Origin of the sequence: Streptomyces sp. NPDC088810, from assembly GCF_044750305.1 — a bacterium.
Classification (GTDB): domain Bacteria; phylum Actinomycetota; class Actinomycetes; order Streptomycetales; family Streptomycetaceae; genus Streptomyces.
The window spans coordinates 13793-69112 of the sequence record NZ_JBIVJQ010000004.1; the positions used below are offsets into that span (position 1 = coordinate 13793).

Below are 55320 nucleotides of genomic sequence, written 5' to 3' on the forward strand. Positions count from 1 at the left end.
GCACCCGCAAGACCGCGGCCGCCGCCGAGACCGCCGTGGACACCGCGGAAGGCACGGAAACCAAGCCGCGCCGCACCCGCAAGACCGCCGCAGCCGCACCGGCAGCGGAGGTCACCGAAGCGGAAGCCGAGCCCAAGCCGCGCCGCACCCGCAAGACCGCGGCCGCCGCCGAGACCGCCGTGGACACCGCGGAAGGCACGGAAACCAAGCCGCGCCGCACCCGCAAGACCGCCGCAGCCGCGCCGGAGGCACCCGAGGCCGAGGCCAAGCCGCGCCGTACCCGGAAGACGGCAACCGCCGCCGTGGACGCGGTCGACGGGGAAGCGGTCGCCGCTCCGAAGGCGCGACGGACCCGTAAGGCCGTTGCCGAGGCGGCTGCTCCGGAGATTCCGGCGCAGGCCACCGAGGAGCCGGCGGTCAAGCCGCGCCGGACGCGCAAGACCGCCGCGACGGCACCGGAGACCGCCGAGGCCGAGGCGGCGCCCAAGCCGCGCCGGACCCGCAAGGCGGTCGCGGCCGTGGAGGCCCCCGAGGCCTGACCCGGCGCCGCCCGCACGGCGGTGACGACAACCGGTCCGACGGCCGGGTCCACGCAAGTGGACCCGGCCGTCGGCGTTTCACCCCGCACCGCCACCACGCCCCCCTCCCGACCCCTCAAAGCGCAGCTCGACCCGGCCCGATAGCCTCTCCCCATGAGCAGGCCCGCCACCTTCGTTCCCCCTCCCGGTGCGCGCGCGTACGCGCTGCGCACGGCTCGGGGGGAGTTCGCCGTGGTCGACGCCCCCGTGGCCGCCGGGGTGGCACCCAAGGGCGTGGTGCTGCTGCTGCCGGGATTCACCGGCAGCAAGGAGGACTTCAACCCGCTGCACGTGCCGCTGGCCGAGCGCGGGTACCGGACCGTCGCCGTGGACGGGCGGGGCCAGTTCGAGTCGGACGGACCCGCGACGGACGAGTCGGCCTACGCGCAGGAGGAGTTGGCGCGGGACGTGCTGGCGCAGGCGGCGGCGATCGGCGGCCCGGTGCACCTGCTGGGGCACTCCCTCGGCGGCCAAATCGCGCGCGCCGCCGTACTGCTGGACCACACCCCGTTCCTGTCGTTCACCCTGATGGCCTCCGGCCCGGCGCAGATCTCGACGCCCCAGCAGGAGCGCGTGAAGCTGCTCCGGGACGCGCTCGCGGTGCTGAGCATGGCGGAGGTGTGGGAGACGATCCAGGCGATGGAGCCGCCTGAGGAGACGGACACGCCCGCGCTCGACGCCGGGCTGGACGACCGCAACGACCTGCGGCGCCGCTGGCTGGGCACCAAGCCCGCCCAACTCCTCGCCACCGGGCTCCAGTTGTGCACGGAACCGGACCGGGTCGCCGAACTGGCGGCCGTTCCGCTGCCGTTCCACGTGCTGTCGGGTGCGCGGGACGACACCTGGCCGCTGCCGCTGCTCGACGCCATGGCGGTACGGCTGAGGGCGCGCCGGACGGTCATCGAGGGCGCCGAGCACTCCCCGAACACCGACCGACCCCTGGAGACGGCCCGCGCGCTCGCCGACTTCTGGGACGGCACGGCGGCCGGGTCATAGCGTCCGGGCCGGGCTAGAACTGCGCGTGCAGATGCTCCCAGAAGCCGTCCCGGAGCGCCCGCCGCAGGTCCGCCTGGCCGCGCAGGGAGTACTGGAGCAGCTCCTCGGCCTCGACCAGCAGGTCCTGGTCGACGGAGCCGGGCAGGTAGGGGTGGCCCGGGAACAGCTCGACCAGCGCTTCGCGGCCCCGGGAGGAGAGCCACCGGGCCGCGATCTGGGCGCCGACGAAGCGGACGTCCTCGCGGGTGGGGCGGGCGCCGCCGGCGGCCTCGTACGCGGCGGCGGTGCGCCGGGAGACGTACGGCTTGAAGAACTCCAGGTCGAAGGTGCGCTGGCTGTCGACCTCCCAGAGCAGCGGCTCGGCCTGGTTGCGGCCCTCGGGCGCCTCGATGCCCCAGAGGTGGACGCGGGCGCCGTAGCCCTGGGCCGCCTCGACCGCCGAGACCAGGTCCTCGTCGCCGCCGAGGAGCGCCGCGTCGCTGATCGCGCGGTGCCGGGCCAGTGACTCCAGGTCGGTCCGGATCAGCGAGTCGACGCCCTTCTGCTGGTTGTTGGCGTTGAGGTTGCCGAGGCGGACCTTGACGTCGGGCAGTTCGGCGATGGACTGCTGCTCGGCGGTGTGGATGCGGCGGCGGGCGCCGTCGTACCAGTACACGCGCAGCAGCCGGCTGTCCGCGAAGATCTGGCGGGCCTTGTCGATGAGCGCGTCGATCAGGCCCTCGGCGTCGATGTCGAAGGTGCGGCGGTCCTCGGTCCCGGCGACGAGTCGGCCGGCGGCTGCATACAGATAGCCCGCGTCGACGAAGATCGCGTGGGTCGAGGGCGTCTTCGCCACCTCGGCGAGCATGCGTTCCAGCAGCTCGTTCGTGCGCTCGATACGGGCGCCCAGGGCGGCCAGGTCGTCGTTCATCGCCCTCATTGTCCCGGTGGTCACACTGCGAACACAACCGGTCCCGGTGGGTTCCTCGGCTGCGGCTTACCGGTCAGTAATTAGTTGTTCGAAAAATTTCTTTAGCGTAGGGAATGTTTGTAACACGCATGGCGTTGACTACGTACGACGCTGGATACACCGGACGTCACATCAAGTAGTTCTCCGCAGGAGGATGACCAGACGAAGGGAGAAGCCCATGCGCTTCGAAATCATGCGACTCGACGAGGTCGACGGCACCACCGTGGACAGCACCGTCGTGGACGCCGCCTCCGTCAACCGGATCGTTCAGCAGGCCGCCGCCATCGGACAGCGCCTGTGGATCCGCCCGGCCGACACTCCGGCCTCGTAACCCGCACACGGGCTTCTCAGCCACTCGAGCTTTCCGGGGGAGCCGAGCCGACGACGGCTCAGCTCCCCCGGATCACCTGAGTGACCCCGTTGATGATCTGCTGCACCGCGATCGCGGAGAGCATCATGCCCGCGAGCCGCGTCACCAGGACGACACCGCCGTCCTTGATGACCCGGATGATCAGCAGCGAGTAACGCATCACCAGCCACAGCACCACGTGGATCGCGAGGATCGCGGACCACACGGAGAGCTGCATGGACACGCTGTCGGCCTTCTGCACGGCCAGGATCACGGACACGATCGCACCGGGGCCCGCGAGCAGCGGCATGCCCAGTGGTACGAGCGCCACGTTGACGTCCTTGGTCTGCTTCGGCTCGTCGGTCTTGCCGGTGAGCAGGTCCAGCGCGATCAGCAGGAGCAGCAGCCCGCCCGCGATCATCAGCGCGGGCACGGACACGTGCAGGTAGTTCAGGATCTGGTGGCCCAGGACGCCGAAGACGGCGATGACCCCGCCCGCCACGCAGACGGCCTGGAAGGCCATCCGCTTCTGCACCTTGGCCGGCCGGCCGGCGGTCAGGGCGAGGAAGATCGGGGTGATCCCGGGGGGATCCATGATGACGAAGAGGGTCAGGAACAGGGAGCCGAAGACGGCGATGTCGAACATGGGGGAAGTACAGGCCTTGCAGGAAGAGGAAGTACGGGCGTGAGGTGGTGTGGCGGGCCGGCCCCTGGGGGCCTCAGGCTCCGCCGGTGCCCGGCACCGGGAACGCGCCCGTCGCCCGCCGGGTGATCTCCCCGTACACCTCGGGGTCGGTCGTGTACGCGCCCAGCGCCACGGTCTTGCGGCTGCCGTGGTAGTCCGACGAGCCCGTGACCAGCAGCCCCAGTTCCTTCGCCAGGCCCCGCAGCCGGTCCCGGGCGTCGGCGTCGTGGTCCATGTGGTCGACCTCGATGCCGTCCAGCCCGGCTTCGGCCAGCTCCGCGATCCGGTACTCCGGCACGGTACGGCCCCGTTTGGCGGCGGCCGGGTGCGCGAACACGCAGACCCCGCCCGCGGCCTTGACCAGCCGGACCGCCTCGAAGGGGTCGGTCTCGTGCTTCTCCACGAAGGCCCGCCCGCCGTCGGCCAGCCACTCCTCGGTGAACGCGTCGCTCACCGTCGGTACGACACCCAGCTCGACCAGTGCCGAGGCCACGTGCGGGCGCCCCACCGAGCCGCCGGCGGCGATCCGCTCGACCTGCTCCCAGGTGACCGGCACGCCCAGCTCGTTCAGCTTGGTGACCATGCCCTTGGCCCGCGGCACCCGGTCGTCGCGGACCAGCTCGCGCTCGGCGAGCAGGGCCGGCTCCTCGGGGTCGAAGAGGTAGGCCAGCAGGTGCATCGAGACACCGTCGATCCGGCAGGACAGCTCGGCGCCGGTGACCAGCGTCAGCCCCTCGGGCAACGCGGCGACCGCTTCGCCGTACCCGCGGGTGGTGTCGTGGTCGGTCAGCGCGACCACGTCCAGTCCCGCAGCGGAGGCCTTCCGCACCAGCTCGGCAGGGGTGTCCGTCCCGTCGGACGCCGTGGAGTGACAGTGCAGGTCGATACGCACGCGAACTCCAGGCGATGGCGGAAGGAAGGGGACACCTAAGGATAGCGGTGTTTTCCGGCCCGCCTGTCACACCCGCAACCGCAAAGCACCCCCTACACCATGAAGGGGCGCGAGGAACTGCGCGAGCAACCACGAACGACCCGCAGCCGCCCTCGCACAGCGCACCCCACCCCGGTGGGCGCTACGGCCGGAGCAAGCGCGGCGACAACGCTCCGCAGGGCACCAGATCTATCTCCGCCCCCGCGTCCCGCAGATCGGTCAGCACCAGCTCGTCGTACATGAGCAGACCCGACTGCTCGGGCCACATCACCGCCCACAGCCACATCCCGAGCGCCTCGCCGGCGAAGACGGCACGGTCGTCGGGGGTGCGGTAGACGTGCCAGAGGGGTGTCGGGCGGCCCGCGGCGAGCACCTTGGCCTGCGGCGGCTTCTCGACGTTCATGTACGACCCGGGATCGGGGCCGTCGATGCCGGCGTAGTGCGCGCCGAGGCCGACGCCCAGCTCCTCGGCGATCAGGATCATCTCGCCCGGGCCGCCTAGCGGGCCGGGGCCCGAGCAGGCCACCGCGGTCGCCCGGCCGCCGCTGCGGTCGTCGCCGGCGTACGCCACACCCGTGAACAGCCAGCCGACCGGCAGCGGCCACGGCATCCACACCGGCACCTGGGTGCGGTGCACCACGACGTTGAGCGCCTCGACGCTGGGCGGGATCACGGGCTGCAGCGGATACACCGGGCCATGCACGTCGCACTGCCACGCATCGGCGAAGAGGCCGGGAGCCCTGACCCGGCCACCGCACCTCGGGCAACTGGGTTCGCCCCTCATAGGGCTCCACGGTCCTACCCCGGCCCGCCCACGTCAAGGACGATCACCCGTCCGGCAAGGTCGCTGCAACTTACATTAATTAGCCGAGCTAACCTGCAAGGGCGGAACAGCGTCGTCCGGCGCAAGGCCCCGACGCTCTCCCCCGCTCTCGAGGACGGGGTCGACGGCTTCGCCAACTGACCGGATCCGGCCTTGTGTTGGTGAGTTCGGTCACCCCGCTGCGGGCTGCGCGTCAGTCCAGCGGGACGGATCTGCGGGCGGGGTCCCTCAGGTCCGTCCCGCCGGCGAGCCAGCGCTCCTGGAGGGCCTGGGCGCCGTGCACCCGCTTCCAGGCGGCCTCGTTCGGGGTCATCGGCAGCAGCGGCAGGAACCGTACGGGGTCCATCGGGGCGTCCAGCTCCAGGTCCTCCACCAGCCCGCCGGGCTCGCCCACCAGGACGGAGGTGAAGGGGGCGCCGGGCCACAGCGGCTCGCCCACGTCGAGCGAGGCACCCGGGGTCACCACCAGCCCCTCCACCTGCGGCGTCGCGGCCAGCACGGCGAGCGGGCGGAGCACCTTGTCGGTGTCGGCGAGGCCCGCGCGGACGGACAGGACCAGTTCGGCGCGGGGGCCCTTGACCGGGTCGGCGAGGATCGCCGCGGGATCCGTCATGGGGTGCTGGGACATGCCCAGGGTGGCGTACCGGACGACGTCCCCCTCCTGGAAGCGGAGCACCTCGATACGGTCCGTGCCGAGGAAGGTGACCGCGGCCCGGGCGTCCGGTTCGCCCAGCGCGGTGGTCAACCGGGCCTCGACCAGAGGAAGAACATCTGCCATGCGCCGAGCATAGAACTCGTCAGCAGCGGGCAAAGCGGCGCCTTGACAGTACGGGCGGCTGGTACTCTGAGCCGGTGGTTCGGGGCAGCACGCCAAGCGTGGCTATCGGGTCCCGACGCCGACGAGACTCCCTTACGAGGGACCGGCCGGAGGAGGTGGGGCTGTCATGGATCGAAGTCGACCGTGCAGTACCACTCGCTCTTCCGGCTGCTGATGTAGTTCCCGGCTGGCCGCCGCCTTCCTTTGCGCTTCGTCGTTCGGAAGAGCACTTCGTCTCGCTTTGCCTGATCTGTCTGATCTGAATCAGTTCTGCATCAGCAGCGAAGTCGCCACCGCGACGGTGCGGTGCTCCCCGCTTTGTGGACGTGCCAAACATGCACAGTCAGGACGTCCCCATTCCGGGTAGTTCCACCCGTTGCCGCGCGCCCTCGCTGCCCGCCTGCGAAGGAGCCTGCCCATGTCGATGATCCGCGACCTGCGCGCCGTGGTCCGCCCGTCCTCCCGCGTCTCGCTGCGCAAGGACACGAGCCCCTCGTACGACACCACGCGCGCCCCCGGCACCTCCTCGGCCGTCGTCGACTGCGCCGTCTACCGCGACGGCGCCCGCGTGCAGAGCACGGGCCCGCTCACCCCGCAGGAGGCGATGCGGCTGGTGCGCCGCGACGGCGGCTTCGTCTGGATCGGGCTGCACGAGCCCACCGAGGACGAATTCGCCGGTATCGCCAGCGAGTTCGGGCTGCACCCGCTGGCCGTCGAGGACGCGGTGCAGGCCCACCAGCGGCCCAAGCTGGAGCGGTACGACGACTCGCTGTTCACCGTCTTCAAGACCATCCACTACGTCGAGCACGACCGGCTCACCGCCAACAGCGAGGTCGTGGAGACCGGCGAGGTCATGTGCTTCACCGGCCGGGACTTCTTCATCACCGTCCGGCACGGCGGCCAGGGCTCGCTGCGCGCCCTGCGCCACCGCCTCCAGGACGACCCGGAGCTGCTTGCCAAGGGCCCCTCGGCCGTGCTGCACGCCATCGCGGACCACGTCGTGGACGGCTACATCGCGGTCGCCGACGCCGTGCAGGACGACATCGACGAGGTGGAGACCGAGGTCTTCTCGCCCGGCCGCAAGGGCGGGGTCTCGCGCGGTGTGGACTCGGCTCGGATCTACCAACTCAAGCGCGAGGTGCTGGAGTTCAAGCGGGCGGTGGCGCCGCTGCTGCGGCCCATGCAGCTGCTGAGCGAGCGGCCGATGCGGCTGATCGACCCCGACATCCAGAAGTACTTCCGGGACGTCGCCGACCACCTCGCCCGGGTCCAGGAGCAGGTGCTGGGCTTCGACGAACTGCTCAACTCCATCCTCCAGGCCAACCTCGCGCAGGCGTCCGTCGCGCAGAACGAGGACATGCGCAAGATCACCGCCTGGGCCGCGATCATCGCCGTACCGACCATGGTGTGCGGGGTGTACGGGATGAACTTCAAGTACATGCCCGAGCTGCACTGGAAGTACGGCTACCCGGTGATCATGGGCATCACGGTCGCCCTCTGTCTGGGCATCCACCGCACGCTCAAGCGCAACGGCTGGCTGTGAGCGGGCCGGTACGGCCTGGTTAGGCTGGGGCGCATGACAAGCGAGCTGCTCGACCGGGCCCTCATCGAGGAGGCCTCGAAGAAGTCCGGCCTGATCTGGGTCAGGGGCGCCGGTGCCCCGGCCGCGCGTGCGCTGTGGCACGTGTGGCACGACGGCGCGCTGTGCGTGGTCGGCGGCGGTCCCGGTGAGCAGCCGCTGGAGGGGCTGACCGACGGCGGCTCCGCCGAGGTGAGCGTGCGCAGCAAGGACAAGGGCGGCCGGCTGGTGACCTTCCCGGTGACCGTGACCGAGCCGGCGTCCGGCTCCGCGGAGTGGGAGGCGGCCGTCGCCGAGCTGAAGGGCAAGCGGCTGAACGCCCCCGACGGCGAGGAGATGCCGGCCCGCTGGGCCCGCGAGTGCCGGGTGCTGCGCCTGGTGCCGGCGGGTTCCGTGGCCCCGCTGCCCTCCGGCGACCTGGCCGAACGTCCCGTCCCGACCCCGGCCACCACCCGCAGACCCGTCCCGGCTGGCCTGCCGAAGCTCCTGCTCAAGCGCCGCAAGAGGAAGTGAGCGGCGGCGGCCTGCGCGCCGGCGCGGCCCGGCGGTGCCGGACCGGCCGCACGCCCCGGCGGCCGTCCTACGACGTCGGCAACTGCCTGCCGTAGTCCACCGTCTCCGACTTGGCCGGTTCCTCGACGGTGAAGTTCTTGCCCCAGTCGGAGAAGCGGAGCGTCCCCGCGTCGCCGGCGCGGACCAGGCGGAGGGGATAGGGCGTGCCCTGGAGGGACACGTCCAGGGTGCCGCCGGCGCCGTTGTCGCCGGTGATGCGGATCGTGCGGGTACCCGACTGATCGGCGTGGTGGCCGTCCGTCGCCAGCGCGCCGTGCAGTGTCAGCAGACCGTCGAGGAGGACGTCCTTGTCCGTGAAGCCGCTGAACTTCTTGTACGCGGGATCGCGCTGCGGGACCTTCACGTACTTGCCGTCCAGCTTGCCCGGGGTGCCGTCGCTGCCGTCGGCGTGGCTCCAGAAGTCCGCGTCCGCCTTGAGGTACAGCTCCCGCCCGACCCGCAGCAGCTTGAAGGTGGCCCCCTGCGAGGTCACCGAGCCGGTGCCGCCGTCGGCCTTGAGCTGCATGTCGAGGCGGTACGTACGGCCGCTGGTGACCACGGTCCCGGACAGCCGGACGGCGGGCGCCGCGTCCGCCGCGGCCCGCGTCTTCGCCTGGATCTTCGCCGCGGGCAGCTTGCCCACCCCGTTGGTCCCCGCGTCCGGATCGTCGCCGCCGCACCCCGACAGCACCATCGCTCCCGTCACGGCCAGTGCGCAGCTCGCGGTCACCAGCACGGACCGGCGGGTACGGCCCTGGGGAATCGCAGTCACAGGTGGGGTCGCCTTTCTGACGGTTCCTGAGCGGCGTACCGCAGCGTACCGGTGCCCCGCCCACCCGGCGGAGCCAGTCCGTCCGGACCCCCCACCAGGGCGTATCCGACCGGTACGGGCTAGCCTGAAGCGCACCCGAGCGGGCAAATCCGAGCACATTCCACACATCGCAGTTCCCAGCGTCTCCCAGGCAAAGGAAGCAGAGCCATGGCAGCCGGCGCCCCCCGGATCTTCGTCTCGCACCTCGCCGGGGTTCCCGTCTTCGATCCGACCGGCGACCAGGTGGGCCGCGTACGCGACATGGTCGTCATGCTGCGCGTCCGGCGACGGCCCCCGCGCGTTCTCGGGCTGGTGGTCGAACTGTCCACCAGGCGCCGTATCTTCCTGCCCATGACCCGGATCACGGGCATCGAGTCCGGCCAGGTCATCACCACCGGCGTGGTCAACGTCCGGCGCTTCGAGCAGCGGCCCACCGAGCGGCTCGTCTTCGGCGAGCTGCTGGACCGGCGGGTGACCCTGGTGGAGACCGGCGAGGAGGTCACCGTCCTCGACATGTCCGTGCAGCAGCTGCCCGCCCGCCGCGACTGGGAGGTCGACCGGGTCTTCCTGCGCAAGGGCCGCAAGGGCGGCGCCTTCCGGCGGGCGAAGGGCGAGACGCTGACCGCCGAGTGGTCGGCCGTCACCGGGTTCTCGCTGGAGGAGCACGGGCAGGGCGCCGAGAGCCTGCTCGCCACCTTCGAGCAGCTGCGCCCCGCCGACCTCGCCAACGTGCTGCACCACCTGTCCCCGAAACGGCGGGCCGAGGTCGCCGCCGCCCTGGACGACGACCGGCTCGCCGACGTCCTGGAGGAGCTGCCGGAGGACGACCAGATCGAGATCCTCGGCAAGCTGAAGGAGGAGCGCGCGGCGGACGTGCTGGAGGCGATGGACCCGGACGACGCGGCCGACCTGCTCTCCGAACTGCCCGAGGAGGACAAGGAGCGGCTGCTGAGCCTGATGCAGCCCGCCGACGCGGCCGACATGCGCCGTCTGATGTCGTACGAGGAGCACACGGCCGGCGGTCTGATGACGACGGAGCCGATCGTGCTGCGGCCGGACGCCACCGTCGCCGACGCGCTCGCCCGCGTCCGCAACCCGGACCTGTCCCCCGCCCTCGCCGCCCAGGTCTACGTCTGCCGCCCGCCCGACGAGACCCCGACCGGCAAGTACCTGGGCACCGTGCACTTCCAGCGGCTGCTGCGGGACCCGCCGTACACCCTGGTCAGCTCGCTCGTGGACGACGATCTGCAGCCGCTGGACCCGGACGCCGCGCTGCCGGTCGTCGCCGGGTTCTTCGCCACGTACGACATGGTGGCGGCGCCCGTCGTGGACGAGTCCGGATCACTGCTCGGCGCGGTGACCGTGGACGACGTACTGGACCACATGCTGCCCGAGGACTGGCGGGAGACCGAGTTCCACCTGGACGAGGGAGAGGAGGCGCCCGCACATGGCTCCTGAGCGCGAGACCGCGACCCGCGAGCGCCACCCGGCGGGCGCCACGGCCGCCGGACGGCCCCGGGTCGCCCGGCTCGACCAGCCGCGCCCGCCGCGCCGCCGGTTCCTGCCCGAGTGGGACCCGGAGGCCTTCGGCCGGCTGTCGGAGAAGATCGCCCGGTTCCTGGGAACCGGACGCTTCATCGTGTGGATGACGGTCGTCATCATCGTGTGGGTGGTGTGGAACATCGCGGCGCCCCGCCATCTGCGCTTCGACGAGTACCCGTTCATCTTCCTCACCCTGATGCTGTCGCTGCAGGCGTCCTACGCGGCCCCGCTGATCCTGCTCGCGCAGAACCGGCAGGACGACCGCGACCGGGTCAACCTGGAGCAGGACCGCAAGCAGAACGAGCGGTCCATCGCCGACACCGAGTACCTGACCCGGGAGGTCGCCGCGCTGCGCACGGGCCTGGGCGAGGTCGCCACCCGGGACTGGATCCGCTCGGAACTCCAGGACCTGATGAAGGAACTGGAGGACCGCCGCCGGCACGACGGGCACCCCGGTCACGTCGTATTCCCGGCGGAACGGGCAGAACGCCCGCCCGGACGTGACACAGACGACCGCTGAGGGGCATCCCTCAGGTCCCTCGGCGCGCCGTACCATCGTCCTTATGGCTACGGAAGACGCGGTGCGCGAGGCACTGGCGACGGTGAACGACCCCGAGATCAACCGCCCGATCACCGAGCTCGGGATGGTCAAATCGGTGGAGATCGGCGCGGACGGAGCGGTCGCGGTCACCGTGTATCTGACGGTGTCCGGCTGCCCGATGCGTGACACCATCACGCAGCGCGTCACCGAGGCGGTCTCCCGGGTCGAGGGCGTCACCCGCGTCGACGTCACCCTGGACGTGATGAGCGACGAGCAGCGCAAGGAGCTGGCGGCGGCCCTGCGCGGCGGCCAGGCCGAGCGCGAGGTCCCCTTCGCCAAGCCGGGCAACCTCACCCGGGTCTACGCGGTCGCGTCCGGCAAGGGCGGCGTCGGCAAGTCCTCGGTGACGGTGAACCTGGCGGCGGCCATGGCCGCCGACGGCCTGAAGGTCGGTGTCGTGGACGCCGACATCTACGGCCACAGCGTGCCGCGCATGCTGGGTGCCGACGGCCGGCCCACCCAGGTCGAGAACATGATCATGCCGCCGTCCGCGAACGGCGTGAAGGTCATCTCCATCGGCATGTTCACCCCGGGCAACGCGCCGGTCGTGTGGCGCGGCCCGATGCTGCACCGCGCGCTCCAGCAGTTCCTCGCGGACGTCTACTGGGGCGACCTGGACGTCCTGCTCCTGGACCTCCCGCCCGGCACCGGTGACATCGCGATCTCCGTGGCCCAGCTGGTCCCGAACGCCGAGATCCTCGTCGTGACGACCCCGCAGCAGGCGGCGGCCGAGGTGGCCGAGCGCGCGGGCTCGATCGCCGTGCAGACCCACCAGAAGATCGTCGGCGTGGTCGAGAACATGTCCGGCCTGCCCTGCCCGCACTGCGGCGAGATGGTCGACGTCTTCGGCACGGGCGGCGGCCAGCTGGTCGCCGACGGCCTGACCCGCACCACGGGCACTTCCGTTCCCGTCCTCGGCAACATCCCGATCGACGTCCGCCTCCGCGAGGGCGGCGACGAGGGCAAGCCGGTCGTCCTGACCGACCCCGACTCCCCGGCGGGCTCGGCCCTGCGCGCGATCGCCGGCAAGCTGGGCGGCCGCCAGCGGGGGCTGTCGGGGCTGTCGCTGGGGATCACGCCGAAGAACAAGTTCTGAGCGGGGGCTCCAGGCTTCACACTTCAGGCTTCACAGGGGCGCCGTCGCTCGCCGACGGCGCCCCTTCGCCGTACTCAACGGTCGTCGCGTGCGTCCGCGCGCCCCGGGCAGAGGTCGAGCGTGGTGCACAGCAGGATCTCCTGACAGGAGACTCCCGGGGACTGCGTGCCCGGCTCACGGCCGGCATGCGGCACGAACCGCCACTGCGACGCCTTGAGGTGCCGCGTCCGACCCGCCTTCTCGACGCGCACGTGCAGGGTGCGGGCTCGGGAGTCGTTCGTCTCCACCAGCACCTCGTCCGCGGCGAGCGGGAAGTGGTCGTGCAGCAGACAGAGACCGAAACGGTTCAGATTCCCGTGCTTGGCCAGCACCCCCACCAGATCCCGGACGAACTCCGCGTCCTGGGGGCCCAGCGCTTCGGCCTCTTCGAAATGAGGAAGCGAATTCCGCGGGACGCCCATCGGAGTGTCGGTCATGGGTCCTCCCGTCAATCGAGTGACGGTCACCGATCTCCATTGTCGGCTGCCGAACCTGCCCCTGCAAATGCCGCCGGCACAGCCAAGCAGGTGTGTGTCAGCGACCCGTCGTGTGTCTGTGCATGACATATCCACCGCTTTGTCTAGATTCGCCAGGGATATGGAGAGGTGTCGACCTATGGCGATGGCTCGGTGGTGGCGGCTGCTGTCACTGTTGGTGCTGGTGGCGTGCGTGTGGGAGGGCGGGACGGCTCACGCCAGCCAGCGGGATGCCAGTACCGACTGTGTGTCGGACGGCCTCAAGGGCAGCACCGTCAGAGCCACTCTGCGGCTCGAACAGCGCAGGCGCTCCGTTCCCTGGCTGATTTCCGACATGACGGTGCAAGTGCCGAGGCAGTGGCCGCTTGCCAGGGAGTTGACCTTCGGCGAGAAGTCCAAGCAGTACCAGTTGGCGATGCGATGCTTGCTGCTCGGGGAGGAGGCCCCCGGATCACGGAGCGAGTGGCGTCCCCATCACCCCGAGGTGACAGCGACCGACTCCGGGGTCACGGTGCACTACGTCGCATACAACTGGATCACCGCGCAGAATCCCGTCCTCGTGGGCCCCTGGGAGATCATCCCAACCGTAAGAACATGGATGATCTATTTGTGGCCGCCGACGCTCCGGACCATCCGTTGGGAGCGGATCGAGGTCGATCTGGGTGGCCTCGACTTCAACGACCTTGCGGAGCACGCGTCGTACTCCACCGCGAACCATGTGGTGTGGCAGAAAAAGCTGCCCGAAGAGGTACAGGTGGAGGTCGACCCGCCCTGGCAGCGTTGGCTGCCGGCGATGCTCAGTCAGTCGGGTCTGGCCAAGGCGGGCCTCGCCGCGTGGTGGATGTGCGCCTCGATCCTTATGGCTGTGGCCGCGATGCGCGCCAAGCGCGCCGACACGGAAACCTGGCGTGACTCGAGCTTGACGCGCACCCTGTTGGAGTGGGCCGGACTCAGCGCGGGGGTGGCCCTGGCACTGCTCCTGTACGTGCCGCGGGAAAATTTCTCGCCCCGGTCGGGCGCCCTTCTCTACATCCCTACAGGCTTGGGCCTGATTCTCGCCGCCCGCCCCTGGAGCCCCGGCGCGTCACCGACTGCGTCCGACGACGCGCCTGACGAGCCGGCCCTTCGCGCTGACATCCGACGCCGTCAGGCACTCGCCGTCGTGGCCACCGCGTGTGCGGTCGCGGGCATCGGCCTGCTGGTGATCCCGGCCCACGATGTCTTCGGGCTTCCGGGAAACCTGGATCCGAGTACGACGACCCCCTTGGGCCGCATCGGGCTGGCGCTGGTGGGTACGGCGACCGTGTGGTTGTGGTTGGCCGCGATGGTCGCCTGGGCCTGGCGGTTCGCGCGGGAAGGAGGATTGCTCCGAAAGCGCTGGGCCGGCGCGTGGGAGCGGGTCCCCGCCCAGTGTGTCTTCGTCGTCGGATGCCTGCTGGCCAACGTCACCATGGCATTGTTCGCATGCGCCTGGTGGGTGAACAAACGCCGATGGGCACGCATCAACTGGCTCGTTGAACAAAACCTGCCCACTGATTACAACAAATCTTTGAGCATTCTATTCAAAGGGTTCGCCTACACCGACCTGAGACTGACTTTCGCCTACAGTTGGGTATTGACAGGACTGGCCTTGCTCGCTCTGCTGCGTTTCCGCAATAGGTCGCCCCAGACCCAGGGCCGCCGCAGATTCGAACAATTCCCCCTGGCGCCCAACAAGGCGGACATCCTGCTGATCACTTCCTTGTTCGCCTTCTTCGTCGGAGTCCGAGCCGCGAAATTCGCAGGCGCCAGCGGACTGTACGGAGCCTGGCTGGTAATGAACGTGGTCGCGCTGTACGGCATTCTGCACATCGGGCGCCGCCGGTCGGTGCTAAGTCGGATGGGTGAGCGTTTCCGCACAGTGCGGCTGGGCACCGAGCAACACCGGCACGAGCTACTGAAGAAAGCCCGTCAATACATTGACGCGAACAATCAGATGCACCTGTTGAATCGTGGTCATGCCGACGGAGTGACTTCCGAGCAGGTGGAAGAAAAGTTGCACAATCTGCATCAATGGCTGGTCAGCGCATGTGAAGGAGTCCACCCGCCGGAGCACATTTCGGTGCTGGACATCGCCCTGGCCTGGGGACCGGAGGGACGTTGGTGGTCCAATGCGGTTCGCGCAGGGCGCCTGGCATTCTGGTTCGGCACACCGGCCACCGCGCTGCTTCTTTACTACCAGGCGCAGGACCCCTATGGGAGGCGGACAATCCTGGATTCGCCCACCGGGTTACCGGAGTTCGCCGCCAACCTGATCCTTTATCAGATGGCGTGGACGGTCGCCGGCTTCACACTCGGGGCGCTGTGGCGTCTGCTGCCCGGACGCCGGAGCCAGGCGCGGGCCGGGATCCTCGCCGCTGCCTACGGGTTGCCCACAGTACTGGCTGCCGCAGTCGTCAAGGTCATGGACACCGATCCGCGCCCGCTCCTCCTGTACGCCGCGCTCCTGCTCGTGGTCCTAGCGCTCACCAGCATCTGGATGGACATGGCGACGTTCCAGGAGGCTCAGCAGTACTGGCCCAGCCGTTTCGCCCTGATGCTGTCCGTCTACCAGATGCGCGGCTTGTCCGGTCAGATCACCTGGGTCCTGGCCGAGGTGGCGGCCGTCGTGACGATCTACAACAACCTGAAACATTGAGCGAACCGTCGGCAGGGCCCGGGAGCCGGTCGCACCCGGGCCTGGCCCGTCAGGCGTACGCGGTGATGTCCTTGATCGCCGCGAAGCCCAGCCCGTACGCGCTCATCCCCCGCCCGTACGCACCCAGGTGCACCCCTGCCTCGGTCGTGCCGGCCAGCACCCAGCCGTACTCGGACTCCCGGTAGTGGAAGGACGCCGCCACCCCGTCCACGGGAAGGGACAGTCTGGACCACTCCGGGCCGTCGAGGTCGTCGGCCAGTGCCCATGCCGTCTCGGTCTGCTGGTCCAGCCAGTCGTCGCGCAGGCTGTGGTCCATCTGGCCGGGCCAGGTGAACGAGAGCAGCCCGACGCCGGCCAGCCAGGCCGCCGAGGACACCGAGGTCGCCTCCAGCAGGCCCGTGCCGTCGGCACTGCGCCGGGACGGCTGCGCGGCGACGGTCACCACGACCGCGAACTTCTCCCGCGGTTCACCGGCCGAGCCGGTCTCGCCGCGGACCGAGGGCTCGTCACCGTGCCCGATCGAACCGTGCTCGACGGCGCCGTCGGCCGCGGTGCCGACCTGCATCAGCCAGCGCGGCCCCGTGAACGCCTCGTCGAGGCCGTACCACGGGAAGGGCGCCCGCAGGTAACCGTCGACCGTACGCCGGGCGGAGGGGAGTTGCTGTCCGCCCTCCGCGGCCGGCGTCTGCGCGCCCACCCGACTCGTCGTCTCCATCTGCCCGGACGCCTCCTCGCTCTCGTCGGACCGGGGTGGCCCGCCCCCCTTCGGGCGTACGCGTCCGGTCCGCACAACAACTCGGCAGCATATCCACACTGCTGAGAGCAGCAGGGCAGGCGCTGGATGCGTGGGTCGCACGAACGGCCTGATCAGGCCGTGTGCAACGGGCGTGCGTTATGAAACGCGTCACGTGCGCGGCGTACGCCCGCGTGCGCGTGTCGGCGGAGAAGAGCGCTCTCGGGAAAGACTTACGTGGCGTCCGCGTCGAAGGGCGGGCGGTCGTCGTCGCCCGGGGTCTCGGGCTTCTTGGACATGTCGACGCGACCGCCGGAGGAACCCGGGGAGGAGGACGAGGACGGCGCCGGGGACGCGCCGCCGTCGCGGCTGTGGACGGCGTCCGTGACCTCGGCCATCTCCTTCTTCAGGTCGAAGCCGTTGCGGATCTCCTTCAGCCCCAGATCGTCGTTGTCCAGCTGCTTGCGGATGAACGTCTTGGGGTTGAGGTCCTCGAACTCGAAGTCCTTGAACTCGGGACCCAGTTCGCTGCGGATGTCCTGCTTCGCACTCTCCGAGAACTCGCGGATCTTCCGGATCGTGCGCATCACGTCCTGGATGACCTTCGGGAGCTTGTCCGGACCGAAGACGAGCACGGCGAGCACGATGATGGTCACCAGCTCCAGTGGTCCTATGTCATTGAACACCTGACGCTCCTTGCGATGTCCTCGGTCGCTCAACGGTACCCGGCGTTCCTGTCCGACCGGTACCGTCCCGAGGTGAGACTTGTGTCAGTTCCGCTCCGACGCGCCCAGTACCAGTGACACCTCCCGCGCGGTGCCGTCGCGTTCCACCGTGAGCCGCAGCCGGTCGCCGGGCCGGTGGGCACGGATCTTGACGATCAGCTCCTCGCCGGTGTGCACGCGCTCCCCGCCGACCTCGGTGACGACGTCCCCCGCCCGGAGGCCGGCCCGTTCGCCGGGGCCGCCCTTGAGGACGGCGGGGCCGCCGCCGGCGCTCTTGTCGTCGATCCGGGCGCCGTCGCCGGTGTAGCCCATGTCCAGGGTGACGCCGATCACCGGGTGGGTGGCCCGGCCGTCGTTGATCAGTTCCTCGGCGACCCGCTTGGCCTGGTTGACGGGTATGGCGAAGCCGAGGCCGATGGAGCCGGCCTGGCCGCCGTCGGAGTCGGTGCCGCTGCCGGCGGAGCGGATGGCGGAGTTGATGCCGATGACCTGGGCCCGGGAGTCGAGCAGCGGACCGCCGGAGTTGCCCGGGTTGATCGGGGCGTCGGTCTGGAGGGCGTCGACGTACGACACGTCGCTGCCGTCGCTCTTCTCGCCGCCGGCCGTGATGGGCCGCTCCTTGGCGCTGATGATGCCGGAGGTGACCGTGTTGGCGAGGTCGAAGGGGGCGCCGATGGCGACGACGGGGTCGCCGACCTTGACGTCGTCGGAGTTGCCGAGGGGCAGCGGGGTGAGGCCGCGGACGCCGTGCACCTGGACGACGGCGAGGTCGTAGCCGCTGTCCCGGCCGACGACCTTGGCCTTGACGGTGTCGCCGCTGCTGAAGGTCACCGATATCTCGCCGCCCGTCCCGGCGGGCTCGACCACGTGGTTGTTGGTGAGGATGTGCCCTTGGGCGTCGAGCACGAAGCCGGTGCCGGTGCCCGCCTCGTCGGCCCCTCTGACGTGCAGCGTCACCACGCTGGGCAGGGCGCGGGCGGCGATCCCGGCCACGCTGTCCGGCGCCCGGCCGGCCGGCACGCTACCGGCCTGCGGCAGCCGTACCTCGCCGCCGCGGCCGTCACGTTCGACGTAGGCGCCGACGACTCCGCCGACACCCGCGGCGACCAGGGCGACGACCACGGTCCACACGAACAGGATCCGCCTCGCGCGCCGGGTGCTCTGCTGCTCCGTGAGCACCCCGACGCCGGTCTGCTGCAACGGCCCCCGGGCGAGCGCCTGTGCCGTGGCGGAACCGGCGGCCCAGGGGTCGTAGCGGCCCCAGGGGTCGGGGGTCTGCGGCACGGGGCCGGTGGGCGGGGTCCCCGGCGCGGGCGCCGGCACGCCCGGTGCGTGGCCGGCGGGCGCGGGCAGGGGCGTCGGCGGGCCCGTGGGTGCGGGGACGGCCGTCCCGTGGGCCGGGGCGGCCGCCGGGTGCTGGACCGGCGGCGCCGGGGCCCAGGGGCCGGGTTCGCCGTAGGGCGGGGTGCCGTAGGGATCGGGGTCGTGCAGCGGCCTGGGCCGCTCGGCGGGAGCCACCCAGGCGGTCTCCCCGGCCGCTACGGCGTCACGCTCGTCGGTGCCGGCCGGCGGGACCGGCGCGGGCTTGGCCAGCTCGAAGTCGCCGTCGGCCCCGGTGTGCTCCGGTACGGCCCCCTCGGTGCCCGCGGTCCGGTCGGCCGGTGTCGCCCCCGCCGCTCCCTCCGGTCCGTCCACCGGCGGGACACGGTTCCCCTCGTTCATGCTCTCCCCACGGCTGGGCCACGACCGCGCACTGCCGCGGCCATGGAACATCGGCTGCCGCTCCCGGGTCGACGCCGCGGGCACGGCCTCCCAGGATTCAACCAGGTTCGCGGGCCGTGCCGCAGTGGCAGGTCAGGGCGACGGGTGGGGTGCGGCCGGAGAGGCCGGTGAGGCGGAGGGGGTGTGGGTGGGGTCGGCGGAGGAAGCGGCGCCGGTGTCGGGGACGGGGGCGGACAGCAGGCCGGAGCCGGTGACTCCGACGCTGGTGGACCAGTCGGCGAGCGGCAGGGCCACGGTGTCGTCGAGCGGGCGTATCAGCGGGGAGACCGCGGCGGCACCGGCCAGCACCGGAGCGGTCAGGCCGCGCACCGCCTCCGTGCGGCTCTGCCCGGCGGCAGGGGCCGGCACCCCGGGCAGCAGCGGCGCCGACAGGGTCGTCGGCACCACCGGGGCCGGGCCGGTCAGCGGGCCGCCCTGCGCGAGCAGTGGTCCTACCGGGCGCCGGCGCTGGCTGTCCGGCGTGGCCGCGCCGCCCACCGAGCCGGTGCCCGCCGAACGGGCCGGGGTGACGTTGCTGCCGGTGCCGGTGCCGCCCCGGGCGTCCGCGGTCAGATCGCCGGGGATGACGGTGGTCACGCCGCCGAGGGCGATCGCGGCCAGCGACACCGCGCCGGCGGCGGCGAACGCGAACCGCAGTCCGCGCGAGGCGGAGCGGCCGTCGTCCGGGCGGCCGACGGGGTGGATGCGGAAACCGCGGTCCTCGGGGGCGGGGACGCCGTCCGGGAGACAGCCGTGCGCGCGGGCGGGGACGTACCCGAACGGGAGGCGCTCGTCGCGCCTCACGCCGAAGGCCCCGGAGGCGCCGGCCGGTCCGGAGGCGCCGCCGAGGAATCCGCCCCCGGGAGACGGCGTGCCGCCGCCGTCCGGGTCGCCTCCCCCGGGGAGCTCCTGGAGGCGGGCCAGGAAGCTCGCGGAGGGCGGGGGCGGGGCCGCCTCCGCGAACACGTTCTTCAGCGCGCGCTGGGCGTCCGCCTCCGCCTTGCACCGGGCGCAGGTGGCCAGGTGCGCGAGGACGCGCTCACGCGTCTCATGACCGAGCTCTCCGTCCACCAGGGCGGAGAGCCGGTCTCCCAGGTGCTGCTCTGCGAGATGCGCCTTCTCGGCGGGTTTCGGCCGTGTTCCACTCACGCGGTCGCGCCCCCTCCCCCCAGAGCGGGGACCCGGGCCAGGAAGGAGCGGCGCTCGGCCGCGCGGGCCTCCGGGGAGCGGTGCGCGAGGGCCTTGCGGAGCTGGGACCGGCCGCGGTGGATACGGGAGCGGACGGTGCCGAGCTTCACGCCGAGGGTCGCGGCGATCTCCTCGTACGACAGTCCTTCGATGTCGCACAGGACGACGGCGGCGCGGAACTCGGGCGCGAGGGTGTCGAGGGCCTGCTGGACGTCGGCGTCGAAGTGGGCGTCGTTGAACAGCTGCTGCGGGGTGGGCTCGCGGCTGGGCAGGCGCTCGGCCGCGTCCTCGCCGAGGGCGTCGAAGCGGATGCGCTGCTTGCGCCGGACCATGTCCAGGAAGAGGTTCGTGGTGATGCGGTGCAGCCAGCCCTCGAAGGTGCCCGGCGAGTACGTCGACAGGGAGCGGAAGACGCGGACGAAGACCTCCTGGGTGAGGTCCTCCGCGTCGTGCTGGTTGCCCGTCAGGCGGTAGGCGAGACGGTAGACCCGGCCGCTGTGCGTGCTGACGATCTCGTCCCACGTGGGCGGAGTCCACGCCTGCCCGTCCGCGTCGGTGGCGAAGGTCGCGGTCTGGGTCTCGCCGGCGGCGAGAGCGGCGGCGTGGCTGTCAGCGGTGTCGGTCACGGATTTCGGCCTGCCCGCCGACCCGAGGAAGCGCCGCAGCACTCCGCCCCGATCCCCGGGCGCAGCCGCACCTCCCCTGTCGGCTCTGGTGGTGTCCAGTGGAGCCCCTACCATAGCCACCTCGCCCGTTAGCTCCGGATAAGCGGTTTTACGAGAATTTGATACACGCTGATACGGCTCATCCGGCTGCGTCAGCAGTTGCTCGGCGCCCTGATCCACCTCTCGCCCCCCGTCGCGTCCCCGACCACCGGCTCATCCCTGTAAACGCCTGGTCCCATCTGCGGGTTCCCGACGCCAACGGATACAGTCACGCCCAGGCAACCACGGGGACAGGAGAGGGTCATTACCGGCAACCGGCAGACGAGCTGGGCGTTCGCCGACGCCTTTGTCGCCGAGGACGAAGCGCTGCGCTGGGCCCGCGACCGGGCCCGCGAGGCAGGGCTGCGCTCGGTGTCGCCCAGCACGGGCGCCGCGCTGAGACTGCTCGCCGCCTCCGTGGACGCGAAGGCGGTCGCGGAGATCGGCACGGGCTGCGGAGTGTCCGGGATCCATCTGCTGCACGGGATGCGGCCGGACGGGGTGCTCACCACGGTGGACCCGGAGCCGGACCACCAGCAGTTCGCCCGGCAGGCGTTCCGTGTCTGCGGCTTCGCCAGCAACCGGGCCCGGTTCATCCCCGGCCGTGCGCTGGACGTGCTGCCGCGTCTCGCCGACGCCGGCTACGACCTCGTCTTCTGCGACGGTGACCGGCTGGAGTACCCGGACTACCTCGCCGAATCGTTGCGCCTGCTGCGGCCCGGCGGCCTGGTGGTCTTCGAGGGCGTCTTCGCCAACGGCCGTACGGTCGACTCCGGGCCGCAGCCTACCGAGGTGCTGCGGCTGCGCGAGCTGCTGCGCACCGTCCGGGAGAGCCAGGAGCTGGTCTCCTCGCTGCTGCCGGTGGGCGACGGCCTGCTGTGCGCCGTCAAGCGCTGAAGTCCGCAGGTGGGGTGGGGGAACGCGGCTGCCCCGACACCGCGTACGATGCCGGGGCAGCCGGTAGGACAGGATGACTGGGACGTCAGACGACGACCTTCTTGAGGGCGTCGCCGAGCGCCTCGGCCTCGTCAGGGGTCAGCTCGACGACGAGTCGACCGCCGCCTTCGAGCGGAACGCGCATGACGATGCCCCGCCCCTCCTTGGTCACCTCGAGCGGGCCATCGCCCGTCCGCGGCTTCATGGCCGCCATGCTCGTTCCCCTTCCTGAAACCAGCTCATCGTCTGCCGACGCCCCCGCGAGGGCATCCGCCATCCATAACGGACACGCGACACCGGCATCGAACACATTGCTTCCCAGCCATTATCCCGCATCGCAGGACCCGATGACCAACATCGGTCGGCATCGCTTGGGCAACGCGCGCGAGCAAAACCACCCAATTCGGCGATGTGACTGCGATACTTCGCCACCGCGCGAAGATCTGCCGAGCGGATCCGCTCACGTTTTCTTTGACGCAGGTCACACGTCGGGTCCGGCTCCTGGGCGGCGATCTCCGCCATGCTGTCCTCAGACAGGTGCGTACTGAGCGGTACGTCACCAGCCGCGACACCGGAGGGGATCCGCCATGGCCGACACCGTGCTCTACGAGGTGAGCGACGGACTCGCGACGATCACGCTGAACCGCCCCGAGGCGATGAACGCGCTGAACATCGCCACCAAGGCCGCTCTCCGGGAGGCGGCGGAATCCGCGGCCTCCGACGCGGCCGTCCGGGCGATTCTGCTGACCGCGGCCGGGGACCGGGCGTTCTGCGTGGGCCAGGACCTCAAGGAGCACATCGGGCTGCTGGCCAGTGACCGGGAGACCGGGTCCGGGCAGACGATGAGCACGGTCAAGCAGCACTACAACCCGATCGTGCGGGCGCTCGCCGGGGCGTCGAAGCCGGTGGTCGCGGCGGTGAACGGCGTCGCGGCCGGGGCGGGGTTCGGTTTCGCGCTCACCGCGGACTACCGCGTCGTGGCCGACACCGCCTCCTTCAACACGTCGTTCGCGGGCGTGGCCCTCACCGCCGACTCCGGCATCTCCTGGACGCTGCCCCGGGTGATCGGCCCGAGCCGCGCCGCCGACCTGCTGCTGTTCCCGCGCAGCATCAGCGCGCAGGACGCGCTGGAGCTGGGGATCGCCAACCGGGTCGTACCGGCGGCCGAACTGCGCGCCGAGGCCGAGAAGGTGGCGCGGGCGCTGGCCGAGGGGCCGACGGTGGCGTACGCGGCGATCAAGGAGGCGGTGGCCTACGGGCTGACGCACTCGCTGGAGGAGACACTGGAGAAGGAGGACGAGCTCCAGACGCGGGCGGGGCAGTCCGAGGACCACGCGATCGCCGTGCAGGCGTTCGTGAACAAGGAGAAGCCCAAGTACCTGGGCCGCTGAGTCCGGGCGGCAGAGGCTGCACGGCCCCCGCGCCCCCTACGGGGCGCTGCGGGCCACGCAGGCTGCCAGGTGGTCGTCGACCAGGCCGCAGGCCTGCATCAGCGCGTACGCGGTCGTCGGGCCCACGAACCTGAGCCCCCGCTTCTTCAGGGCCTTGGAGAGGGCCGTCGACTCCACAGTCACCGCCGGGACGTCGGCGAGGGTCTGCGGGGCCGGGCGGGTGGCCGGGTCGGGGGCGTGGGACCAGATCAGGTCGTCCAGGTCGCCCTCGGCCCAGTCGGCGAGCACGCGCGCGTTGGCGAGGGTCGCGTCGATCTTGGCCCGGTTGCGGATGATGCCCGGGTCGGCCAGCAGGCGCTCGCGGTCGCTGTCGGTGAAGGCGGCGACCTTCTCGATGCGGAAGCCGGCGAAGGCCGCGCGGAAGCCGGGGCGGCGGCGCAGGATCGTGATCCAGGACAGGCCCGACTGGAAGGCCTCCAGGCTGAGCCGCTCGAAGAGGGCGTCGTCGCCGTGGACCGGGCGGCCCCACTCCTCGTCGTGGTACGCCACGTAGTCGTCGGTGGACAGGGCCCAGGGGCAGCGCAGGGCGCCGTCCGGCCCGGCGACGGCCGCTCCGGTGGTCATCGCTGCCCCTCCGCGCCCTCGGCCCTGTCCGGGCGGGCGTGGTGGACGTGCGCGGCGGCGGCTCTGGCGCCGGCCAGCGCGGACTCCAGCTCGGCGATGCGGGCGTCCCGCTCCGCCAGTTCGGCGGCGAGCCGGCCGAGGGCGTCGTCGACGTCGGCCATGCGGTAGCCGCGCGGGGCGAGCGGGAAACGCAGGCTCTCCACGTCCGCGCCGCTCACCGGGCGGTCCGCGGGCAGCGGGTCCTGGAGCCGCTCCGGCGCCACCTCGGGCAGCGGGGCACTCTCGCCACCGCCCACCACGGCGAGGGTCACCGCGGCGACCACGACGGCCAGCGCGACGACCAGGAACAAGAACATCACCATCGCCTTAGGGTCCCCACGCTCGTTACCGGCCGCTGTGCCGGAAGCCGAATCTGTCAGGCTCCGATCGTGCCATGCGAGTCTGACAGTTAGGGTCACAGGCGGCCGTACTGCGGAACGTACTAGGAGAGGTCACAGCGGATGCTCAGGCTGGGCAGGCGGGAATTCGGGCCGCACGAGCCGGTGATCATGGCGATCGTGAACCGGACGCCGGATTCCTTCTACGACCAAGGAGCCACCTTCCGCGACGAGCCGGCCCTCGCACGCGTGGAGCAGGCGGTGGCCGAGGGCGCCGCGATCATCGACATCGGCGGGGTGAAGGCCGGGCCCGGCGAAGAGGTCTCGGCGCAGGAGGAGGCGCGCCGCACGGTCGGGTTCGTCGCGGAGGTGCGGCGCCGGTTCCCCGACGTGATCATCAGCGTGGACACCTGGCGGGCCGAGGTCGGCGAGGCCGTGTGCGAGGCGGGCGCGGATCTGCTGAACGACGCGTGGGGCGGGGTCGACCCGGGGCTCGCCGAGGTCGCGGCCCGGTACGGGGCGGGGCTGGTGTGCACCCACGCGGGGGGTGTGGAGCCGCGGACGCGTCCGCACCGGGTGACGTACGACGACGTCGTGGCCGACATCCTCCGGGTGACCCTCGGGCTGGCCGAGCGCGCGGTGGCGCTCGGGGTGCCGCGGGAGTCCGTGCTGATCGACCCCGGGCACGACTTCGGGAAGAACACGCGGCACAGCCTGGAGGCGACGCGGCGGCTGGACGAGATGGTGGCCACGGGGTGGCCGGTGCTGGTGTCGCTGTCGAACAAGGACTTCGTGGGCGAGACGCTGGACCGGCCGGTGAAGGAACGGCTGATCGGTACGTTGGCGACGACCGCGGTTTCCGCGTGGCTCGGGGCGCAGGTGTACCGGGTGCACGAGGTGGCCGAGACCCGGCAGGTGCTGGAGATGGTCGCGTCCATCGCCGGCCACCGGGTCCCTGCCGTGGCTCGCCGGGGTCTGGCCTAGGAACCGGGGGGGTCCGCATGCCGGACCCCCCCGTTCGCCGGAAACGGCTGGATCTAGCGGGCCGCCTCCTTGGAGACCAGGGCGACCGCCTCGTCCACATCGTCCGTGACGTGGAACAGCAGGAGGTCCTTCTCCGCGGCCTTGCCCTGGGCCACCAGCGTGTTCTTCAGCCAGTCGACCAGGCCTCCCCAGTACGCGCTGCCGAAGAGGACGATCGGGAAGCGGGTGACCTTCTGGGTCTGGACCAGGGTGAGGGCCTCGAAGAGTTCGTCGAGCGTGCCGAGGCCGCCGGGGAGGACCACGAAACCCTGCGCGTACTTCACGAACATCATCTTGCGGACGAAGAAGTACCGGAAGTTCAGCCCGATGTCGACGTAGGGGTTCAGCCCCTGCTCGAAGGGCAGCTCGATGCCGAGGCCGACCGAGATGCCGCCCGCCTCGCACGCCCCCTTGTTGGCGGCCTCCATGGCGCCCGGGCCGCCGCCCGTGATGACCGCCCAGCCGGCCTGCACCAGCCCGCGGCCGAGCCGCACCCCGGCGTCGTACTCCGGCGAGTCCACCGGCGTCCGCGCCGAGCCGAACACGCTGATGGCGGGCGGGAGTTCGGCGAGCGTGCCGAAGCCCTCGATGAACTCCGACTGGATGCGCAGGACCCGCCAGGGGTCGGTGTGCACCCAGTCCGTGGGGGCACGCTCGTCCAGCAGCCGCTGGTCCGTCGTACTGGCCGTCACCTGGCCCCGCCGTCGGAGGACCGGTCCGAGCCGCTGCTCGTCCGGCGGCTGCTTCTTCCCCTCGGGGTTTCCGGTAGCCATGTGCGCTCCCTCCGCTTGCCGGTAGTTCGATCTCAGACTAGATCCACGCGCGTTACGGAGGGGGGACCTGCGCATGTCCGGCGTGCGCCGGTGCCGTCCGGAGGTCTAGGCGGTGAGCCAGTTCCGCAGCCGCTCCTCGCCCGCGAGGATCTTCGCCGTCTCGACCCGCTCGTCGCGCTTGTGGGCCAAGAGCGGGTTGCCGGGGCCGTAGTTGACCGCGGGGACGCCCAGCGCGGAGAAACGGGAGACGTCCGTCCAGCCGTACTTGGGCTTCGGCGTGCCGCCCACCGCCTCGATGAAGGCCACGGCGGCCGGGTGGGAGAGGCCGGGCAGCGCGCCGGGGCTGTGGTCGTCGACCACGAACTCCTCCACACCGCAGTCGGCGAACACCTCGCGGACGTGCGCGATCGCCTCCTCCTCGGTGCGGTCGGGGGCGTACCGGAAGTTGACCGTGACCACGCACTCGTCCGGGATGACGTTCCCGGCCACTCCCCCGCTGATGCCCACCGCGTTCAGGCCCTCGCGGTACTCCAGGCCGTCGATGACCGGCCGCCGGGCCTCGTAGGAGGCGAGGCGGGCCAGGATCGGGGCCGCCGCGTGGATGGCGTTGGAGCCCATCCAGCCGCGCGCCGAGTGGGCCCGCTCGCCCTTGGTCCTCAGCAGCACCCGCAGCGTGCCCTGGCAGCCGCCCTCCACCTCGCCGTCGGAGGGCTCCAGCAGGACCGCGAAGTCACCGGCCAGCCAGTCCGGGTGGGCCTCGGCGACGTGCCCGAGGCCGTTGAGGTGGGCGGCGACCTCCTCGTTGTCGTAGAAGACGAAGGTCAGGTCGCGGTTGGGGGCGGGGACCGTGGCCGCGATGCGCAGCTGCACCGCCACGCCCGACTTCATGTCGCAGGTGCCGCAGCCCCACAGCACGCCGTCCGCATCGAGCCGCGAGGGCACGTTGTCCGCGATCGGCACGGTGTCGATGTGACCGGCCAGGATCACGCGCTCGGCGCGGCCCAGGTTCGTGCGGGCGACCACGTTGTTGCCGTGGCGGTCGACCGTCAGGTGCGGCAGGGCGCGCAGGGCGGTCTCGACGGCGTCCGCGAGGGGCTTCTCGGTGCCGCTCTCGGACGGGAAGTCCACGAGCTGCGCGGTGAGCGCGGCGGCGTCCAGCGTGAGATCAAGCGAGGTGTCGGCCATGGTCACGACCCTAGCGCGCCGCCCCGGCCGGGCCGGAGCGGTCGTCCGGGGCGGCCTTTGCGGACCCCCGGCGAGGGGCCGGCGGGGCTCCAGTACCTTGTACGCGTGTCAGAGCCGTCCCCCACCCGTCCCAAGCGCCACGGTCGTCTCCTGCGTGTCTGCGCGGCCCTGTTGGTCCTGTGCGGCGTCGTCGCGTACCTCGTGGTGCAGTACGTCACCGGAGGCGGCGGGGCGCGCGGCTGCACGGTGGTCTCGGCCTCCGGTGACGGGGCGTCGTACGAGTTCACGCCCGAGCAGGCGGTGAACGCGGCGACCATCGCCGCCGTCGGCACCGGGCGCGGGATGCCCGAACGGGCCGTGACGATCGCGCTGGCGACCGCGCTGCAGGAGTCGGGGCTGCGCAACATCGGGCACGGCGACCGGGACTCGCTGGGCCTGTTCCAGCAGCGGCCCTCGCAGGGCTGGGGCACCAAGCGGCAGATCATGGACCCGGCGTACGCGGCGGGCATCTTCTACGCGCACCTGGCGAAGGTGCCGGACTACCCGGATCTGCCGCTGACGGTGGCCGCGCAGCGGGTGCAGCGCAGCGGCTACCCGGAGGCGTACGCGAAGCACGAGCCGGACGCCGCGCTGCTCGCCGCGGCCCTGACCGGGCGGGCGGCGGCCACCCTGACCTGCGACGGGCGCCCGCGGCGCACGGCCTCGGCGACGGGTCCGGACGCGGTGCGGGAGGCGCTGGTACGGGACTTCGGGCGGGACGCGCTCCAGGAGACCGGTGCGGTGGTGGGCGGGACGCCCGTGCCGTCGCCGTCCCCGTCGCCGAGCGTGACCGCGACCGCGCGCGGCCGGACGGTGACGGTTCCGGTGCCGGAGGGCACGCGGCGGGACGGGACCGGGCGCGGCGAGCGGGAGCGGGGCTGGCAGCTCGCGCAGTGGGCGGTCGCCAATGCCTCGGCGCTGCACATCGAGCGGGTGGCGTACGCGGGGCGGGTGTGGACCGCGGGGAGCAACAGCGACGCGTGGCGGACGGCCGCTTCGCAGGGGGCCGGCGGGGCGGAGAAGTCCGTGGGCGCGGTCCGGATCGTGGCCGGACAGTAGTACGGGCTTTCACTCCGGCGGGTTGTGCGGCGCGGGACCGTCCGGCGGCGGGGCGGGTGACGTACCGGGCGCGCATTCCGCTGGAAATCAAGGGACGGAAGGATTCTGCGTATCCCTCTGCGAACGTTCTTTGCCCGTTTTTATCCACACCCGATAATGCGATGCGTTATCCATTCTTTACCTGGGGCGTCCGCAACCTTCGCGGGCTTCGAGCGGTAGTCACGGCGTCCGAGCCGGACACGGACTCGGGCACACACCGTTTTCTCCCGTCGAATGGAGCATCATGACCCTCCCTCTGACCCGTCGGATCGCCCGTGCCGCGCTGCTCGTCGCAGCGGGAGCGGCTGCCGGGGTCGGTGCGGCCGGCTCCGCCGGAGCGGCCACGAATCTGCCGGCGGCCACCCCGAACCTGGGCGGTCTGACCGCCCTGGACGGGGCGCACGTCGGCAACACCGTCGACGGTGTTGCCGACAGCGTCACCTCGGTCGCGGGTGACACGGGCGGCAAGGCGGTCAAGCAGGCGGTGTCGGCCGCGGGCAAGACCGGCGGCGGTGCCCTGAAGAAGGCGGCGCCCGCGGCGCAGAAGACCGCGGGGGACGCGGCCGGGACCGCGGGGGGTGTCCTGGGGGACGCCGCCTCCGGTGCCGCGAAGAGCGGGCTGCCGGCGGTCTCGCTCACCAAGGGCGGGCTGCCGACGTCGTCGCTGCCGACCAAGGGCCTGCCGCTGGGCGGCTGAGCCCCGCTGTCGCCTCCGACGGGGTCCGGGATTCCTTCCCGGGCCCCGTCGGCCTGTCAGAGGCGGGAGACCGCTGCTCGGACTCGTTCGTCCGTCGCTGTGAAGGCCACGCGGATGTGGTTCCTGCCTGCCTCGCCGTAGAAGTCACCCGGGGCCACCAGGATGCCGCGGGCGGCGAGGTCGGCGACCGTCGTCCAGCAGGACTCGTCCCGGGTGGCCCACAGGTAGAGGCTGGCCTCGCTGTGCTCGATGCGGAAGCCGTTGGCGAGGAGGGCCGCACGGAGGGCCTCGCGGCGGGCCGCGTAGCGCTCGCGCTGCTCGTGCACGTGGGCGTCGTCGCCGAGCGCGGCCACGACCGCGGCCTGGGTCGGCGCGGAGGTCATCATGCCGCCGTGCTTGCGGATCTCCAGCAGCGGGCCCAGGACGGCCGGGTCGCCGGCGACGAAGGCCGCCCGGTAGCCCGCCAGGTTGGACCGCTTGGACAGGGAGTGGACGGCGACGATGCCGTCGTGGGAGCCGCCGTTGACGTCCGGGTGCAGGACCGAGACCGGGTCGGCCTCCCAGCCCAGCTCCAGGTAGCACTCGTCGGAGAAGACGAGGACGTCGTGGGCGCGGGCCCAGGCGACGATGTCCCTCAGCTCCTGCTTGCCGAGGACCTTGCCCGTCGGGTTGGACGGGGTGTTCAGCCAGAGCAGCTTCAGACCGGCCGGGTCCAGGTCGCGCGGGTCGTCGTAGACCTCGTACTCCGCGCGGGCCAGGCGGGCGCCGACCTCGTAGGTGGGGTAGGCCAGGCGCGGGTAGGCGACCTTGTCGCCGGGGCCGAGGCCGAGCTGGGTCGGCAGCCAGGCCACCAGTTCCTTGGAGCCGACGACCGGCAGCACGTGGCGGTGGGTGACCCCGCGGGCGCCCAGGCGGCGCTCCAGCCAGCCGGTGATCGCGTCGCGCAGGGCGGGGGTGCCCCAGACGGTCGGGTAGCCCGGTGAGTCGGCCGCGTCGATGAGGGCCTTCTGGACCAGCTCGGGGACCGGGTCGACCGGGGTGCCGACGGAGAGGTCGACGATGCCGTCCGGGTGGGCCTCGGCCGTCTTCTTGTACGGGGCCAGCTTGTCCCACGGGAAGGTGGGCAGGCGGTCGGAGACTGCGGACACGGGAATCAGGCTCGCTTTCGTACGGTGCGGCAAACGCCTCGGTCCCGTACGGCGGTGATCGGGACGATCGGGCCGTACGGGACCGAGGCGGCGCTGTATGGCGGCCGCTTGGCGCTCAGACGGTCACTCGCCCTGCGGCGGCAGCGCGGCGACGAAGGGGTGGTCGCGCTCGATCAGCCCCAGCTTGCTGGCACCGCCGGGCGAGCCCAGCTCGTCGAAGAACTCGACGTTCGCCTTGTAGTAGTCCTTCCACTCCTCCGGGACGTCGTCCTCGTAGAAGATCGCCTCGACCGGGCAGACCGGCTCACAGGCACCACAGTCGACGCATTCGTCCGGGTGGATGTACAAGGACCGCTGGCCCTCGTAGATGCAGTCGACCGGGCACTCCTCGATGCACGCCTTGTCCTTCACGTCGACACAAGGCTGCGCGATGACGTAGGTCACGCTGTCGTTCCTCCTCGATAGGGCGCTGGCGGGCCTCCTCAGGCTCCGCCGCCTGGCGCGCGGGAGCGCGGCGTCGTCGATGCCCGCCCCTAGTATCTCCGTTCCGGGCCATGATCCGAACAGGAGGGGTGAACTGACCAGTGGAAATCTCGGCGAAAGGACGCCTGGAGGTCCGAATCACCCCTGCTGACGTGGGCAAACGGGTCTCCGTACGGCGCTTGGGCGAACCCGGTACCGGATCGGAGAAGTTCACCGACACGGTGGGTGTTCTCACATCATGGGACGGCGGCGTGCTCATGATCACACGGCGGGACGGTGAAACGGTCCGAATCCCGGAGAACACGCTGGTGGCGGGCAAAGTGGTGCCCGCGGCGCCGGCGCGGCGGAGGGGGCCCGCCGCCACGTACCCGGAACTCGCGCACATCGCCGCGCGCGCGTGGCGGCCGGTGGAGAGCGAGCGGCTGGGCGAGTGGGAGCTGCGGGCCGCCGGCGGGTTCACGCGCCGGGCCAACAGTGTGCTGCCGCTCGGTGATCCCGGTCTGCCGCTCGACGCGGCCCTGGCGGCCGTGCGCCGCTGGTACGGCGAGCGCGGCCTGCCCGCCTACGTGCAGACCGCGACCGGCGCCGAGGGCACGCAGGAGCTGCTGTGCGCGGAGCTGGAACGGCGCGGCTGGGTGCGCGAGGTGACCGCCGAGCTGTGGACCGGGGCGCTGGCGCCGGTCGCGGACCGGGCCGAGGGCGCGGGAGTGGTCCTGTCCCGGACGGCGGACGAGGCGTGGCTCGCGCGGTACCGGCGCAAGGGGGTGGGCGAGGTGGCCCTGCGGGTGGTTGCCAGCGGGCCCTCGGTGTGGTTCGCGTCGGTGCCCGCTGCCGGGGAGGGCGAGCCGCCGGCGGCGATCGGCCGGTGTGTCGTGGACGGGCGGTGGGCCGGGTTCGCCGCGGTCGAGGTGGCCCCCGGGCGGCGGCGGCAGGGGCTGGCCACCGAGGTGATGGCCGCGCTGGCCCGGCGCGCGCTGGACGAGGGCGCCTCGGCTGCCTGGCTCCAGGTGGAGACGGACAACGAGGGCGGCCGGGCCCTGTACCGCGCCCTCGGCTTCCTGCCGCACCACGCCTGTCACCACTACCGGGCCCCTGAGAAGCCCGGCGGCCGGGAGGCGGACGAAGAGACAGGCACCGACTTGCCCGAGGGGCCGGAGGCATCCGCCCGCTCGGGGTGTCCGTAGAACGCGCCGTGGAAGGGCATGAGCCTGGCATGAGTCACCCGTATCTGCCGCCCCCGTACCCGCCCCCGCCGGAACGCTCCGCCGAGCTGCGGCGGCGGTTCGCCGAGGAGGCCCGGGGCGAGCGGCCGGACGTGTCGGCGCTGTGCCTGCTGATCGGCGCGGAGACGGACGGCTCGCTGGACGAGACCGGCATCGACGCCGCGCAGGTGGAGCTGGACCGGCTGGCGGGCGAGCTGCCGTACCGGCCGGACGGGCCGCGCGCGTGGGCGGAGGCCGTACGCCGGCTGCTCGGCGCCCGCTACGAGTTCCACGGGACGCCGGGCGACTACCAGCGGCTGGAGTCCTCGCTGCTGCACGAGGTGCTGCGGCGGCGGCGCGGGCTGCCGATCCTGCTGTCGGTGGTGTGGCTGGAGGTCGCGCGCCGGGCGGGCGCCCCGGTGTACGGGGTCGCGCTGCCCGGGCACTTCGTGGTCGGGTTCGGCACGGCGGCCGAGCAGGTGCTGGCCGATCCGTTCGACGGGGGCCGGGTGCTGACCGGGACGGACGCCGAGTTGCTGGTGGCGGGTGCGACGGGTGCGCCGCTGCACCCCTCGATGCTGGAGCCGGCGCCGCCCCTGGACGTCGTACAGCGCATCCTGAACAACATCCGGGCGTGGGCGGCGGCGCGGCCCGAGCGGTCCGATGTCGCGCTGCGGGCCGTGGAGTTGGCGCTGCTCATCCCCTCACACCCGGCGCGGCTGCGCTACGAGCGGGGGCAACTGCTGGTGCAGCGCGGTCAGTTCGTCGCCGGCGCGGAGGAGCTGGAGCACTACGCCGACCTGATCGAGGTGGTGGACGAGTCGGCCGCGCGCAGGGTGCGGCAGGAGGCGGGTACGGCGCGGGCCAAGCTCAACTGAGCCCGGCGGTCAGAGCCATCCCTTGTCGCGGGCGATGCGTACCGCCTCGGCCCGGTTGCGAGCCGCCAGTTTCTGGATGGCGGTGGAGAGGTAGTTGCGGACCGTGCCCTGGGAGAGGTGGAGGGTCTGGGCCAGTTCGGCGTTGGTGGAGCCGTCGGCCGCCGCGCGGAGCACCTCGCGTTCGCGCTCGGTGAGCGGGTTCGCGCCCTCGGCGAGCGCGGCGGCGGCCAGCGTGGGGTCGATGACCCGCTCGCCGGCCAGTACCTTGCGGATCGCCTCGGCGAGCTGGGCGGCCGGGGCGTCCTTGACGAGGAAGGCGTCGGCGCCCGCCTCCATGGCGCTGCGCAGGTAGCCGGGCCGGCCGAAGGTGGTGAGGACGACCAGCTTGACCCGCGGGAACTCCCGGTGCACCCGGGCCGCGGCCTCGATGCCGGTGCAGCCGGGCATCTCGATGTCGAGCAGCGCGACGTCCACGCCGTGCGTGCCGACGGCCGCGAGCACCTCGTCGCCGCGCGCGACCTGGGCGACGACCTCGATGTCGTCCTCCAGACCGAGCAGCGCGGCCAGCGCCTCGCGGACCATCGACTGGTCCTCGGCGAGGAGGACCTTGATCATGCTCGTCATGCCCCGGATCCTACGTCCGCCCCGGCGGCCGTGGGCACGCGGGCGACCAGCCGGAAGCCATGCCGGACCCGGCCCGCCTCCAGGGTGCCGCCGGCCTTCTCCAGGCGCTCGGTCAGCCCGGTCAGTCCGTTGCCGGGCCCCTTCCCGGAGCCCCCGCTCCCGTCGTCCTCGACGCAGAGTTCGAGCACCGGCCCGTCCAGGGTCTGGCGGCGCAGCAGACGGACGGCGCAGCGGCCGGCGCCGCTGTGCCGGACCACGTTGGTGACCGCCTCGCGCAGCGCCCAGGCGAGCGCGGACTCGGCCTCCTCGGGGACGTCGGTGAGGTCGGGTTCGGCGGGAATCTCGGCGACGACCCCGGCGGCGCTCAGGGCGACCTGGGCACCGGCGAGTTCGGCGGCGAGCCGGGGCCGCCGGTAGCCGGTGACGGCCTCCCGGACGTCGACCAGGGCCTGCCGGCTGACCTGTTCGATGTCGGCGACCTGCTGGGCGGCCTTGTCGGGGTGGTCGGGCAGCATCCGGCCGGCCAGCTCGCTCTTCAGCGTGATCAGCGACAGCGAGTGGCCGAGCAGGTCGTGCAGGTCCCGGGCGAGGCGCAGGCGCTCCTCGTTGGCGGCGAGCTGGGCGACGGTCGCCCGGGCCTTGCGCAACTCGATGGTGGTCCGCACGAGTTGGCCGACTCCGGTCATCGCGAACCCGATCAGCACCACCAGGAACAGCAGACCGCGGGCCTCCTTCTCGTCCGAGTGCAGGCCGACGAGGTACATCGCCAGGGCGGAGGCCGGGATGGCCCAGTAGGCCGCCCGCAGCGGCAGGGTGGCCCCCCAGGCGACCGACAGGTAGACGAAGAGGCCCAGCCAGGCGCTGCCGAGGGTGTACGCCAGTACGGGGGCGAGGACGCCGAGGATCCCGCCCAGCGTGAGCACGACGCGCGGGGAGAACGGCCGGCCGATGTTGCGGAAGACCAGCGTCAGATAGACCCCGACGAAGACGGCGAGGCCGAGCGAGCCGGCCACGGTCGCGGCGGTGCCGTGTCCGCCGTTGACCAGGTCCTCGACCGGCGCGCTGAGGAAGACCAGCCAGACCCCGATCCACAGCGTCTTGACCAGCAGCTCGCGCCGGGTGCGGGGCGGCCAGCCCAAGGGGGTCTGCTTCGGCATCCCGGTCCGGTCCTCCGTCATCGTGCTCACGCCTTCAGCGTGTCCTTCCGGTACAGCCAGGCCGCACCGCCCGCGAAGAGGACGAAGTAGACGGCGAGGACGGCGATGTCCGCCGCGTGCGGGGCCTGGCTCTGCTCGATCGCCCGTCCCAGGGCAGCGTACGCGTGCGTGGGCAGCCACTTGGCGATGTCCTGCAGGACCTGCGGGAAGGTGGTGGACGGCATCCACAGGCCGCCGAGGATCGACAGACCGAAGTAGACGATCATCGTGATCGGGCGGACCGCGTCCCCGGAGGCGAGGTAGCCGATGGCGACGCCGAGCGCGGCGAAGACGAGGCTGCCGGCCCAGATGACCCCGGTGAGCGCGAGCCACTGCCAGGCGTCCAGGCGTACGTGCTTGATCCCGGCGGCGACGGCGAACACGACGACGATGGCCGGCAGGCTCACCACGGCGGCGCTCGCGGTCTTGGCGAGGACGTAGCCGCGCCCGGGCAGCGGGGTCAGCCGCAGCTGCCGTACCCAGCCGCTCTCGCGTTCCTTGGCGATGCGCTCGCTGTTGCCCATCAGGACGGCGGTCAGGGCGCCGAAGGAGGCCATGGAGACCATCAGGTAGGTGGCGACGGTCAGGTCGCTGCCGTCGACCTTCCCGGCCGAGCCGGCGCTGCTGGAGAAGATCAGGTAGATGATCGAGGGGTACAGGACCGAGAAGAACAGGAACTTTTTGTTCCGAAGGGCGCGGGCCAGTTCGAGCTTGATCAGGGCGTTCACGACTGCTTGGCCTCCTCGGCCTCCGTGATGGCGACGAAGGCCTGCTCCAGACCGAGCCCGGCGACTTCGAGATTGCGGGGGTAGACACCGAGGCCGTACAGGGCGTGCACGGTCGCGTCGGCGTCGGACGACTGGATACGGACCGTCTGGCCCGACACGTCGAGGGACGTCAGGAACGGCAGGCCGCGCAGGGCGCCGTCCTCGATCTCGCCCGCCAGGTCGAAGGAGATCCGCCGCGCGCCCGCCTTGGCCTTGATCTCGGCCGCGGTGCCGTCGGCGAGCAGCCGTCCCCGGTGCAGCACGAGCACCCGGTCGGCGATGGCGTCGGCCTCTTCCAGGTAGTGGGTGGCGAAGAGGACCGTACGGCCCTGGTCGGCCTGTTCCCGCATGGTGGCCCAGAAGGCCTGGCGGGCGGAGACGTCCATGCCGGTGGTCGGCTCGTCCAGGATGATCAGGTCGCTGTCGCCGGCGGTGGCGAGGGCGAACCGGACCCGCTGCGCCTGGCCGCCGGAGAGCTTGTCGACCTTGCGGTCGGCGATCTGGGTGACCCCGGCGCGGGCCAGCACGTCGGACACCGGGTACGGCCGCGGGTGCAGCGAGCAGGCCAGCCGGACCAGTTCGGTCACGGTGACCCCGTCCATCAGGCCGCCGCTCTGCAGCATGGCGCCGACCCGGCCGGCGACGATCGCCTCGCGCGGGCCGGTGCCGAACAGGCTCACCGTGCCGCTGTCGGCGTGCTTGAGCCCGAGGAGCAGGTCCAGGGTGGTGGACTTGCCGGCCCCGTTCGGGCCGAGGAGGGCGACGGTCTCGCCCGGGTACAGCCGGAGCGAGAGGCCGTCGACGGCCCGCACGCTCCCGTACGTCTTGGTCACCTGGTCGAACCCGACCACCGGGGTGGTGGCGGGCGCCGCTGTCGTCGTCATGCGTCCATGCTGGCCGGAGCGACGGCGGCCCCGGCAGTGTCGGCGGTCCTGGGTGCCGGATGACAGATGTCATGCGGGACGGGCGGCGGACACGGCGAGGGGGCGCCCCTCCGGGAAGGGCGCCCCCTGGAAACGGCCAGCTAGCTGGGGTTGGTGTCGATGACCCCGACCCGCTCCGCGGCCGTCCTGCCGCGCAGCGCCTTGCGCAGTGCGGCGACGACGTCCTGCGGCAGTACGCCCCGCTTCCCGGTCGCGGTCTGGATCTGCACCCCGTCGAAGGTGCTGCCGTACGCGTCCTTGAGCGCCTTGAGGTCGTACGTGTCCACGAGCTTGCCGTCGACGGGCTTGAAGCCGATGATCTTCGGCAGCGAGACCGGGCCGAACGGGATGCTGTGTGTCGCATCGGTCTGCACCCGGACCAGGCCGGACATCGCGGGCTTCGCGAAGTCCTTCAGCACCCGGTCGACCTCGGCGTTCGACACCGTCGGCTGCTTGGTGGTGGTGGGCACGGTGACCGGGGGCGCGGCGCCCTGCTCCACCAGCGTGCGGTAGGCCTGTTCGACCGCGTTGGTCGAGCGGCCGGCGTCGATGGCCTTGCCCGCCTTGCCGTAGACGGCCACGGCTTTGCCGGACTCGAACTTGATGGTGCCGTCGGTGACCGAGCCGGCGCCGCCGCCGGCCTGCTGGAGGGCGGCCTGCAGCTTCTCCTCGTCCACCGGCATGACCGGCTGGACCACGCGCTTCTGCCCGAAGAGGGAGCCGACGACGTGCATCGGGTTGTAGTCGCTCTTCGCGGCCTCGCTCACGGTGGCCTGGAAGTCGAACTGCAGCCCCGCGTTCTCCGGCGTCAGGGTGACCGTGTTGCCGCCCACGGACAGCTTCAGCGGCTTGTTCACCCGGCTGCCGAAGGCGTCGTCCAGCTTCTTGACGGCGTCGTCGCGGGTGCCGCCGCCGATGTCGACACCGAGCACGGTGGTGCCCTTGGGCACGTCGGTGTGGTTCATCAGCAGGCCGGCGCCGTAGGCACCGCCGGCGACGACGACCACGCCGACGGCGAGCAGCATCAGCTTGCTGCGGCCCTTCTTCTTCGGCTTGCCCGCCGCCTTGGGCGCGGCCGCCGGCTGGGGCTTGGGCGCCGCGGGCGCCGCCGGGCCGTCGGGGTGGGAGCCGAACGGGGTGTTCCCCGGGGCCGGGACGACCGGGATGCCGCTGGTGACGGTGTGTCCGGAGACGTTGTCGGCGGCCGGGGAGCGGTAGCCGGGCGGGCCCGGCTCCGGGGCCGGCTTCTGCGGGGTCAGGATCGCGGTGTCGTCGCTGAGCCCGCCACCGGGGCCACGGCCCGCCGGACCGGCCGCCGGACCGCCGGGGCCGTCGAGGTCGGCGATGTCGGCGAGCGCGCTGCGGCCGGACGGGGTGCCGTAACCGGCGCGGGAGGAGCCGTCGAAGGGCTCGCCCGGCCCTGCACCGAGGCCGCCCGCGGCCGGCGGGACGAGGGTGCCGTCGCCGGTGACCGGGCCGCTGGTGGGACCGGCCGGGCCCTGCGGGCCGCCGGGTCCGCCGTGGCCACCGGATCCGTTGTAGCCGCTGGCGCCGCCGTGCCCGTGGGCACCGCCCGCCGCACCGCCGTAGCCGTCGTGCCCGGGGGCCGCGGCCGCACCGCCGCCGAAGCCCTGGCCGCCGGCGCCCGCCGCACCGGGGCCGAAGCCGTCCTGGCCGGCGTTGCCGGCGTTGTCCACTTGGTCCGCGTGGTCCGAGAAGTACGGCAGGTCGTCGCGGCGGGACTCGCCGGAGCCGGGGCGGGAACCGCCGCCCAGCGGGCCCGCGGTCAGCGCCTCGGTCACGTCGAAGGAGCCGGTGCCGCCGCCGTGTCCCGGGGCGACGGGGCCGCCGGTGGCGCCGGTGGCGCCGGGCAGGCCCTTGCCGTTCGTACCGCCGGAGCGGGAGCCGCCCGGCACGCTCATGGCGCCGACCACACCGCCGGGACGGCCGCCGCCGGGGCGTGCGCCGGTGGTACCCGCCGCGCCGGACGCCACCGGACCACCCGTACGGCCGCCCGGCGCGCCGGTGGAGGCGGCGGGAGCGGCGGAACCGCCGGGGATCCCGGCGCCGTTCGTGCCGCCGCCGCCCGGACCGCCCTTGGGGGCCGAGGACTTGCGGGGCGCGAACCAGTCGCTGGTCTTCTCCTCCGCCGGGGCCGCGGACTCGGCCGGGGCCTCGGCGGCGGCGGAGCCGGCGGGCGTCCGGTCGGCGGCGGGCCGCGGCTCGGCGGCGGGCGCCTCGTCCCCGGAGCCCTCGCCGTCCCCGACGGGCGTGCGCAGGACGACGGGCGGGATGGGCCGGGAACCGGGGATGTTGATCCGGATCCGGGTCGTCAGCGTGGTCTCGGTCTTCTTCTCCTCCGGCCGCGTGCCCGAACGGCCCGCGCCCGTACCGTCGTCGGAAACCATGGGGGTCCCGTACGGCGGCGTGCCGGAGGGGTATGCGGCTCCGCCGCGCCCGTTGGGCCCGGAGGACGGAGTGTCAGTTTCACGACTCAAGGCAGGTTCTCCCAGTTGGCTCCACCGCCCGTGACGACCTCACTGCGGGCGGCTCGGCGGCGCGCACCACCATACTGGCCACTTCTGGCGCTTATCCCATGACCGCCGAGGAAACCCACACCGGACTCGCACGCGCGCCGCACGGCGAAGTGGTACGTCACTTGGCAAGTCGGGCGGCGCCGCCGCGGGGTTGCCGCCCGGCGCCGACGGTGGCGCAGATCACAGCGAGGGCCATGCCGCCGAGCAGGAAGAGATAGGAACCGCCGCCCGCGCCGAAGAGGAAGTCACCCTCGGGCCGCGTGGTGGTGAGCAGGATGACGGCGACGATCCAGCCCGCCGCCGGCGCGACCGCTCCGCCCCGGCTCGCGGTGGCGTACGCGCCGCCCAGGAAGAGCCCGGCGGCGCCGGCGAGGGCGAGCAGCAGCCCGCCGGGGAACCAGGCGGCCTGCACCAGGGCCCCGGCGAGGCCCACGAGCGCACCGAGCAGGAACAGGCCGACGAGGGCGGCGGCCCGGCCGGCGGAGGGCGGGCGCAGCGGCTGGGCGAGCAGGGAGCCGTTTCCGCCGTCGCTCATGACGCCTCCCCGGGGCCGAGGCCGGCGAACAGGTCGGTCTCGCCGGGCTGCCCGGGGCCGCGCACCAACTCGTAGTACTCGGTGGTGAACAGCGGCTGGGCGAGTGCGTTGGAGAGCGCGAAGCAGGGCTCGGCCACCTCGATCTGGGTGGCGTGGGCGCGCATCGCGGCGGCCTTGGCGGCGGCGTACGCGGTGCCGTCGATCGTGGTGGTGATCCGCTCGTCGTCCACCACGCCGGGTACGTCGTCCACGGAGGCACTCTTGTCGAACGGCAGTGCGGACAGCTCGTCCTGGAGGCGGGCGAAGGCGGCGTCGGCGACGGAGCGCGGGACGCGGTTCCAGTACACCTTGGCGATGCGGTGGCCGCGTTCGGCCGCGAGGTCGACCGCGCGCATGGCGACGCGGTGGGCCTGGATGTGGTCCGGGTGCCCGTAGCCGCCGTTGTCGTCGTACGTCACGAGGACCTGCGGGCGGACCTCCAGGACGACCTCGGCGAGCCGGCCGGCCGCCTCGTCGACGTCGGCCTGCCAGAAGCAGCCGGGGTCGGCGTTCTCGGCCAGGCCCATCATCCCGGAGTCGCCGTACCGCCCGGCGCCGCCGAGCAGCCGGACGTCCCGGACCCCGAGCGCGGCCGCGGCCGCGGCCAGCTCCCCGCGCCGGTGCGCACCCAGCGCCGGGCCCGTCAGGTGCCGCAGCTCCGGCGGGATGACCTCGCCCCGCTCCCCCAGGGTGCAGGTGACCAGGGTCACGTGGGCACCCTCGGCCGCGTACCTGGCCATGGTCGCGCCGTTGTTGATCGACTCGTCGTCCGGGTGCGCGTGCACCAGGAGAAGACGCCGGGAGGGCAGTTCCGTCATGGGAACCACCCTACGAGGTCCCCGCACCGGCCCCCGGGACGGCGGCCGTCAGAACTTGATGCTGCCGATCATGCTGGCGACGTTGGTCGTCAGCTCGCTGATCGTGGGAGCGACGGTCGAGGAGGCGAGATAGAAGCCGAGCAGGATGCAGACGACGGCATGGCCGCCCTTCAGCCCTGACTTCTTGATCAGCAGGAAGACGATGATCGCCAGCAGCACCACCGCCGAAATCGAGAGTGCCACGGCGGCTCACCTCCAAAGATCCCAGGGACGCGGGTTCTAGATCAGTTGAGCAAATCCATGCAGACGCCAGCAGGTTCTACCCACTCTGCGGTAGTGATCATAACTATCCGTGCTCGCGCATCGGTCGGCGCACAGCCGCACAAGGGGGCGCATGGCCAATATGGTCGGGGTATGACGACCGAGGCTGACTCCTTCCCCCGTCGGCACGCCCGGACCCAGCGGTTCACGCTCGGCGCGCCGCGTGCGTTCGCCGTGGCACCCGACGGTTCGCGTGTCGCGTTCCTGCGTTCCGGCTCCGGCACCGACCCGGCCAACTCCCTGTGGGTACTGGACCTTCCGGAAGGCACCGAGCGCCTGGCGGCCGACCCGCGCGCGCTCCTCCAGGGTGCCTCCGAGGAACTGTCGGCCGAGGAGCGGGCGCGCCGGGAGCGCAGCCGCGAGGGCGGCGCCGGCATCGTCGGCTATGCCACCGACAGCGCCCTGGAGTTGGCGTCTTTCGCCTTGTCAGGGCGGCTTTTCACGGCCGAGCTGCGGGCCGGCACGGCACGCGAACTCCCGGTCCCGGGACCGGTGATCGACCCGCGTCCGTCGCCCGACGGACGGCACGTCGCGTACGTCGCCCAGGGCGCGCTCAGGGTGGTGGGCGCCGAGGGGGACGGCGACCGGGCGCTGGCCGAGCCGGAGGCGGCGGACGTCTCCTACGGCCTCGCGGAGTTCATCGCGGCCGAGGAGATGGCGCGCTCGCGCGGGTTCTGGTGGGCGCCGCAGTCGGACCGGCTGCTCGTGGCGCGCGTGGACGACACGCCGGTGCAGCGGTGGTGGATCGCGGATCCGGCCCGCCCGGAGCGTGAGCCGAATGACGTCAGGTACCCCGCGGCGGGCACCCCGAACGCGGACGTGCGCCTGTTCGTCATCGGCCTCGGCGGGGAGCGCACGGAGGTCGCATGGGACCGGTCCCGCTATCCGTATCTGGCGCGTGTGCACTGGTCAGAGGCGGGTGCGCCGCTGCTGCTCGTGCAGGCGCGGGACCAGCGCAGCCAGCTGTTCCTGGCGGTGGACCCGGATTCCGGGGCCACGCGGATGGTGCACGCCGACGAAGATCCAACTTGGCTGGAACTCTTCGCCGGTGTGCCCTGCTGGAGCCCGTCAGGGCAGCTTGTCCGGGTCGCGGACGAGGCCGGCGCACGGGTGCTGACGGTCGGCGAACGGCCCTTGACCAGCGGCCAATTGCACATTCGGGCCGTCCTGGACGTGGGTGCGGACGACGTACTGGTTTCCGCCTCTTCCGGTCCGGAGGCCGGGGCACCGGAAATTGGCGAAGTCCATGTGTACCGGGTGAACGAATTGGGCGTGGAACGCCTGTCGCAGGAGCCGGGGGTGCACTCGGCGGTGCGCTCCGGGAGCGTGACCGTTCTGGTGTCCGCCGCGCTGGACCGGCCGGGTGCCCGGGCCCAGGTGCTGTGTGACGGGAAACCGACGGCCACTGTCCGTTCGTACGGCGAAGATCCCGGTTTGTCCCCACGGGTGACCCTCACCCAGGGGGGCGCACGCCGAATCCCGTGCGCCGTGCTTATGCCACGGGACTACCACGGTGACACTCCCCTGCCGGTTCTCATGGACCCCTACGGCGGTCCGCACGGCCAGCGGGTGGCCGCCGCGCACAACGCCCACCTCACCTCCCAGTGGTTCGCCGACCAGGGCTTCGCGGTGGTCGTCGCCGACGGCCGGGGCACCCCGGGCCGCTCGCCGGCCTGGGAGAAGTCCATCCGGGACGACGTGGCGGCCGTCGCGCTCCAGGACCAGGTCGACGCGCTGCACGCGCTCGCCGAGCGGTACCCGCTGGACCTGGACCGGGTGGCGATCCGCGGCTGGTCCTTCGGCGGCTACCTGGCGGCGCTGGCGGTGCTGCGCCGTCCGGACGTCTTCCACGCGGCGGTGGTCGGCGCCCCGGTCACCGACCTGCGGCTGTACGACACCCACTACCAGGAGCGCTACCTCGGCGACCCGAACGATAGGCCGGAGGTCTACCGGCGCAACTCGGTGATCGACGACGCGGGCCTGGTCGACCCGGCCGAGCCGCACCGCCCGATGATGGTCATCCACGGGCTGGCGGACGACAACGTGGTCGTCGCCCACTCGCTGCGCCTCTCCTCCGCCCTGCTGGCCGCCGGCCGCCCGCACGAGGTGCTGCCGCTGTCCGGGGTGACCCACATGACCCCGCAGGAGGCGGTCGCCGAGAACCTGCTGCTCCTCCAGCTGGACTTCCTCCGGCGCTCCCTCCCCCGGCCGGCCGGGGGTGAACTGCGTTAACACGCAGGCAACTTCACGGAAGCGGTACCGATATACGGACACGGGAGGCTGATCAGCGTACGGCCGTGCGGGTGCCGTAAACGGGCCGGGATGCACCATGTCATCCCGGCCCGTTGCCGTTGAGCTGCGGTTCCTCCGGCGGTACGACCTGCTTGTCCTCCGCGAAGTGGCATGCCGAGGCGTGGGCCGCGGGACCGGGGGCGGCACGGAAGGCGGCCGGGACGGCGAGCGCCGGGACCTCCCGGGCGCAGCGCTCCTGAGCCTTCCAGCAGCGGGTGCGGAAGCGGCAGCCGGAGGGGATGTTTGTCGGCGAGGGCACGTCGCCGCTCAGGATGATCCGCTCGCGGTGCTCGCGGGCCTCGGGGTCGGGCACGGGCACGGCGGAGAGCAGGGCCTGGGTGTAGGGGTGGGTCGGGTGGTCGTAGATCTCGCTGTCGCGGCCGGTCTCCACGATCCGGCCCAGGTACATCACCGCGATCCGGTCCGAGATGTGCCGGACGATGGACAGGTCGTGCGCGATGAAGACGTACGACAGGTGGAACTCCGCCTGGAGCCGGTCCAGCAGGTTGATCACCTGGGCCTGGACCGAGACGTCCAGCGCGGACACCGGTTCGTCGGCGACGATGATCTCGGGCCGTAGCGCCAGCCCCCGGGCGATGCCGATGCGTTGGCGCTGGCCGCCGGAGAACTGGTGCGGGTAGCGGTTGACGTACTCCGGGTCGAGGCCGACCACGTCCAGCAACTCCTGCACCCGGCGGCGGCGGTCGCCCTTGGGGGCCACCTCGGGGTGGATGTCGTACGGCTCCCCGATGATGTCGCCCACCGTCATCCGGGGGTTGAGCGAGGTGTAGGGATCCTGGAAGACCATCTGGATGTTCCGGCGCACGGCTTTGAGGGCCTTGCCGGACAGCCGGGTGATGTCCTCGCCCTTGAACCTGATGGTGCCGGCGGTCGGGCGCTCCAGGTTGCACAGCAGCTTCGCGACCGTCGACTTGCCGCAGCCGGACTCCCCGACGATGCCGAGGGTTTCGCCCTTGCCGAGGCTGAAGTCGACGCCGTCGACGGCCTTCACCGCGCCGATCTGCTTCTTGAAGAGGATGCCCCGGGTGAGGGGGTAGTGCTTGACGAGGCCGCTCACTTCGAGGATCGGCTCAGCCATCCAGGCACTCCCTCCAGAAGTGGCAGGCGCTGCCCCGGCTCGCGGACACCGGGTAGAGCGGCGGCTCGTCGGTGCGGCACACGTCCCGGGCCAGCGGGCAGCGCGGGTGGAAGGAGCAGCCCGGCGGGATGTGCGTGAGGTTCGGCGGCAGGCCCTGGATGGCGTACAGCTGCTGCCCCTTCTGGTCCAGTCGCGGGATGGAGTCGAGCAGGCCCCGGGTGTAGGGGTGGGCGGGCGCCTTGTAGATGTCGTGGACGGGCGCGGACTCGACGATCCTCCCGGCGTACATCACGGCGATGCGGTCGGCGACGTCCGCGACCACGCCGAGGTCGTGGGTGATGAGGATGAGCCCCATGCGGTACTCGCGCTGCAACTCCGCGAGCAGGTCCATCACCTGGGCCTGGACCGTGACGTCGAGGGCGGTGGTGGGCTCGTCGGCGATGATCAGCGCCGGTTCCAGGGCCAGCGCCATCGCGATCATGATGCGCTGGCGCATACCGCCGGAGAACTGGTGGGGATAGTCCCGCACCCGCTGGGCGGCGCCCGGGATCCGCACCCGCTCCATCAGGTCCACGGCCCTGGCCCGCGCGTCCTTCTTCGACATCCCCCGGTGGACGACGAACATCTCCCCCAGCTGGTCGCCCACGGTCATGACGGGGTTGAGGGCGGACAGCGCGTCCTGGAAGATCATCGCCATCCCGGCGCCCCGGATCCTGCGCCGCTCCTGCCCCTTCAGCGTCAGCAGGTCCCGGCCGTCGAAGAGGATCTCGCCGCCGGTGATCCCGGCCGGGGGCGTGTCGAGGATGCCCATGACCGCCTGCGCGGTGACGGACTTCCCGGAGCCGGACTCCCCGAGCACGGCGAGGGTCTCCCCCGCGTCCACCTCGTAGCTCACCCCGTTGACGGCATGCGCCACCCCGTCCCGGGTCCGGAACTCCACCCACAGATCCCGCACTTCGAGCAACACCACACCCTCACCTCGCCTTCCCGTCGACAGCGCCACGGCCGCACCGCCGGGCAGGGTGAAACCGGAACCCACCGCACCCCACACGCCCGCCCGCACCACCACGACACCGCGCCGCGGACCGCGTCACCGCGCCCTCACCTCAGCTTCGGGTCGAGGGCGTCGCGGACGGCGTCGCCGAGCATGATGAAGGCCAGGACCGTGACCGCGAGGGCACCCGAGGGCCACAGGAGGGCGTGGGGGGCGTTGCGGATGTAGGGGGAGGCGGCGGAGATGTCGATGCCCCAGGAGACGCTGGGCGGTTTGAGGCCGACGCCGAGGTAGGACAGGGTCGCCTCCAGGGCGATGTAGGTGCCGAGCGCGATGGTCGCGACGACGATCACCGGCGCCACGGCGTTCGGGGTGATGTGCCGGAGCAGGATGCGGGCGTCGGAGGCGCCGAGGGCGCGGGCGGCCTGGACGTAGTCGTGCTGCTTGGCGGTGATGACCGAACCGCGCGCGATCCGGGAGATCTGCGGCCAGCCGAGCAGCACCATGAACCCGATGACCGGCCAGACCGTATTGGAGGTCACCACGGAGAGGAGGACGAGACCGCCGAGGACCACCGGGATGGCGAAGAAGATGTCCGTGATCCGGGACAGGACCGAGTCCCACAGACCGCCGAAGTAACCCGCGAGGCCGCCCAGCACCGAGCCGAGCACCGCCACCCCGAGGGTCGCCAGCACCCCGACCGTGACGGACGCCCGGGCGCCGTAGACGGTCCGCGTGTAGACGTCGCAGCCCTGTCCGTCGTAGCCGAAGGGATGCCCCGGCCGGGCCCCCTCCCGGGCCTTGGCCAGGTCGCACGTCAGGGGGCTGCCGGAGGCGATCGCCGACGGCCACAGGGAGATGACGATCAGGAAGAGGATGACCAGGGCGGAGACCAGGAAGACGGGGTTGCGGCGCAGGTCGTGCCAGGCGTCGGACCACAGCGAGCGCGGTCTGCCCACGGGCCCGGTGCCGCCCGCTCCCCCCGGCGCCGGCTCCAGCGTGGCCGCCTCGCTCGCGCCGAGGTCCATCGCGCCGCCCATGCCGGTGCCGGCGATCGCGCGCTCGGGCTCGTACGGCTGTTCAGGCATAGCGGATCCTCGGGTCGAGTACGGCGTACAGGAGGTCGACGAGGAGGTTGGCGACCAGGAAGACCAGGACGAGGACGGTCACGAAGCCGACGACGGTCTGCGTGTTCTGGCGCAGGATGCCCTGGTAGAGCTGGTAGCCGACGCCGTGGATGTTGAAGATCCGCTCGGTGACGATCGCCCCGCCCATCAGCGCGCCGATGTCGGTCCCGATGAAGGTGACCACCGGGATGAGGGAGTTGCGCAGCAGGTGCCGGGTGATGACCCGGTGCCGGGGCAGGCCCTTGGCGACGGCCGTGCGGACGTAGTCGGACCGCCTGTTCTCGGCGAGGGAGGTGCGGGTGAGCCGGGTGACGTAGGCGAGGGAGACGGAGGCGAGGACCAGGCCCGGCACGATCAGCTCGCCGAACGCGGCGTCCGGGGAGACGGACGGTCTCACCCAGCCCCATTCCACCCCGAGCAGCAGCTGGAGCAGCAGGCCGGTGACGAAGGTGGGCACGGAGATCACCACCAGGGTCAGCAGCAGCACGGTGGTGTCGACGGGCCGTCCGCGCCTGAGGCCGGTCAGCACGCCGAGCGTGGTGCCGACGACGACCTCGAACAGGACGGCCACGACCGTGAGCCGGATGGTGACGGGGAACGCCGTGGCCATCAGCTCGGTGACCCGCTGCCCGTTGAACGCCGTACCGAAGTCGCCGGTGAAGACGTTCCCCATGTAGGTGGCGTACTGCTGCCAGAGCGGCTTGTCCAAGCCGAACTCCCGCCTCAGCTGGGCGGCGGTCGCCGGGTCGCACTGCCGCTCGCCGCACAGGCCCGCGACGGGGTCGCCCATCACGTTCACCATGAGGAAGATCAGCAGGGTGGACCCGACGAACACCGGGACCATCTGCAGCAGTCGCCGGACGACATAGCGTCCCATGGCGCCTCAGCTGACCTTGATCTCGTTGTAGACGGGGACGCTGAAGGGGTTGAGCGCCACGCCGGACAGCCGCTCGGAGTAGCCGGCGCTGCCGTTCTGGTACCACAGCGGGATGGCGGCCATGTTGTCCCGGACGACCTCCTCCGCCCGCTGGAACAGCTGGACGGCCCTGGCCCGGTCGGTCTCGGCGTTGGCCCGGTCGACGAGCCGGTCGAAGTCCTTGTTCGACCACTTGCCGTCGTTGGAGGAGGCGTCGGTGTAGTACAGCGGCTGCAGGAAGTTCTGGATGAGCGGGTAGTCCATCTGCCAGCCCGCCCGGAAGGGGCCGGGCATCTTGTGCCGGCCGATCCGGTTGCGGAAGTCGGCGAAGGTGCCGACGGGGTTGCCGACGCAGGCCTTGCTGTTGCCGAGGGCGTTGTTGATGGAGTTGCACACGGCGTCCACCCACTCCTTGTGCGAGCCCGTGTCGGCGTTGTAGGTGATCCGGACCTGGCCGCCGGGGATCCCGCCGCCCTCCTTGATCAGCTTCTTTGCCCCGGCCGGGTCGTAGTCGCAGGCCCTGCCGCACAGACCGGCCTGGTAGCCGCCGTCGGCGCCGAGGACGGGCGAGGTCCAGTCGGTCGCGGGGGTGCGGGTCCTGTCGAAGATCGTCTCGGTGATCTGCTTCCGGTTGATCGCCATGGACAGGCCGGTGCGGACCTTCTCCGCGCCCGGCTTGTTCCAGGCCTTGTCGTAGTAGGGGAAGGCGAAGGTCTGGAGGATGCCGGCCGGGGTGTTGATGTAGCGGTCGCCCAGGTCGCTCCGTACGTTCTTCAGCTGGGCGGCGGGCACGTCGTCCACGAGGTCGAGGTTGCCGGCCATCAGGTCGGTGTAGGCGGTGTTGTTGTCCGTGTACACCTTCAGGTCCACGCCGCCGTTGCGGGCCTTGTCGGGGCCGGGGTAGCCGTCCCACTTCCTGAGGGACATCTGCGAGCCCTTCGTATAGGACTCGACGGTGTAGGGGCCGTTGCCGACCGGTTTCCGCAGCCAGGCCGCGTGGTCGGTGAAGAACGCGCGGGGCAGCGGGGCGAAGGCCGCGTAGCCGAGGGTGTCGGGGAAGCCGGAGAACGTCTGGCGCAGCCTGACGGTGAAGGTGTGGTCGTCCACCACCTTCAGCCCGGACAGGGTGTCGGCGGTCTGTGTGCCGCCGCTGGGGTGGACCTTGTCGTATCCGTCGACGTAACCGAAGAAGTAGGCGTTCTTCTGGTTGTGCTTCAGGCTCGCCCCGTAGTTCCAGGCGTCGACGAACGAACGGGCGGTGACCTTCTCGCCGTCGGAGAAGGTCCAGCCGCGCTTCACCCGGATCGTGAAGTTCCGCGAGTCCTTCGTGTCGATGGACTCGGCGAGCATGTCGGTGGCCTTGCCGGTCCTCGGGTCGTACTTCTTCAGGCCCCGGAAGATCATGTCGAGGACCTTGCCGCCCTGCACCTCGTTGGTGTTGGCCGGCTCCAGCGGGTTCTGGGGGTCGCCCCAGGAGGAGCTGAGCACCGCGCCGCCGCTGCTGCTTGAGGCGCCGCCCCCGCAGCCGGCTGCGGCGAGTGCCACCGCCACCGCGCATACGGCCCCTCGGGCGCGCGTGACTCCCCGCATGCCGTGCCTCCTCCGTACGCACTGATCCGATATCGGTCGATATCGGCACATACGGCATGTATCGCATGCTTGCCGCCCGATTGAACGACCTTTAGAGGGACAGGTCACCCGAATGCAGGCACCGTCCGTCCGCCGCCCTGATGATCTTGGGTGTCGCGTGCAATAGATCTTCATGTAACGATGCCGAAACGTTGGATTGAGGCGGGGAGATGTACGCATTTCGACACTCGGCCGTCCGCATATCGAACTTCTTGCCCGAATTGCCCAGTTGGTCCGATGTGAAGCACGGATTGATTACGGCGCGCTACCCGCGTAGCTACGGAATGATCAAGGCAGAGTAAAGAAGGTAAAGAGACAACCAAGGCGGTCGAGAATTTATTGACCTTGAATGAATTGCGTTGAAAAAGTCCGGCGTAGCCCGTAGGGGAGCGCCCTGCGGAGCCTTGACCCACAAGGCACGGAGCATCATGACCCCCGCAACCCCTTCCCCGGCCGCCCCACTTGAGGTGACCGACGAAGACAGCGCCGCATCGGCGAAGCCCGGCACGCCCAAGGGCAGCGAGAGCCGCTCTCCGGGACGGCTGGCCTGGACCCGCTTCAAGCGGGACCGGACGGGCGTCATATCCGCCTTCGTGGTGATCTTCTTCTTCGCTGTCGGCATCCTCGCGCCGCTCATAGCCAAGGTGTACGGCAAGGACCCGTACACCACCTACGGCATGAACACCCCGGGCCTGCTGAACGAGTTCAACTTCCCGATCAAGCCCAACGGCGGCATCAGCTCCGACTTCTGGTTCGGCATCGAGCCGCAGCTCGGCCGGGACGTCTTCACCTTCCTGCTCTACGGCATCCGCAACTCGCTGATGATCGCCGCGGTGGCCGCACTGCTGACGACCCTGCTCGGCGTCGTCATCGGCATCACCGCCGGCTACCTGGGCGGCAAGACGGACTACCTCGTCGGCCGCGTGATCGACATCCTGCTGGCGTTCCCGCAGACCCTGTTCTTCATCGCCTTCTGGCCGGTGGTCATGGCGATCTTCGTCTCGCCGGAGGAGAACACCCCGGTCTGGCTGACGGTCACCAGCCTCATCCTCGTGATGACGGCCTTCGGCTGGGCCTCCATCGCCCGTCTGCTGCGCGGCGAGGTGCTCGCCCTGCGCGAGCGGGAGTTCGTCGAGGCGGCCAAGGTCACCGGCGCCTCCCCGGCCCGCATCATCTTCAAGGAACTGCTGCCCAACCTGTGGACTCCGATCCTGATCCAGTCCACTCTCCTGCTCCCCACGTACGTCACGGCGGAAGCGGGCCTCGCCTTCGTCGGCGTCGGCCTCACGGATCCCACCCCCGACTGGGGCGTGATGATCCAGAACGGTGCCAAGTACTACCAGGACGACATCACCTTCATGCTCTTCCCGGGCCTGTCGATGGTGATCTTCGTCGTCGCCTTCAACCTGCTCGGCGACTCGGTCCGCGACGCACTGGACCCCAAGACCAAGCGCTGATGCGTCATCCCCGGCCACGGCGACGGGGCCCGGCCGGGGTCCAGCACCACTTCGTTCCTCCAGCAGAACAGGCCAGCCATGTCCTTTTCCCGCAGAAACTTCCTGATCGCCACCTCTGTCGCGGCCGCAGGCTCGACGGTGCTGTCCGCGTGCAGCAGCGGTGACTCGGGCGGCAGCGGCGGCACCCCGAGTGCCGGCGCCACGGAGTACACCGGTGCCAAGGTCACCGTCGGCACCGCGGCCGACTCCACCGGCCCCGCCCCGGAGATCCCCGGCGCGAAGACGGGCGGCACGATCTACGGCCTGGCTCCGGACGACTTCTCCCACCTGGACCCGCAGCGCATCTACTACGCCTACAACTCCACCGTCGCGCTGCTGCTGCACCGCTGCCTGACCGGCTACAAGATCGACGCGTCCGGCAAGCAGAAGCTGGTCGGCGACCTGGCCACCGACACCGGCAAGGCCTCCGACGACAACAAGACCTGGACCTTCACGCTGAAGGAGGGTCTGAAGTGGGAGGACGGCAGCGAGCTGACCGTCGAGGACGTCCGCCACGGCTTCGAGCGCGCCTGGGCGCCGTTCGTCACCGAGGGCGCCGACTACGCCCAGCGTGCGCTGACCGGCAAGGGCGGCAAGTGGCGTGACGCGTACGAGGGCCCGTACAAGGGCAAGCACCTCGACGCGATCACCATCGACAAGGCGAAGCGGACGATCACCTTCAAGCTGGCCGAGTCGAAGCCCGACTTCAACTTCACCCTGGCCATGCACTCCTACGCCGCGGTGCCGGTGAAGCTGGACACCAAGGAGAAGTACGACAAGAAGCCGGTCGCCTGCGGCCCGTACAAGATCAAGGCCCACACCACCGACAAGTCGATGGTGCTGATCCGCAACAAGCACTGGGACCCGAAGACCGACTCGATCCGCAACGCCTACCCGGACGGCTTCGAGTTCACCTTCGGTGTCGAGACGCTGGACGGCGTCGACCGCCTCATCTCGTCCCAGGGCAACGACGCCTACGGCGTCTCCATCTACAAGGGCGTGCCCGCCGAGCGCATCCAGAAGGTCCTCACCGACCCCGACCTGAAGAAGCGCACCTTCAACGGCCTGATCACCGGCACCTACTTCTACTGGATCAACTCCAAGCGCGTCACGGACCTCAAGGTCCGCCAGGCCCTCATCCACGCCTGGCCGCTGCAGCAGATCCGGCAGGTCTACGGCGGCCCGTCCTCCGGCGACTTCGCGACCTCGGTCCTCAGCCCCGACATCATCGGTTACCAGAAGACCGATGTGTACAACAAGCTGAAGAAGCCGCAGGGCGACCCGGAGGCCGCGAAGAAGCTGCTGAAGGAGGCCAACGCGCTCGGCCAGAAGATCGTCTACGCCTTCCCGAACGACCCGACCTACAACAAGACCAAGGTCGTCATCGAGAACGCCCTGAAGGCGGCCGGCTTCACCCCGGTCATCAAGCCGCTCGAGTCCACGGCGTACTACGACCAGATCCAGCAGATCGACAACAGCTACGACGTGATGTGGGGCGGCTGGTCCCCGGACTGGCCGACCGCCTACACGATGATCCAGCCCCTGCTCGACGGCGACGCCATCGGCAACGGCAAGAACAACGTGTCGCAGACCGACGTCGACTGGATCAACGAGGCCATCAAGAAGAACGCCGTCATCCCGGACCAGCAGGAGGCCGGCAAGGCCTGGGCCGCGCTCGACAAGCGGATCATGGAGGAGGTCGCCCCGATGATCCCCGAGACGTACCAGCGTCGCTTCTACGTCTACGGCAACAAGGTCGGCGGCGCCCAGTTCGACCCGAACTTCTCCGCGACCCTGCTGTACAAGACCTTCGTCAAGGCCTGACGTACGGCCCCCTAGGCGGGGCGGCCCAGGTGCCGCCCCGCCGTCTCACCCCCCTACGGCATCCGTCAGGAAATCCCAACTGCCATGTTCCGCTTCCTCGTCCGCCGGATCCTCGGCGCCGCGGTGATTCTGCTGATCATCAGCGCCCTGGTGTTCGTCCTGTTCTACGCCGCTCCGCGCGACCCCGCCCGCATCGCGTGCGGCAAGGTCTGCACCCCAGAGACGCTGGCCCTGGTGCGGAAGAACCTGGCGATCTCCGACCCGCTCCCCGTGCAGTACTGGGAATGGCTCAAGGGCCTGTTCGTGGGGCGGGACTACAGCTCGTTCGGGCATTGTGACGCTCCTTGCCTGGGCTTCTCCTTCCAGAGCCGCGAGCCGGTCCTGGACACCATCCTGGACCGCTTCCCCACCACGGTCTCCCTGTCCCTGGGTGCCGCCGTCGTCTTCCTGATCTTCGGTGTCGGCACCGGCATGCTGGCCGCCGTCAAGCAGGGCAAGGCCCTGGACAAGATCGCCAGCTCGGCCTCGCTGGTCGCGTCCTCGATGCAGATCTACGTCGTCGGTGTCTTCGCCACCTACCTCCTGGTCGACCAGTTGCACCTGCTGGACCGGGCCAGCTACACGCCCTTCACGGACAACCCGGGCAAGTGGTTCTCCGGCCTGCTGGTGCCGTGGCTGGTGCTGTCGCTGATCTTCACCGCGAACTACACGCGTATGACGCGATCCCAGATGGTCGAGACGCTCACCCAGGACTACGTCCGCACCGCCCGCGCCAAGGGCCTGTCCCGCCGCACGGTGTTCTTCCGGTTCGCCTGGCGCGGCGCCATGGGCCCGATCATCACCATCTTCGGCCTCGACCTCGGTGTGCTGCTCGGCGGCGCGATCATCACCGAGTCGACCTTCAGCCTCCAGGGCCTCGGCATGCTGTCGGTGAAGGCGGTGCAGAACAACGACCTGCCGGTGCTGCTCGGCGTCGTCCTGGTCGCCGCCGGCGCGATCGTCGTCTTCAACATCATCGTGGACGCCGTCTACGCCCTGATCGACCCGCGCGTGCGCCTCGCTTAAGGAGAGACCCATGAGCACCCCCTTCCTCTCCGTCCGCGACCTCAAGGTGCACTTCTCCACCGAGGACGGCATCGTCAAGGCCGTCGACGGGCTCTCCTTCGACCTGGAGAAGGGCAAGACCCTCGGTATCGTCGGCGAGTCCGGCTCCGGCAAGTCCGTCACCAACATGGCGATCATGGGCCTGCACGACCCGCGCAACACCGCCCTCGACGGCGAGATCCTGCTCGACGACAAGGAGCTGATCACCGCCTCCGAGAAGGAGCTGGAACGGCTCCGGGGCAACAAGATGTCGATGATCTTCCAGGACGCGCTGGCCTCGCTGTCGCCGTACCACACCATCGGCGCGCAGATCGGCGAGACGTACCGGAAGCACACCGGCTGCACCAAGCGCGAGGCCCGGGTCCGGGCGATCGAGATGCTGCGCCGGGTCGGCATCCCGCAGCCGGACGCCCGGGTGGACGACTACCCGCACCAGTTCTCCGGCGGTATGCGCCAGCGCGCGATGATCGCCATGGCGCTGGTCTGCGACCCCGAGCTGCTCATCGCCGACGAGCCGACCACGGCCCTCGACGTGACGGTCCAGGCGCAGATCATGGACCTGCTCAAGGACCTCCAGCAGGAGTTCGGCACCGCCATCATCTTCATCACGCACGACCTCGGTGTCATCGCCGACATCGCGGACGACGTGCTGGTGATGTACGGCGGCCGGTGCGTGGAGCGCGGGACGAAGAAGGAAGTGCTGCGGGACCCGAAGCACCCGTACACGCTGGGGCTGCTCGGTTCGATGCCGGCGCTGGACGGGCCGGTCGACGTCCCCCTGTCGCCGATTCCCGGCTCGCCGCCCTCCCTGCTCAACCCGCCGTCCGGCTGCCGCTTCCACCCCCGCTGCGCGTTCGCCGACAAGGTGGCCGGCGGGCGGTGCTCCGGCGAGCGGCCCGCGCTGGAGGTCGTGGACGGGCGGGGTGCGGCCTGCCACCTGACGCCGGAGCAGAAGCGCGAGTTGTTCACCGACTACGCCGCCGCCCGCACCCACTGACGGATTTCAGACGGGACTTCACCACCATGAGCAGCACCACCCCCCTCCTGGACGTCTCCGGGCTCACCAAGCACTTCCCGATCAAGGGCGGCTTCCCCATCAAGCGGACGGTCGGCGCCGTGCAGGCCGTCGACGGCCTGGACTTCCAGGTGGCCGAGGGCGAGAGCCTGGGCCTGGTCGGCGAGTCGGGCTGTGGCAAGTCGACCACGGGCCGGCTGATCACCCGCCTGATGGAACCGACCAGTGGCACGGTCACCTATCGCGGCCAGGACATCACGCATGCCGGCCGCAGGCAGCTGGCGCCGATCCGCTCCGAGATCCAGATGATCTTCCAGGACCCGTACGCCTCGCTGAACCCGCGGCAGACGGTCGGCAAGATCATCTCCGGTCCCATGGAGATCAACGGCATCAACCCGCCCGGCGGCCACGAGAAGCGCGTGCGCGAGCTGCTGGAGATCGTCGGTCTCAACCCGGAGCACTACAACCGCTTCCCGCACGAGTTCTCCGGCGGCCAGCGCCAGCGCATCGGCGTGGCCCGCGCCCTGGCCCTGGAGCCAAAGCTGATCGTGGCGGACGAGCCGGTCTCGGCGCTGGACGTCTCCATCCAGGCCCAGGTCGTCAACCTGCTCCAGCAGGTCCAGAAGGACCTCGGCATCGCGTTCGTGTTCATCGCCCACGACCTGGCGATCGTGCGGCACTTCTCACAGCGCGTCGCGGTCATGTACCTGGGTAAGATCGTCGAGATCGCCGACCGCGACGACCTGTACAACAACCCGCGGCACCCCTACACGCGGGCCCTGCTGTCCGCCGTCCCCGAGGCCACGGTGGACGAGGAGCCGCGCGAGCGCATCCGCCTGACCGGGGATGTGCCGTCGCCGATCAACCCGCCGTCCGGCTGCCGCTTCCGCACCCGGTGCTGGAAGGCGACCGAGAAGTGCGCGACGGAGGCCCCGCCGCTGGTGGAGGCGGCGGGCAACAAGCCCGGTCACCTGACGGCGTGTCACTACCCGGAGACGACGGACACCGTGCCCGCCCCGCGCCTGACCAAGGACCCCGAGGCGGCGGCCTGACACACCCCTTTCCGTCAGCCGCCCCCTTGCGGAGCGGACTTTCACCGGCCCATTGACCCGAGCCCATGAACGTCCGGTCCAGGGGAAGAGGGCCCGCGCCTCCCGAGGCACGGGCCCTCTTCGTTGTTCCGGCCCGGCATACCGGAGCGCCCCAACACCCGTGCCGACGGTAAGAGTTCGAGAACTGTCGTTCCTGACACACCGTTCAGCATCCTGTGTCAGACTGCCGCGGTGGTGGATCACGTCTATGCCGATCTCTCGCTGGCCGCGCTGTACGACAGCCTCAACCCCTGGGGACCGGGTGACGACTTCTACCTCGGACTGCTGCGGCAGGCCGGGTCCGTGCTGGACATCGGGTGCGGCACGGGACAGCTGCTGCGGCGGGCCCGGGCCGAGGGCCACCAGGGTCGGCTGACGGGGCTCGATCCGGCCGCCGCCATGCTCGTCCAGGCCCGGCGGGCCCGGCCGGACGTCGAGTGGGTGCTCGGCGATGTGCGGGTGCGGTGCTGGCGGCCGGAGTTCGACCTGGTCGTCATGACCGGGCAC

At 71.3% G+C, this 55320-nt stretch carries 54 protein-coding genes and 1 pseudogene (1 of these 55 running past the window's edge); 23 read left to right on the forward strand and 32 right to left on the reverse strand.

What is annotated here, in order from left to right:
• Both ACIP4Y_RS14630 and ACIP4Y_RS14635 read left to right on the forward strand, forming a co-directional pair.
• Positions 1 to 539 (forward strand): annotated as a pseudogene (locus ACIP4Y_RS14630) (ATP-dependent helicase); the annotation flags it as partial.
• Positions 540 to 692: 153 nt separating this feature from the next.
• Complete coding sequence (locus ACIP4Y_RS14635) at positions 693 to 1574, forward strand: alpha/beta fold hydrolase (RefSeq protein ID WP_401392584.1); 882 nt, start codon at positions 693 to 695, stop codon at positions 1572 to 1574.
• A 13-nt stretch (positions 1575 to 1587) separates the two neighbouring features.
• Here ACIP4Y_RS14635 and ACIP4Y_RS14640 read toward each other — a convergent pair whose 3' ends face one another.
• On the reverse strand, positions 1588 to 2493 hold the full coding sequence (locus ACIP4Y_RS14640; protein WP_358639308.1) for an NYN domain-containing protein: 906 nt from the start codon (positions 2491 to 2493) through the stop codon (positions 1588 to 1590).
• A 208-nt stretch (positions 2494 to 2701) separates the two neighbouring features.
• On the opposite strand from ACIP4Y_RS14640, the gene ACIP4Y_RS14645 reads away from it, so the two are divergent.
• Positions 2702 to 2854 (forward strand): hypothetical protein, encoded by a 153-nt coding sequence (locus ACIP4Y_RS14645; protein ID WP_018571269.1) that lies wholly within the window; start codon positions 2702 to 2704, stop codon positions 2852 to 2854.
• Positions 2855 to 2912: 58 nt separating this feature from the next.
• Here ACIP4Y_RS14645 and ACIP4Y_RS14650 read toward each other — a convergent pair whose 3' ends face one another.
• From ACIP4Y_RS14650 to ACIP4Y_RS14665, 4 genes are all read right to left on the reverse strand, one after another.
• Positions 2913 to 3518 carry a MarC family protein gene (locus ACIP4Y_RS14650; protein WP_358639037.1) on the reverse strand — a complete coding sequence of 202 codons (606 nt, stop codon included), beginning with the start codon at positions 3516 to 3518 and terminating at the stop codon, positions 2913 to 2915.
• Between the two features lie 73 nt (positions 3519 to 3591).
• Positions 3592 to 4449 (reverse strand): PHP domain-containing protein, encoded by an 858-nt coding sequence (locus tag ACIP4Y_RS14655; RefSeq protein ID WP_401392588.1) that lies wholly within the window; start codon positions 4447 to 4449, stop codon positions 3592 to 3594.
• A gap of 181 nt (positions 4450 to 4630) precedes the next feature.
• On the reverse strand, positions 4631 to 5272 hold the full coding sequence (locus ACIP4Y_RS14660; protein ID WP_358639041.1) for a DUF6758 family protein: 642 nt from the start codon (positions 5270 to 5272) through the stop codon (positions 4631 to 4633).
• 232 nt (positions 5273 to 5504) lie between these two features.
• Positions 5505 to 6089 carry a suppressor of fused domain protein gene (locus ACIP4Y_RS14665; protein WP_401392591.1) on the reverse strand — a complete coding sequence of 195 codons (585 nt, stop codon included), beginning with the start codon at positions 6087 to 6089 and terminating at the stop codon, positions 5505 to 5507.
• 457 nt (positions 6090 to 6546) lie between these two features.
• Here ACIP4Y_RS14665 and ACIP4Y_RS14670 point away from each other — a divergent pair, with 457 nt between their 5' ends.
• Positions 6547 to 7671 (forward strand): magnesium and cobalt transport protein CorA, encoded by a 1125-nt coding sequence (locus ACIP4Y_RS14670; RefSeq protein ID WP_358639046.1) that lies wholly within the window; start codon positions 6547 to 6549, stop codon positions 7669 to 7671.
• A gap of 33 nt (positions 7672 to 7704) precedes the next feature.
• Positions 7705 to 8220 (forward strand): hypothetical protein, encoded by a 516-nt coding sequence (locus ACIP4Y_RS14675; protein ID WP_358639048.1) that lies wholly within the window; start codon positions 7705 to 7707, stop codon positions 8218 to 8220.
• A 67-nt stretch (positions 8221 to 8287) separates the two neighbouring features.
• On the opposite strand, the gene ACIP4Y_RS14680 is transcribed toward ACIP4Y_RS14675, so the two are convergent.
• Positions 8288 to 9031, reverse strand: coding sequence for a hypothetical protein (locus tag ACIP4Y_RS14680; protein WP_401392596.1), 744 nt, complete (start codon positions 9029 to 9031; stop codon positions 8288 to 8290).
• Positions 9032 to 9238: 207 nt separating this feature from the next.
• Between ACIP4Y_RS14680 and ACIP4Y_RS14685 the strand changes: the two genes are divergently transcribed.
• The 3 genes from ACIP4Y_RS14685 to ACIP4Y_RS14695 are packed head-to-tail and all read left to right on the forward strand — an operon-like array spanning position 9239 to position 12309.
• Positions 9239 to 10528 carry a magnesium transporter MgtE N-terminal domain-containing protein gene (locus ACIP4Y_RS14685; protein ID WP_358639052.1) on the forward strand — a complete coding sequence of 430 codons (1290 nt, stop codon included), beginning with the start codon at positions 9239 to 9241 and terminating at the stop codon, positions 10526 to 10528.
• Positions 10518 to 11132 carry a DUF1003 domain-containing protein gene (locus ACIP4Y_RS14690; protein ID WP_401392599.1) on the forward strand — a complete coding sequence of 205 codons (615 nt, stop codon included), beginning with the start codon at positions 10518 to 10520 and terminating at the stop codon, positions 11130 to 11132. The genes ACIP4Y_RS14685 and ACIP4Y_RS14690 overlap by 11 nt, the downstream gene beginning before the upstream one ends.
• 43 nt (positions 11133 to 11175) lie before the next feature.
• On the forward strand, positions 11176 to 12309 hold the full coding sequence (locus tag ACIP4Y_RS14695) for an Mrp/NBP35 family ATP-binding protein (protein ID WP_401392602.1): 1134 nt from the start codon (positions 11176 to 11178) through the stop codon (positions 12307 to 12309).
• 74 nt (positions 12310 to 12383) lie between these two features.
• Here the strand turns inward: ACIP4Y_RS14695 and ACIP4Y_RS14700 are convergent, their stop codons facing one another.
• Complete coding sequence (locus tag ACIP4Y_RS14700; protein ID WP_401392605.1) at positions 12384 to 12785, reverse strand: hypothetical protein; 402 nt, start codon at positions 12783 to 12785, stop codon at positions 12384 to 12386.
• Between the two features lie 178 nt (positions 12786 to 12963).
• On the opposite strand from ACIP4Y_RS14700, the gene ACIP4Y_RS14705 reads away from it, so the two are divergent.
• Entirely contained in the window at positions 12964 to 15501 is a 2538-nt protein-coding gene (locus ACIP4Y_RS14705) for a DUF6185 family protein (protein ID WP_401392607.1), read from the forward strand.
• 49 nt (positions 15502 to 15550) lie between these two features.
• Here ACIP4Y_RS14705 and ACIP4Y_RS14710 read toward each other — a convergent pair whose 3' ends face one another.
• From ACIP4Y_RS14710 to sigE, 5 genes are all read right to left on the reverse strand, one after another.
• Positions 15551 to 16216: a hypothetical protein gene (locus ACIP4Y_RS14710; protein ID WP_401392609.1), complete on the reverse strand. Its 666-nt coding sequence runs from the start codon at positions 16214 to 16216 to the stop codon at positions 15551 to 15553.
• A 251-nt stretch (positions 16217 to 16467) separates the two neighbouring features.
• Positions 16468 to 16920, reverse strand: coding sequence for a sec-independent translocase (locus ACIP4Y_RS14715; RefSeq protein WP_401392612.1), 453 nt, complete (start codon positions 16918 to 16920; stop codon positions 16468 to 16470).
• A gap of 84 nt (positions 16921 to 17004) precedes the next feature.
• Positions 17005 to 18681, reverse strand: a complete 1677-nt coding sequence (locus tag ACIP4Y_RS14720) for a trypsin-like peptidase domain-containing protein (RefSeq protein ID WP_401392615.1) — start codon at positions 18679 to 18681, stop codon at positions 17005 to 17007.
• Positions 18682 to 18813: 132 nt separating this feature from the next.
• Positions 18814 to 19869 (reverse strand): zf-HC2 domain-containing protein, encoded by a 1056-nt coding sequence (locus ACIP4Y_RS14725; RefSeq protein WP_401392618.1) that lies wholly within the window; start codon positions 19867 to 19869, stop codon positions 18814 to 18816.
• The gene (gene sigE, locus ACIP4Y_RS14730; protein ID WP_358639072.1) at positions 19866 to 20576 is read right to left on the reverse strand and encodes an RNA polymerase sigma factor SigE; all 711 of its coding nucleotides are present in this window, start codon (positions 20574 to 20576) and stop codon (positions 19866 to 19868) included. Before sigE ends, ACIP4Y_RS14725 begins: the two co-directional genes overlap by 4 nt.
• 234 nt (positions 20577 to 20810) lie before the next feature.
• On the opposite strand from sigE, the gene ACIP4Y_RS14735 reads away from it, so the two are divergent.
• Positions 20811 to 21509, forward strand: a complete 699-nt coding sequence (locus tag ACIP4Y_RS14735) for an O-methyltransferase (RefSeq protein WP_279577657.1) — start codon at positions 20811 to 20813, stop codon at positions 21507 to 21509.
• A gap of 85 nt (positions 21510 to 21594) precedes the next feature.
• Here the strand turns inward: ACIP4Y_RS14735 and ACIP4Y_RS14740 are convergent, their stop codons facing one another.
• On the reverse strand, positions 21595 to 21762 hold the full coding sequence (locus tag ACIP4Y_RS14740; RefSeq protein WP_018544333.1) for a DUF3117 domain-containing protein: 168 nt from the start codon (positions 21760 to 21762) through the stop codon (positions 21595 to 21597).
• A 373-nt stretch (positions 21763 to 22135) separates the two neighbouring features.
• On the opposite strand from ACIP4Y_RS14740, the gene ACIP4Y_RS14745 reads away from it, so the two are divergent.
• Complete coding sequence (locus ACIP4Y_RS14745; protein ID WP_401392623.1) at positions 22136 to 22939, forward strand: enoyl-CoA hydratase/isomerase family protein; 804 nt, start codon at positions 22136 to 22138, stop codon at positions 22937 to 22939.
• Between the two features lie 36 nt (positions 22940 to 22975).
• Here ACIP4Y_RS14745 and ACIP4Y_RS14750 read toward each other — a convergent pair whose 3' ends face one another.
• On the reverse strand, positions 22976 to 23563 hold the full coding sequence (locus tag ACIP4Y_RS14750; RefSeq protein ID WP_401392626.1) for a DNA-3-methyladenine glycosylase I: 588 nt from the start codon (positions 23561 to 23563) through the stop codon (positions 22976 to 22978).
• On the reverse strand, positions 23560 to 23925 hold the full coding sequence (locus ACIP4Y_RS14755; protein WP_358639078.1) for a DivIVA domain-containing protein: 366 nt from the start codon (positions 23923 to 23925) through the stop codon (positions 23560 to 23562). Before ACIP4Y_RS14755 ends, ACIP4Y_RS14750 begins: the two co-directional genes overlap by 4 nt.
• Before the next feature lie 138 nt (positions 23926 to 24063).
• On the opposite strand from ACIP4Y_RS14755, the gene folP reads away from it, so the two are divergent.
• Positions 24064 to 24924 (forward strand): dihydropteroate synthase, encoded by an 861-nt coding sequence (folP, locus tag ACIP4Y_RS14760; protein WP_401392629.1) that lies wholly within the window; start codon positions 24064 to 24066, stop codon positions 24922 to 24924.
• Between the two features lie 53 nt (positions 24925 to 24977).
• On the opposite strand, the gene ACIP4Y_RS14765 is transcribed toward folP, so the two are convergent.
• Both ACIP4Y_RS14765 and dapE read right to left on the reverse strand, forming a co-directional pair.
• Positions 24978 to 25736, reverse strand: a complete 759-nt coding sequence (locus ACIP4Y_RS14765) for a TIGR00730 family Rossman fold protein (RefSeq protein WP_358639082.1) — start codon at positions 25734 to 25736, stop codon at positions 24978 to 24980.
• 105 nt (positions 25737 to 25841) lie between these two features.
• Complete coding sequence (dapE, locus tag ACIP4Y_RS14770) at positions 25842 to 26921, reverse strand: succinyl-diaminopimelate desuccinylase (protein ID WP_358639084.1); 1080 nt, start codon at positions 26919 to 26921, stop codon at positions 25842 to 25844.
• A 105-nt stretch (positions 26922 to 27026) separates the two neighbouring features.
• Here dapE and ACIP4Y_RS14775 point away from each other — a divergent pair, with 105 nt between their 5' ends.
• The gene (locus ACIP4Y_RS14775) at positions 27027 to 28019 is read left to right on the forward strand and encodes a heavy metal transporter (protein ID WP_401392634.1); all 993 of its coding nucleotides are present in this window, start codon (positions 27027 to 27029) and stop codon (positions 28017 to 28019) included.
• A 283-nt stretch (positions 28020 to 28302) separates the two neighbouring features.
• Positions 28303 to 28755, forward strand: coding sequence for an ATP-binding protein (locus ACIP4Y_RS14780; RefSeq protein WP_358639087.1), 453 nt, complete (start codon positions 28303 to 28305; stop codon positions 28753 to 28755).
• A gap of 56 nt (positions 28756 to 28811) precedes the next feature.
• Here ACIP4Y_RS14780 and ACIP4Y_RS14785 read toward each other — a convergent pair whose 3' ends face one another.
• On the reverse strand, positions 28812 to 29903 hold the full coding sequence (locus ACIP4Y_RS14785) for a bifunctional succinyldiaminopimelate transaminase/glutamate-prephenate aminotransferase (protein WP_401392637.1): 1092 nt from the start codon (positions 29901 to 29903) through the stop codon (positions 28812 to 28814).
• Between the two features lie 123 nt (positions 29904 to 30026).
• Complete coding sequence (fdxA, locus tag ACIP4Y_RS14790; RefSeq protein ID WP_014674796.1) at positions 30027 to 30347, reverse strand: ferredoxin; 321 nt, start codon at positions 30345 to 30347, stop codon at positions 30027 to 30029.
• 140 nt (positions 30348 to 30487) lie between these two features.
• Here fdxA and ACIP4Y_RS14795 point away from each other — a divergent pair, with 140 nt between their 5' ends.
• Complete coding sequence (locus ACIP4Y_RS14795; protein ID WP_401392641.1) at positions 30488 to 31570, forward strand: GNAT family N-acetyltransferase; 1083 nt, start codon at positions 30488 to 30490, stop codon at positions 31568 to 31570.
• Positions 31571 to 31599: 29 nt separating this feature from the next.
• Positions 31600 to 32466, forward strand: a complete 867-nt coding sequence (locus ACIP4Y_RS14800; protein ID WP_401392643.1) for a tetratricopeptide repeat protein — start codon at positions 31600 to 31602, stop codon at positions 32464 to 32466.
• Positions 32467 to 32475: 9 nt separating this feature from the next.
• On the opposite strand, the gene ACIP4Y_RS14805 is transcribed toward ACIP4Y_RS14800, so the two are convergent.
• From ACIP4Y_RS14805 to ACIP4Y_RS14840, 8 genes are all read right to left on the reverse strand, one after another.
• Positions 32476 to 33090, reverse strand: coding sequence for a response regulator transcription factor (locus ACIP4Y_RS14805; protein WP_401392646.1), 615 nt, complete (start codon positions 33088 to 33090; stop codon positions 32476 to 32478).
• A complete protein-coding gene (locus tag ACIP4Y_RS14810; RefSeq protein ID WP_401393894.1) occupies positions 33087 to 34268 on the reverse strand; it encodes a sensor histidine kinase in 1182 nt (393 codons plus the stop codon). The genes ACIP4Y_RS14805 and ACIP4Y_RS14810 overlap by 4 nt, the downstream gene beginning before the upstream one ends.
• A 5-nt stretch (positions 34269 to 34273) precedes the next feature.
• Positions 34274 to 35014: an ABC transporter permease gene (locus ACIP4Y_RS14815; protein ID WP_358639099.1), complete on the reverse strand. Its 741-nt coding sequence runs from the start codon at positions 35012 to 35014 to the stop codon at positions 34274 to 34276.
• The gene (locus ACIP4Y_RS14820; protein ID WP_401392649.1) at positions 35011 to 35937 is read right to left on the reverse strand and encodes an ABC transporter ATP-binding protein; all 927 of its coding nucleotides are present in this window, start codon (positions 35935 to 35937) and stop codon (positions 35011 to 35013) included. The genes ACIP4Y_RS14815 and ACIP4Y_RS14820 overlap by 4 nt, the downstream gene beginning before the upstream one ends.
• Before the next feature lie 140 nt (positions 35938 to 36077).
• Complete coding sequence (locus tag ACIP4Y_RS14825) at positions 36078 to 38474, reverse strand: hypothetical protein (RefSeq protein ID WP_401392652.1); 2397 nt, start codon at positions 38472 to 38474, stop codon at positions 36078 to 36080.
• Positions 38475 to 38631: 157 nt separating this feature from the next.
• Complete coding sequence (locus ACIP4Y_RS14830) at positions 38632 to 39048, reverse strand: DUF6113 family protein (RefSeq protein ID WP_401392655.1); 417 nt, start codon at positions 39046 to 39048, stop codon at positions 38632 to 38634.
• A complete protein-coding gene (gene mshB / locus ACIP4Y_RS14835; protein WP_401392658.1) occupies positions 39045 to 39905 on the reverse strand; it encodes an N-acetyl-1-D-myo-inositol-2-amino-2-deoxy-alpha-D-glucopyranoside deacetylase in 861 nt (286 codons plus the stop codon). The genes ACIP4Y_RS14830 and mshB overlap by 4 nt, the downstream gene beginning before the upstream one ends.
• A gap of 48 nt (positions 39906 to 39953) precedes the next feature.
• The gene (locus ACIP4Y_RS14840; RefSeq protein WP_030649813.1) at positions 39954 to 40148 is read right to left on the reverse strand and encodes a hypothetical protein; all 195 of its coding nucleotides are present in this window, start codon (positions 40146 to 40148) and stop codon (positions 39954 to 39956) included.
• Positions 40149 to 40319: 171 nt separating this feature from the next.
• Between ACIP4Y_RS14840 and ACIP4Y_RS14845 the strand changes: the two genes are divergently transcribed.
• The gene (locus ACIP4Y_RS14845; RefSeq protein WP_401392662.1) at positions 40320 to 42458 is read left to right on the forward strand and encodes a prolyl oligopeptidase family serine peptidase; all 2139 of its coding nucleotides are present in this window, start codon (positions 40320 to 40322) and stop codon (positions 42456 to 42458) included.
• Between the two features lie 100 nt (positions 42459 to 42558).
• Here ACIP4Y_RS14845 and ACIP4Y_RS14850 read toward each other — a convergent pair whose 3' ends face one another.
• The 5 genes from ACIP4Y_RS14850 to ACIP4Y_RS14870 all read right to left on the reverse strand — a co-directional run bounded on the left by ACIP4Y_RS14850 (position 42559) and on the right by ACIP4Y_RS14870 (position 48244).
• Positions 42559 to 43617: an ABC transporter ATP-binding protein gene (locus ACIP4Y_RS14850; protein WP_401392665.1), complete on the reverse strand. Its 1059-nt coding sequence runs from the start codon at positions 43615 to 43617 to the stop codon at positions 42559 to 42561.
• The gene (locus tag ACIP4Y_RS14855; protein WP_401393897.1) at positions 43610 to 44584 is read right to left on the reverse strand and encodes an ABC transporter ATP-binding protein; all 975 of its coding nucleotides are present in this window, start codon (positions 44582 to 44584) and stop codon (positions 43610 to 43612) included. Before ACIP4Y_RS14855 ends, ACIP4Y_RS14850 begins: the two co-directional genes overlap by 8 nt.
• 134 nt (positions 44585 to 44718) lie before the next feature.
• Positions 44719 to 45699: an ABC transporter permease gene (locus ACIP4Y_RS14860; RefSeq protein WP_358639120.1), complete on the reverse strand. Its 981-nt coding sequence runs from the start codon at positions 45697 to 45699 to the stop codon at positions 44719 to 44721.
• The gene (locus ACIP4Y_RS14865; protein ID WP_401392668.1) at positions 45692 to 46615 is read right to left on the reverse strand and encodes an ABC transporter permease; all 924 of its coding nucleotides are present in this window, start codon (positions 46613 to 46615) and stop codon (positions 45692 to 45694) included. Before ACIP4Y_RS14865 ends, ACIP4Y_RS14860 begins: the two co-directional genes overlap by 8 nt.
• Positions 46616 to 46621: 6 nt before the next feature.
• Entirely contained in the window at positions 46622 to 48244 is a 1623-nt protein-coding gene (locus ACIP4Y_RS14870; RefSeq protein ID WP_401392671.1) for an ABC transporter substrate-binding protein, read from the reverse strand.
• A 467-nt stretch (positions 48245 to 48711) separates the two neighbouring features.
• On the opposite strand from ACIP4Y_RS14870, the gene ACIP4Y_RS14875 reads away from it, so the two are divergent.
• The 6 genes from ACIP4Y_RS14875 to ACIP4Y_RS14900 all read left to right on the forward strand — a co-directional run.
• The gene (locus ACIP4Y_RS14875; protein WP_401392674.1) at positions 48712 to 49740 is read left to right on the forward strand and encodes an ABC transporter permease; all 1029 of its coding nucleotides are present in this window, start codon (positions 48712 to 48714) and stop codon (positions 49738 to 49740) included.
• Positions 49741 to 49818: 78 nt separating this feature from the next.
• Positions 49819 to 51603 (forward strand): ABC transporter substrate-binding protein, encoded by a 1785-nt coding sequence (locus ACIP4Y_RS14880; protein ID WP_401392677.1) that lies wholly within the window; start codon positions 49819 to 49821, stop codon positions 51601 to 51603.
• Positions 51604 to 51687: 84 nt separating this feature from the next.
• Positions 51688 to 52668, forward strand: a complete 981-nt coding sequence (locus ACIP4Y_RS14885; RefSeq protein ID WP_401392680.1) for an ABC transporter permease — start codon at positions 51688 to 51690, stop codon at positions 52666 to 52668.
• 10 nt (positions 52669 to 52678) lie between these two features.
• Positions 52679 to 53704 (forward strand): ABC transporter ATP-binding protein, encoded by a 1026-nt coding sequence (locus ACIP4Y_RS14890; protein ID WP_401392683.1) that lies wholly within the window; start codon positions 52679 to 52681, stop codon positions 53702 to 53704.
• Positions 53705 to 53730: 26 nt separating this feature from the next.
• Positions 53731 to 54774, forward strand: a complete 1044-nt coding sequence (locus ACIP4Y_RS14895; protein WP_401392686.1) for an ABC transporter ATP-binding protein — start codon at positions 53731 to 53733, stop codon at positions 54772 to 54774.
• Positions 54775 to 55005: 231 nt separating this feature from the next.
• Positions 55006 to 55320, forward strand: partial view of a class I SAM-dependent methyltransferase gene (locus ACIP4Y_RS14900; RefSeq protein ID WP_401392689.1) — the 5' portion only. It continues 426 nt past the right edge of the window; 315 of the gene's 741 nt are visible here — the first part of the coding sequence; it begins with the start codon at positions 55006 to 55008; the stop codon falls past the right edge of the window.

Bases quoted from the DNA above. Each gene is read 5' to 3' on its own strand.
- ACIP4Y_RS14880 (WP_401392677.1), top strand. From the start codon at position 49,819: ATGTCCTTTTCCCGCAGAAACTTCCTGATCGCCACCTCTGTCGCGGCC.
- ACIP4Y_RS14895 (WP_401392686.1), top strand. From the start codon at position 53,731: ATGAGCAGCACCACCCCCCTCCTGGACGTCTCCGGGCTCACCAAGCAC.
- ACIP4Y_RS14705 (WP_401392607.1), top strand. From the start codon at position 12,964: ATGGCGATGGCTCGGTGGTGGCGGCTGCTGTCACTGTTGGTGCTGGTG.
- dapE (WP_358639084.1), bottom strand. From the start codon at position 26,921: ATGGCCGACACCTCGCTTGATCTCACGCTGGACGCCGCCGCGCTCACC.
- ACIP4Y_RS14640 (WP_358639308.1), bottom strand. From the start codon at position 2,493: ATGAGGGCGATGAACGACGACCTGGCCGCCCTGGGCGCCCGTATCGAG.
- ACIP4Y_RS14860 (WP_358639120.1), bottom strand. From the start codon at position 45,699: ATGCCTGAACAGCCGTACGAGCCCGAGCGCGCGATCGCCGGCACCGGC.
- ACIP4Y_RS14885 (WP_401392680.1), top strand. From the start codon at position 51,688: ATGTTCCGCTTCCTCGTCCGCCGGATCCTCGGCGCCGCGGTGATTCTG.
- ACIP4Y_RS14695 (WP_401392602.1), top strand. From the start codon at position 11,176: ATGGCTACGGAAGACGCGGTGCGCGAGGCACTGGCGACGGTGAACGAC.
- ACIP4Y_RS14660 (WP_358639041.1), bottom strand. From the start codon at position 5,272: ATGAGGGGCGAACCCAGTTGCCCGAGGTGCGGTGGCCGGGTCAGGGCT.
- folP (WP_401392629.1), top strand. From the start codon at position 24,064: ATGCTCAGGCTGGGCAGGCGGGAATTCGGGCCGCACGAGCCGGTGATC.
- ACIP4Y_RS14810 (WP_401393894.1), bottom strand. From the start codon at position 34,268: ATGACGGAGGACCGGACCGGGATGCCGAAGCAGACCCCCTTGGGCTGG.
- ACIP4Y_RS14845 (WP_401392662.1), top strand. From the start codon at position 40,320: ATGACGACCGAGGCTGACTCCTTCCCCCGTCGGCACGCCCGGACCCAG.
- ACIP4Y_RS14820 (WP_401392649.1), bottom strand. From the start codon at position 35,937: ATGACGACGACAGCGGCGCCCGCCACCACCCCGGTGGTCGGGTTCGAC.
- ACIP4Y_RS14650 (WP_358639037.1), bottom strand. From the start codon at position 3,518: ATGTTCGACATCGCCGTCTTCGGCTCCCTGTTCCTGACCCTCTTCGTC.
- ACIP4Y_RS14690 (WP_401392599.1), top strand. From the start codon at position 10,518: ATGGCTCCTGAGCGCGAGACCGCGACCCGCGAGCGCCACCCGGCGGGC.
- ACIP4Y_RS14765 (WP_358639082.1), bottom strand. From the start codon at position 25,736: ATGGCTACCGGAAACCCCGAGGGGAAGAAGCAGCCGCCGGACGAGCAG.
- ACIP4Y_RS14740 (WP_018544333.1), bottom strand. From the start codon at position 21,762: ATGGCGGCCATGAAGCCGCGGACGGGCGATGGCCCGCTCGAGGTGACC.
- ACIP4Y_RS14665 (WP_401392591.1), bottom strand. From the start codon at position 6,089: ATGGCAGATGTTCTTCCTCTGGTCGAGGCCCGGTTGACCACCGCGCTG.
- ACIP4Y_RS14890 (WP_401392683.1), top strand. From the start codon at position 52,679: ATGAGCACCCCCTTCCTCTCCGTCCGCGACCTCAAGGTGCACTTCTCC.
- ACIP4Y_RS14800 (WP_401392643.1), top strand. From the start codon at position 31,600: ATGAGTCACCCGTATCTGCCGCCCCCGTACCCGCCCCCGCCGGAACGC.
- ACIP4Y_RS14755 (WP_358639078.1), bottom strand. From the start codon at position 23,925: ATGGTGATGTTCTTGTTCCTGGTCGTCGCGCTGGCCGTCGTGGTCGCC.
- ACIP4Y_RS14635 (WP_401392584.1), top strand. From the start codon at position 693: ATGAGCAGGCCCGCCACCTTCGTTCCCCCTCCCGGTGCGCGCGCGTAC.
- ACIP4Y_RS14875 (WP_401392674.1), top strand. From the start codon at position 48,712: ATGACCCCCGCAACCCCTTCCCCGGCCGCCCCACTTGAGGTGACCGAC.
- ACIP4Y_RS14750 (WP_401392626.1), bottom strand. From the start codon at position 23,563: ATGACCACCGGAGCGGCCGTCGCCGGGCCGGACGGCGCCCTGCGCTGC.
- ACIP4Y_RS14700 (WP_401392605.1), bottom strand. From the start codon at position 12,785: ATGACCGACACTCCGATGGGCGTCCCGCGGAATTCGCTTCCTCATTTC.
- ACIP4Y_RS14805 (WP_401392646.1), bottom strand. From the start codon at position 33,090: ATGACGAGCATGATCAAGGTCCTCCTCGCCGAGGACCAGTCGATGGTC.
- ACIP4Y_RS14645 (WP_018571269.1), top strand. From the start codon at position 2,702: ATGCGCTTCGAAATCATGCGACTCGACGAGGTCGACGGCACCACCGTG.
- ACIP4Y_RS14830 (WP_401392655.1), bottom strand. From the start codon at position 39,048: ATGAGCGACGGCGGAAACGGCTCCCTGCTCGCCCAGCCGCTGCGCCCG.
- ACIP4Y_RS14850 (WP_401392665.1), bottom strand. From the start codon at position 43,617: ATGGCTGAGCCGATCCTCGAAGTGAGCGGCCTCGTCAAGCACTACCCC.
- ACIP4Y_RS14780 (WP_358639087.1), top strand. From the start codon at position 28,303: ATGACCCTCCCTCTGACCCGTCGGATCGCCCGTGCCGCGCTGCTCGTC.
- ACIP4Y_RS14720 (WP_401392615.1), bottom strand. From the start codon at position 18,681: ATGAACGAGGGGAACCGTGTCCCGCCGGTGGACGGACCGGAGGGAGCG.
- ACIP4Y_RS14870 (WP_401392671.1), bottom strand. From the start codon at position 48,244: ATGCGGGGAGTCACGCGCGCCCGAGGGGCCGTATGCGCGGTGGCGGTG.
- ACIP4Y_RS14710 (WP_401392609.1), bottom strand. From the start codon at position 16,216: ATGGAGACGACGAGTCGGGTGGGCGCGCAGACGCCGGCCGCGGAGGGC.
- ACIP4Y_RS14675 (WP_358639048.1), top strand. From the start codon at position 7,705: ATGACAAGCGAGCTGCTCGACCGGGCCCTCATCGAGGAGGCCTCGAAG.
- ACIP4Y_RS14865 (WP_401392668.1), bottom strand. From the start codon at position 46,615: ATGGGACGCTATGTCGTCCGGCGACTGCTGCAGATGGTCCCGGTGTTC.
- mshB (WP_401392658.1), bottom strand. From the start codon at position 39,905: ATGACGGAACTGCCCTCCCGGCGTCTTCTCCTGGTGCACGCGCACCCG.
- ACIP4Y_RS14745 (WP_401392623.1), top strand. From the start codon at position 22,136: ATGGCCGACACCGTGCTCTACGAGGTGAGCGACGGACTCGCGACGATC.
- ACIP4Y_RS14670 (WP_358639046.1), top strand. From the start codon at position 6,547: ATGTCGATGATCCGCGACCTGCGCGCCGTGGTCCGCCCGTCCTCCCGC.
- ACIP4Y_RS14685 (WP_358639052.1), top strand. From the start codon at position 9,239: ATGGCAGCCGGCGCCCCCCGGATCTTCGTCTCGCACCTCGCCGGGGTT.